This is a genomic window from Jiangella anatolica (assembly GCF_003236295.1).
Taxonomy (GTDB): Bacteria; Actinomycetota; Actinomycetes; order Jiangellales; family Jiangellaceae; genus Jiangella; species Jiangella anatolica.
In genome coordinates this window covers 1-54,586 of record NZ_POTW01000032.1, presented here as the reverse complement: position 1 = coordinate 54,586, position 54,586 = coordinate 1, and the positions used below count along the sequence as shown (strand labels likewise).

General features: G+C 72.7%; 58 protein-coding genes (1 of these 58 cut by a window edge). 23 read left to right on the top strand and 35 right to left on the bottom strand.

The window, feature by feature from the left end; genetic code table 11:
* A protein-coding gene (locus C1I92_RS15180) for a WhiB family transcriptional regulator (protein ID WP_111255487.1) crosses the window boundary here: on the bottom strand, positions 1-280 show its 5' portion. 8 nt of this gene lie to the left of the window's left edge; only the first 280 of its 288 coding nucleotides appear in the window; the start codon lies at positions 278-280; the stop codon falls past the left edge of the window.
* A 222-nt stretch (positions 281-502) separates the two neighbouring features.
* Here C1I92_RS15180 and C1I92_RS15175 point away from each other — a divergent pair, with 222 nt between their 5' ends.
* Both C1I92_RS15175 and C1I92_RS15170 read left to right on the top strand, forming a co-directional pair.
* The gene (locus tag C1I92_RS15175; RefSeq protein ID WP_146605149.1) at positions 503-2,914 is read left to right on the top strand and encodes a transglycosylase domain-containing protein; all 2,412 of its coding nucleotides are present in this window, start codon (positions 503-505) and stop codon (positions 2,912-2,914) included.
* A gap of 74 nt (positions 2,915-2,988) precedes the next feature.
* Positions 2,989-3,408 (top strand): hypothetical protein, encoded by a 420-nt coding sequence (locus C1I92_RS15170; protein WP_111255485.1) that lies wholly within the window; start codon positions 2,989-2,991, stop codon positions 3,406-3,408.
* Here the strand turns inward: C1I92_RS15170 and bagB are convergent.
* The 5 genes from bagB to C1I92_RS15145 are packed head-to-tail and all read right to left on the bottom strand — an operon-like array spanning position 3,373 to position 8,940.
* Positions 3,373-4,530 (bottom strand): ArsA family ATPase, encoded by a 1,158-nt coding sequence (gene bagB, locus C1I92_RS15165; protein ID WP_111255484.1) that lies wholly within the window; start codon positions 4,528-4,530, stop codon positions 3,373-3,375. The two genes, C1I92_RS15170 and bagB, sit on opposite strands and share 36 nt — an antisense overlap.
* On the bottom strand, positions 4,527-5,504 hold the full coding sequence (bagA, locus tag C1I92_RS15160; protein ID WP_199521256.1) for an ATPase BagA: 978 nt from the start codon (positions 5,502-5,504) through the stop codon (positions 4,527-4,529). The genes bagB and bagA overlap by 4 nt, the downstream gene beginning before the upstream one ends.
* A 10-nt stretch (positions 5,505-5,514) precedes the next feature.
* Positions 5,515-6,333, bottom strand: coding sequence for a phosphatase PAP2 family protein (locus tag C1I92_RS15155; protein WP_199521255.1), 819 nt, complete (start codon positions 6,331-6,333; stop codon positions 5,515-5,517).
* 40 nt (positions 6,334-6,373) lie between these two features.
* Positions 6,374-8,029, bottom strand: a complete 1,656-nt coding sequence (locus C1I92_RS15150) for an ABC transporter permease (RefSeq protein ID WP_111255482.1) — start codon at positions 8,027-8,029, stop codon at positions 6,374-6,376.
* Complete coding sequence (locus C1I92_RS15145) at positions 8,026-8,940, bottom strand: ABC transporter ATP-binding protein (RefSeq protein ID WP_111255481.1); 915 nt, start codon at positions 8,938-8,940, stop codon at positions 8,026-8,028. The genes C1I92_RS15150 and C1I92_RS15145 overlap by 4 nt, the downstream gene beginning before the upstream one ends.
* 83 nt (positions 8,941-9,023) lie before the next feature.
* On the opposite strand from C1I92_RS15145, the gene C1I92_RS15140 reads away from it, so the two are divergent.
* Complete coding sequence (locus tag C1I92_RS15140) at positions 9,024-9,536, top strand: GbsR/MarR family transcriptional regulator (RefSeq protein ID WP_199521254.1); 513 nt, start codon at positions 9,024-9,026, stop codon at positions 9,534-9,536.
* On the opposite strand, the gene C1I92_RS15135 is transcribed toward C1I92_RS15140, so the two are convergent.
* The gene (locus C1I92_RS15135; RefSeq protein ID WP_111255480.1) at positions 9,493-10,326 is read right to left on the bottom strand and encodes a DMT family transporter; all 834 of its coding nucleotides are present in this window, start codon (positions 10,324-10,326) and stop codon (positions 9,493-9,495) included. The genes C1I92_RS15140 and C1I92_RS15135 overlap by 44 nt on opposite strands.
* Positions 10,327-10,509: 183 nt before the next feature.
* On the opposite strand from C1I92_RS15135, the gene C1I92_RS15130 reads away from it, so the two are divergent.
* Positions 10,510-11,004 carry a GbsR/MarR family transcriptional regulator gene (locus tag C1I92_RS15130; protein ID WP_111255479.1) on the top strand — a complete coding sequence of 165 codons (495 nt, stop codon included), beginning with the start codon at positions 10,510-10,512 and terminating at the stop codon, positions 11,002-11,004.
* On the opposite strand, the gene C1I92_RS15125 is transcribed toward C1I92_RS15130, so the two are convergent.
* Genes C1I92_RS15125 through pdhA form a run of 3 tightly spaced genes read right to left on the bottom strand, consistent with a single transcriptional unit; the run spans position 10,987 to position 14,503 of the window.
* Complete coding sequence (locus tag C1I92_RS15125) at positions 10,987-12,369, bottom strand: dihydrolipoamide acetyltransferase family protein (protein ID WP_111255478.1); 1,383 nt, start codon at positions 12,367-12,369, stop codon at positions 10,987-10,989. The genes C1I92_RS15130 and C1I92_RS15125 overlap by 18 nt on opposite strands.
* Positions 12,366-13,367 (bottom strand): alpha-ketoacid dehydrogenase subunit beta, encoded by a 1,002-nt coding sequence (locus C1I92_RS15120; RefSeq protein WP_438940531.1) that lies wholly within the window; start codon positions 13,365-13,367, stop codon positions 12,366-12,368. Before C1I92_RS15120 ends, C1I92_RS15125 begins: the two co-directional genes overlap by 4 nt.
* A 2-nt stretch (positions 13,368-13,369) precedes the next feature.
* A complete protein-coding gene (gene pdhA / locus C1I92_RS15115) occupies positions 13,370-14,503 on the bottom strand; it encodes a pyruvate dehydrogenase (acetyl-transferring) E1 component subunit alpha (protein WP_233507007.1) in 1,134 nt (377 codons plus the stop codon).
* Positions 14,504-14,617: 114 nt separating this feature from the next.
* On the opposite strand from pdhA, the gene C1I92_RS15110 reads away from it, so the two are divergent.
* Genes C1I92_RS15110 through C1I92_RS15090 form a run of 5 tightly spaced genes read left to right on the top strand, consistent with a single transcriptional unit; the run spans position 14,618 to position 17,214 of the window.
* Entirely contained in the window at positions 14,618-15,130 is a 513-nt protein-coding gene (locus C1I92_RS15110; protein WP_111255476.1) for an Lrp/AsnC family transcriptional regulator, read from the top strand.
* A gap of 24 nt (positions 15,131-15,154) precedes the next feature.
* Positions 15,155-15,313 (top strand): Sp36 family protein, encoded by a 159-nt coding sequence (sp36, locus tag C1I92_RS15105; protein ID WP_111255475.1) that lies wholly within the window; start codon positions 15,155-15,157, stop codon positions 15,311-15,313.
* Positions 15,310-15,774, top strand: coding sequence for a RidA family protein (locus C1I92_RS15100; RefSeq protein ID WP_111255474.1), 465 nt, complete (start codon positions 15,310-15,312; stop codon positions 15,772-15,774). Before sp36 ends, C1I92_RS15100 begins: the two co-directional genes overlap by 4 nt.
* Before the next feature lie 4 nt (positions 15,775-15,778).
* A complete protein-coding gene (locus tag C1I92_RS15095) occupies positions 15,779-16,450 on the top strand; it encodes an NUDIX hydrolase (RefSeq protein WP_111255473.1) in 672 nt (223 codons plus the stop codon).
* Positions 16,447-17,214, top strand: coding sequence for an MBL fold metallo-hydrolase (locus C1I92_RS15090; protein ID WP_199521253.1), 768 nt, complete (start codon positions 16,447-16,449; stop codon positions 17,212-17,214). Before C1I92_RS15095 ends, C1I92_RS15090 begins: the two co-directional genes overlap by 4 nt.
* Before the next feature lie 2 nt (positions 17,215-17,216).
* Here C1I92_RS15090 and C1I92_RS15085 read toward each other — a convergent pair whose 3' ends face one another.
* Together C1I92_RS15085 and C1I92_RS15080 are read right to left on the bottom strand one after the other, a co-directional pair.
* On the bottom strand, positions 17,217-17,558 hold the full coding sequence (locus C1I92_RS15085) for a nuclear transport factor 2 family protein (RefSeq protein WP_111255472.1): 342 nt from the start codon (positions 17,556-17,558) through the stop codon (positions 17,217-17,219).
* 83 nt (positions 17,559-17,641) lie between these two features.
* A complete protein-coding gene (locus C1I92_RS15080) occupies positions 17,642-18,319 on the bottom strand; it encodes a Crp/Fnr family transcriptional regulator (RefSeq protein ID WP_232827396.1) in 678 nt (225 codons plus the stop codon).
* Between the two features lie 178 nt (positions 18,320-18,497).
* On the opposite strand from C1I92_RS15080, the gene nth reads away from it, so the two are divergent.
* Genes nth through C1I92_RS15065 form a run of 3 tightly spaced genes read left to right on the top strand, consistent with a single transcriptional unit; the run spans position 18,498 to position 21,060 of the window.
* Positions 18,498-19,202 (top strand): endonuclease III, encoded by a 705-nt coding sequence (gene nth, locus C1I92_RS15075; protein WP_111255501.1) that lies wholly within the window; start codon positions 18,498-18,500, stop codon positions 19,200-19,202.
* Complete coding sequence (locus C1I92_RS15070; protein ID WP_111255471.1) at positions 19,199-19,870, top strand: NUDIX hydrolase; 672 nt, start codon at positions 19,199-19,201, stop codon at positions 19,868-19,870. The genes nth and C1I92_RS15070 overlap by 4 nt, the downstream gene beginning before the upstream one ends.
* Complete coding sequence (locus C1I92_RS15065) at positions 19,867-21,060, top strand: MarP family serine protease (protein ID WP_111255470.1); 1,194 nt, start codon at positions 19,867-19,869, stop codon at positions 21,058-21,060. The genes C1I92_RS15070 and C1I92_RS15065 overlap by 4 nt, the downstream gene beginning before the upstream one ends.
* Positions 21,061-21,085: 25 nt before the next feature.
* Here C1I92_RS15065 and C1I92_RS15060 read toward each other — a convergent pair whose 3' ends face one another.
* The 5 genes from C1I92_RS15060 to C1I92_RS15040 form a co-directional block, all read right to left on the bottom strand.
* Positions 21,086-21,595, bottom strand: a complete 510-nt coding sequence (locus tag C1I92_RS15060) for a GNAT family N-acetyltransferase (RefSeq protein WP_111255469.1) — start codon at positions 21,593-21,595, stop codon at positions 21,086-21,088.
* A 127-nt stretch (positions 21,596-21,722) separates the two neighbouring features.
* The gene (locus C1I92_RS15055) at positions 21,723-22,658 is read right to left on the bottom strand and encodes an alpha/beta fold hydrolase (protein WP_199521252.1); all 936 of its coding nucleotides are present in this window, start codon (positions 22,656-22,658) and stop codon (positions 21,723-21,725) included.
* Positions 22,655-23,065: a phage holin family protein gene (locus C1I92_RS15050; protein WP_111255468.1), complete on the bottom strand. Its 411-nt coding sequence runs from the start codon at positions 23,063-23,065 to the stop codon at positions 22,655-22,657. The genes C1I92_RS15055 and C1I92_RS15050 overlap by 4 nt, the downstream gene beginning before the upstream one ends.
* A gap of 122 nt (positions 23,066-23,187) precedes the next feature.
* On the bottom strand, positions 23,188-24,471 hold the full coding sequence (nhaA, locus tag C1I92_RS15045) for a Na+/H+ antiporter NhaA (RefSeq protein WP_199521251.1): 1,284 nt from the start codon (positions 24,469-24,471) through the stop codon (positions 23,188-23,190).
* A gap of 87 nt (positions 24,472-24,558) precedes the next feature.
* Positions 24,559-25,035 (bottom strand): pyridoxamine 5'-phosphate oxidase family protein, encoded by a 477-nt coding sequence (locus C1I92_RS15040; RefSeq protein WP_111255499.1) that lies wholly within the window; start codon positions 25,033-25,035, stop codon positions 24,559-24,561.
* A gap of 63 nt (positions 25,036-25,098) precedes the next feature.
* Here C1I92_RS15040 and C1I92_RS15035 point away from each other — a divergent pair, with 63 nt between their 5' ends.
* A complete protein-coding gene (locus tag C1I92_RS15035; RefSeq protein WP_111255466.1) occupies positions 25,099-26,064 on the top strand; it encodes a helix-turn-helix transcriptional regulator in 966 nt (321 codons plus the stop codon).
* Positions 26,065-26,159: 95 nt separating this feature from the next.
* Positions 26,160-27,344 carry a Fic family protein gene (locus tag C1I92_RS15030; RefSeq protein WP_199521250.1) on the top strand — a complete coding sequence of 395 codons (1,185 nt, stop codon included), beginning with the start codon at positions 26,160-26,162 and terminating at the stop codon, positions 27,342-27,344.
* Positions 27,345-27,394: 50 nt separating this feature from the next.
* Here the strand turns inward: C1I92_RS15030 and acs are convergent, their stop codons facing one another.
* The 3 genes from acs to C1I92_RS15015 all read right to left on the bottom strand — a co-directional run bounded on the left by acs (position 27,395) and on the right by C1I92_RS15015 (position 31,377).
* Complete coding sequence (acs, locus tag C1I92_RS15025; protein WP_111255465.1) at positions 27,395-29,380, bottom strand: acetate--CoA ligase; 1,986 nt, start codon at positions 29,378-29,380, stop codon at positions 27,395-27,397.
* 93 nt (positions 29,381-29,473) lie between these two features.
* Positions 29,474-31,090, bottom strand: coding sequence for a monocarboxylic acid transporter (locus C1I92_RS15020; RefSeq protein WP_111255464.1), 1,617 nt, complete (start codon positions 31,088-31,090; stop codon positions 29,474-29,476).
* Entirely contained in the window at positions 31,090-31,377 is a 288-nt protein-coding gene (locus C1I92_RS15015) for a DUF485 domain-containing protein (RefSeq protein WP_199521259.1), read from the bottom strand. Before C1I92_RS15015 ends, C1I92_RS15020 begins: the two co-directional genes overlap by 1 nt.
* Before the next feature lie 293 nt (positions 31,378-31,670).
* Here C1I92_RS15015 and C1I92_RS15010 point away from each other — a divergent pair, with 293 nt between their 5' ends.
* On the top strand, positions 31,671-32,183 hold the full coding sequence (locus C1I92_RS15010) for an NUDIX domain-containing protein (protein WP_199521249.1): 513 nt from the start codon (positions 31,671-31,673) through the stop codon (positions 32,181-32,183).
* A 54-nt stretch (positions 32,184-32,237) separates the two neighbouring features.
* Here the strand turns inward: C1I92_RS15010 and C1I92_RS15005 are convergent, their stop codons facing one another.
* On the bottom strand, positions 32,238-32,921 hold the full coding sequence (locus C1I92_RS15005; RefSeq protein WP_111255462.1) for a response regulator: 684 nt from the start codon (positions 32,919-32,921) through the stop codon (positions 32,238-32,240).
* Entirely contained in the window at positions 32,918-34,213 is a 1,296-nt protein-coding gene (locus tag C1I92_RS15000) for a sensor histidine kinase (protein WP_111255461.1), read from the bottom strand. The genes C1I92_RS15005 and C1I92_RS15000 overlap by 4 nt, the downstream gene beginning before the upstream one ends.
* 203 nt (positions 34,214-34,416) lie before the next feature.
* Here C1I92_RS15000 and C1I92_RS14995 point away from each other — a divergent pair, with 203 nt between their 5' ends.
* Positions 34,417-35,109, top strand: a complete 693-nt coding sequence (locus C1I92_RS14995; protein WP_111255460.1) for an ABC transporter ATP-binding protein — start codon at positions 34,417-34,419, stop codon at positions 35,107-35,109.
* Complete coding sequence (locus C1I92_RS14990; RefSeq protein ID WP_199521248.1) at positions 35,106-37,487, top strand: ABC transporter permease; 2,382 nt, start codon at positions 35,106-35,108, stop codon at positions 37,485-37,487. Before C1I92_RS14995 ends, C1I92_RS14990 begins: the two co-directional genes overlap by 4 nt.
* Here the strand turns inward: C1I92_RS14990 and C1I92_RS14985 are convergent, their stop codons facing one another.
* Genes C1I92_RS14985 through C1I92_RS14955 form a run of 7 tightly spaced genes read right to left on the bottom strand, consistent with a single transcriptional unit; the run spans position 37,488 to position 43,103 of the window.
* Positions 37,488-39,215, bottom strand: coding sequence for a sodium/solute symporter (locus C1I92_RS14985; RefSeq protein ID WP_111255459.1), 1,728 nt, complete (start codon positions 39,213-39,215; stop codon positions 37,488-37,490).
* Positions 39,212-39,574 (bottom strand): hypothetical protein, encoded by a 363-nt coding sequence (locus C1I92_RS14980; protein ID WP_111255458.1) that lies wholly within the window; start codon positions 39,572-39,574, stop codon positions 39,212-39,214. The genes C1I92_RS14985 and C1I92_RS14980 overlap by 4 nt, the downstream gene beginning before the upstream one ends.
* Positions 39,571-40,311, bottom strand: a complete 741-nt coding sequence (locus C1I92_RS14975) for a LytR/AlgR family response regulator transcription factor (protein ID WP_111255457.1) — start codon at positions 40,309-40,311, stop codon at positions 39,571-39,573. Before C1I92_RS14975 ends, C1I92_RS14980 begins: the two co-directional genes overlap by 4 nt.
* Before the next feature lie 10 nt (positions 40,312-40,321).
* The gene (locus C1I92_RS14970) at positions 40,322-40,654 is read right to left on the bottom strand and encodes a type II toxin-antitoxin system PemK/MazF family toxin (protein ID WP_111255456.1); all 333 of its coding nucleotides are present in this window, start codon (positions 40,652-40,654) and stop codon (positions 40,322-40,324) included.
* Complete coding sequence (locus C1I92_RS14965) at positions 40,651-40,887, bottom strand: ribbon-helix-helix protein, CopG family (RefSeq protein WP_111255455.1); 237 nt, start codon at positions 40,885-40,887, stop codon at positions 40,651-40,653. The genes C1I92_RS14970 and C1I92_RS14965 overlap by 4 nt, the downstream gene beginning before the upstream one ends.
* Positions 40,888-40,930: 43 nt before the next feature.
* On the bottom strand, positions 40,931-42,112 hold the full coding sequence (locus C1I92_RS14960) for a sensor histidine kinase (protein WP_111255454.1): 1,182 nt from the start codon (positions 42,110-42,112) through the stop codon (positions 40,931-40,933).
* Between the two features lie 10 nt (positions 42,113-42,122).
* Positions 42,123-43,103, bottom strand: coding sequence for a threonine ammonia-lyase (locus C1I92_RS14955; RefSeq protein WP_111255453.1), 981 nt, complete (start codon positions 43,101-43,103; stop codon positions 42,123-42,125).
* Positions 43,104-43,178: 75 nt separating this feature from the next.
* Here C1I92_RS14955 and C1I92_RS14950 point away from each other — a divergent pair, with 75 nt between their 5' ends.
* Entirely contained in the window at positions 43,179-44,132 is a 954-nt protein-coding gene (locus C1I92_RS14950) for a LysR family transcriptional regulator (RefSeq protein ID WP_111255452.1), read from the top strand.
* Here C1I92_RS14950 and C1I92_RS14945 read toward each other — a convergent pair.
* The 4 genes from C1I92_RS14945 to C1I92_RS14930 all read right to left on the bottom strand — a co-directional run bounded on the left by C1I92_RS14945 (position 44,119) and on the right by C1I92_RS14930 (position 47,878).
* On the bottom strand, positions 44,119-44,925 hold the full coding sequence (locus C1I92_RS14945; protein WP_111255451.1) for an ABC transporter ATP-binding protein: 807 nt from the start codon (positions 44,923-44,925) through the stop codon (positions 44,119-44,121). The two genes, C1I92_RS14950 and C1I92_RS14945, sit on opposite strands and share 14 nt — an antisense overlap.
* The gene (locus C1I92_RS14940) at positions 44,918-46,015 is read right to left on the bottom strand and encodes a FecCD family ABC transporter permease (RefSeq protein ID WP_233507004.1); all 1,098 of its coding nucleotides are present in this window, start codon (positions 46,013-46,015) and stop codon (positions 44,918-44,920) included. Before C1I92_RS14940 ends, C1I92_RS14945 begins: the two co-directional genes overlap by 8 nt.
* Positions 46,012-47,079, bottom strand: coding sequence for a FecCD family ABC transporter permease (locus C1I92_RS14935; protein ID WP_111255450.1), 1,068 nt, complete (start codon positions 47,077-47,079; stop codon positions 46,012-46,014). The genes C1I92_RS14940 and C1I92_RS14935 overlap by 4 nt, the downstream gene beginning before the upstream one ends.
* A gap of 73 nt (positions 47,080-47,152) precedes the next feature.
* On the bottom strand, positions 47,153-47,878 hold the full coding sequence (locus tag C1I92_RS14930; RefSeq protein WP_111255449.1) for a class I SAM-dependent methyltransferase: 726 nt from the start codon (positions 47,876-47,878) through the stop codon (positions 47,153-47,155).
* A gap of 109 nt (positions 47,879-47,987) precedes the next feature.
* On the opposite strand from C1I92_RS14930, the gene C1I92_RS14925 reads away from it, so the two are divergent.
* From C1I92_RS14925 to C1I92_RS14905, 4 genes are all read left to right on the top strand, one after another.
* On the top strand, positions 47,988-48,593 hold the full coding sequence (locus C1I92_RS14925) for a PadR family transcriptional regulator (RefSeq protein WP_111255494.1): 606 nt from the start codon (positions 47,988-47,990) through the stop codon (positions 48,591-48,593).
* Positions 48,590-49,213, top strand: coding sequence for a DUF1707 SHOCT-like domain-containing protein (locus C1I92_RS34450; protein ID WP_199521247.1), 624 nt, complete (start codon positions 48,590-48,592; stop codon positions 49,211-49,213). The genes C1I92_RS14925 and C1I92_RS34450 overlap by 4 nt, the downstream gene beginning before the upstream one ends.
* Positions 49,214-49,288: 75 nt before the next feature.
* On the top strand, positions 49,289-50,173 hold the full coding sequence (locus C1I92_RS14915; protein ID WP_111255448.1) for an oxidoreductase: 885 nt from the start codon (positions 49,289-49,291) through the stop codon (positions 50,171-50,173).
* Between the two features lie 620 nt (positions 50,174-50,793).
* Positions 50,794-51,765, top strand: coding sequence for a Fic family protein (locus tag C1I92_RS14905; protein ID WP_199521246.1), 972 nt, complete (start codon positions 50,794-50,796; stop codon positions 51,763-51,765).
* A 317-nt stretch (positions 51,766-52,082) separates the two neighbouring features.
* Here C1I92_RS14905 and C1I92_RS14900 read toward each other — a convergent pair whose 3' ends face one another.
* Positions 52,083-53,000, bottom strand: coding sequence for a hypothetical protein (locus tag C1I92_RS14900; RefSeq protein WP_146605148.1), 918 nt, complete (start codon positions 52,998-53,000; stop codon positions 52,083-52,085).
* A gap of 99 nt (positions 53,001-53,099) precedes the next feature.
* Between C1I92_RS14900 and C1I92_RS14895 the strand changes: the two genes are divergently transcribed.
* Positions 53,100-53,549: a hypothetical protein gene (locus C1I92_RS14895; protein ID WP_111255445.1), complete on the top strand. Its 450-nt coding sequence runs from the start codon at positions 53,100-53,102 to the stop codon at positions 53,547-53,549.
* A gap of 85 nt (positions 53,550-53,634) precedes the next feature.
* Here the strand turns inward: C1I92_RS14895 and C1I92_RS14890 are convergent, their stop codons facing one another.
* On the bottom strand, positions 53,635-54,444 hold the full coding sequence (locus tag C1I92_RS14890; RefSeq protein WP_199521245.1) for an HAD family hydrolase: 810 nt from the start codon (positions 54,442-54,444) through the stop codon (positions 53,635-53,637).
* Positions 54,445-54,586 lie beyond the last annotated feature (142 nt).

Here is a 54,586-nt window from a genome sequence, read left to right as displayed (position 1 = left end):
CCTTGACCAGGTACTGGTCGCGAGCGGCCTCGAGCAGGCCACGCCACGAGTCGACCTCGGGACGACGCCGGAGGAGTGCGCGCCGCTCCCGCTCCGTCATTCCGCCCCAGATGCCGAACTCGGTCCGGTTGTCCAGCGCGTCGGCCAGGCACTCCGTCCGCACCGGGCAGCCGAGGCACACGGCCTTGGCCCGGTTCTGCGCCGCCCCCTGGACGAACAGTTCGTCCGGCTCGCTGGTGCGGCACGCCGCCAAGCTGGTCCAGTCATCGATCCATGTCATCCGGCTGTCACCCCCGTCAACTCGGTGAACACACCAAACCCTCTCTAGTTCACCCCGATGTCGTGACGCTATGCAAAGGTGAGGGTCATGACCAGACCCTGATCGACCGAAACTAAAATCAACCGGTCAGATGATGGCGGGTGAGCGAACTATCTGATAAGAAGCCGGCTCGCCGTCGATCAGTTAGGGACAGTGTGCCATGGCGACGTAAGCTTGCCGTCCATGGCGATACGTCCCTCCGCCGTCGTAGCCACGGTACGCCGCGTCCTCCTCGTTGCCGGCGTCGCCGCGCTGTGCGGCGTGTTGCTCGCCGGTCTCGCCCTGCCCGTCGTCGCCGGCCTCGGCCTCACCGCGAGGGAGAGCGCCGAGACGTTCGCCGCGATGCCGGCCGACCTCGAGCCCGGCCCCATGGCTCAGACGTCGTACATGTTCGACGCCGACGGCGCCCAGCTGGCCTCGTTCTTCGATGAGAACCGGGTCGAGGTCGGGCTGGACCAGATCGCGCCGGTGATGCAGGACGCCGTCCTCGCCATCGAGGACGACCGCTTCTACGAGCGCGGCCCGATCGACCTCCAGGGCACGCTGCGCGCGTTCCTGCGCAACGTCGAGTCCGACGAGACGCAGGGCGGTGGCTCCACGCTCACCCAGCAGTACGTCAAACTGGTCCGCGTCTCGCAGGCCACTACCCCGGAGGAGGTCCAGGAGGTCCAGGCCAGCTCCGGCACCGAGGGCTACCGCCGCAAGCTCGACGAGCTGCGCATGGCCGTCCAGGTCGAGCAGGACCTCACCAAGGACGAGATCCTCACCCGCTACCTCAACATCGCCTTCTACGGCGCGCGCGCCTACGGCATCGAGGCGGCGGCGCACACCTACTTCTCCGTCTCGGCCGCCGACCTCACGCTGCCGCAGGCGGCGCTCCTGGCCGGCATCGTCCAGCGGCCGGTCGCCTACGACCCCACCAACGACCCGGAGGCCGCGCTCGGCCGCCGCAACGTCGTGCTCAACCGCATGGCCGCCACCGGCCGCATCACCGAGCAGGAGGCGGCCGAGGCCCGCCAGACCGACCTCGGGCTGAACCTCAGCTCCACCACGAACGGCTGCGTGTCGTCCTACGCCGGCTACTTCTGCGACTACGTGCGCCAGGAGCTGCTGACGATGCCTGAGCTCGGCGAGACGCGCGAGGATCGCGAGACGATGCTGGAGCGCGGCGGCCTGCGGGTCGAGACCACCATCAGCCGGCCGGCCCAGAACGCCGCTCAGGCCGCGGTCTCCGACCGGGTCGCGCCGACCGACTCCGCCATCAGCTCGCTGGCCACGGTGCAGCCCAACAACGGGTACATCCGCGCCATGGCCAACTCCCGCACCTACGGTGTCGAGGGCGAGGGCGTCAGCAACATCAACTACGCCGTCGACGAGGTCATGGGCGGCGGCGCCGGCATGCAGCCCGGCTCGAGCATGAAGACCTTCGTGCTGGCCGCCGCGATCAAGCAGGGCATCCCACTCAACACGACGATCAACTCGCCGGAGCGGATCAACATCCGCGAGCGCGAGTTCACCACCTGTGAGGGCCGCTACCGCAGCACGGGAACCTGGTCCGTGGGGAACTCGACCCGCTCGGGCCAGATGAACCTGCGGACCGGGACCGAGTTCTCGGTCAACACGTTCTTCGCCCAGCTCGAGCAGCGCACCGGTATCTGCGAGCCGGCCACCATCGCCGGCCAGGCCGGCGTGATGCGGGCCGACCTGGACCCGGAGGGCAACCGTCAGCCGCTGTCCCAGGTCCCCTCATTCACGCTAGGCGCCAACGAGGTGTCGCCGCTCTCGATGGCCGGCGCTTACGCCATGTTCGCCAACCGCGGCACGTTCTGCCCGCCCACCTCGATCGTCCGCGTCACGGACGCCGCCGGCAACGTCCTGGTGGACCACACCCAGCCGACCTGCACGCAGGTGCTGGAGCCGTCCGTCGCCGACGCGGTGAACTCGGTCCTGCAGGGCGTGATCGAGAACGGTACCGGCACGCGCATGCGGCTCGACGGTGGCCGACCGGCCGCCGGCAAGACGGGTACGACGAACAGCGCGATCGCGGTCTGGTTCGTCGGCTACACGCCGCAGCTGTCCACCGCCGTGGCGGTCGCCGACGTCGACGGGCGGCAGGAGTCGCTGGACGGCCGCACCTACAACGGCGAGCGGATCAGTGAGGCGTGCGGTGGCTGCATCCCTGGTCCCATCTGGAAGCAGATGATGGACCAGGCGCTCTCGGGCGCCGAGGAGATCCGGTTCACCGAACCCGACCCGGCCACCATCCGCGGCGTCACGGTGCCGGTGCCCGACGTGCGCGGCATGGACTCCGACGAGGCCATCGAGACGCTCACGGCCGAGGGGTTCAGCGCCGAGGTCGCCGGCGAGGTGAACTCGGACTTACAGGAGGGCGTCGTCGTCAGCACTGAGCCTGGCGCCGGCGCCGAAGTCGCCTCCGGCTCGAACATCTCCCTGACGGTCAGCAACGGCCAGCCCGAGCCCGACGACGACTTCACCGTCGGCCCGCCGACCGAACCGCCGGTCTTCAACGAGGGCGGCGGCGGCGACGAAGAAGGCGACGGCTGGCGCGACGGACTGCTATCTCCAGGCGGCTGAGAAGAGCGTCGTGACCGGATGATGAGGAGCGGCGCATGGCCGACGAGCCAGTAGTACGGCCAGCGCCTGCTCCGATGCCTGACACCGACGACCGTTCCGGGCGCTTTCGAGCCCTGCGCGACTGGAGCGTGCTTGCGCTGGTGATCCTCTTGCCGGCGGCGGTGTGGCCGGCGATCCTCGGGTTGATGCACCTCGTACCGGGATTCGACGGGTATGAGGCGTGCGTCGTCAACCGCAACGAGGAGGTGGGCTGGGACGGCTCGGCCGGCCTGGAGGTCAGGTCCGACGTCATTCCGTTGAGCCACGTGTGCCTCTGGGACGACGGCTATTCGGCCGAGCTGGTTCCGAGCTGGGCGAACCCGACGCTGGCTTTCTTCAGTGCGTCGATCGCGCTGGCCACGGCCGGGGTGACCACAGGCGTCGTCATGTCGCGAAGAGACAGAAACCAGCCGGAGCCGTCACCCGGCGTCGAAGAGGGCGCCGATCTGACGTAGACCGTCGAGGTCGTGGACGTCGCCGGCGAGGGCGGGGATGCGGGTGACCGGGACCTCGGGGTGGGAGCCGCTGAACCGTTCGCCGATCCGCTCGTCGCGGGCGGCCAGCTTGAGCCGGTCGGCGTGCAGGCGCAGCAGCGCCGCCGTCAGCGCGTGCGACCCGCCCTCGTCCGACTCCAGCCGCTCCGCCGCCGCGACCGCCTGTTCCGCGCCGATCCCGGCGGCCGAGGACGCGTGCACCCGGTTGAGCACCAGCCCGGCCAGCGGCATCGCGTCGCGGCCGAGACGGTCGACGAAGTAGGAGGCCTCGCGCAGCGCGTCGTGCTCCGGCGCCGCGACGACGATGAAGGCGGTCTCCGGGCGCTTGAGCAGCGCGTACGTCTGCTCCGCCCGTTCCCGGAAGCCGCCGAACATGGTGTCGAGCGCGTTGACGAACGTCGACACGTCGCGCAGCAGCTCGCCGCCGAGGACCTTCGTCAGCGCCGACGTGACCACGTTGAACCCGGCGTGCAGGACCTTCAGGTACGTCCGCCCGCCCGCCCGCGCCGTCCCGCCGAGCAGCCGGATGAGCCGTCCGTCGAGGAACGAGCCGAGCCGCTCCGGCGCGTCGAGGAAGTCCAGTGCCGACCGCGCCGGCGGGGTGTCCACGACGATGAGATCCCAGTCCGACCGCGCCCGCAGCTGGCCCAGCTTCTCCATCGCCATGTACTCCTGCGTCCCCGCGAACGACGACGACAGCGCCTGGTAGAACGGGTTCGCGAGGATCTGCTTGGCCCGGTCCGGGGTGGTATGGTCCTCGACCACCTCGTCGAACGTGCGCTTCATGTCCAGCATCATCGCGTCGAGGCTGCCGCCGGCCGCGGCGTCGACGCCCTTGACGGCGCGGGGAGTGTTGTCCAGCTCGGACAGCCCCATCGACTGCGCCAGCCGCCGGGCCGGGTCGATCGTGAGCACCACGGCGCGCCGGCCCCGCTCGGCCGCCCGCAACGCGATCGCCGCGGCCGTCGTCGTCTTGCCGACGCCGCCGGAGCCGCAGGTCACGACGATGCGGATGCGGCGGTCGTCGATCAGGCGGTCGACGTCGAAGTGGGCGGGCTTCGCGGCCCTTGGTCCGGGATTCACACCGCACCCTGCTCGGCCAGCGCTTCGGCCAGCTCGTAGAGGGCGGTTGGATCGATGCCGTCGGCGATGCGCGGCAGTTCGTAGACGGGCCGGCCGAGGTCGTCGACGAGGGCGCGCTGGGTCTTCTCCAGCGCCGTCCGCTCGGCGTGGTCGGCGGCCTCGCGCGTCAGCACGTCGACGACGGCGTCGGTGGCGGGCAGGCCGGCCGCACGCAGCCCGGACAGCACGTCGTCGTGGTCGAGCCGGCCGCGCCGGGCGGCGGGCAGCGACCGGGTCGCGAGGTGCGGCGGTCGGGCCTGGTTGACGACGACAGCGCCGACCGGGATGTGCGCGGCCTGCAGCTCCGCGACGGCGTCGGCGGTCTCCTGGACCGGCATGTCCTCCAGCAGGGTCACGACGTGCACCGCCGTTCGCGGACTGTGGATGAGGTCAGTGATGGAGTTGGCCTGCCGGTTGATCGGGCCGACCCGGGCCAGCGACGACACCGACGTGGTGACGTCGAGGAACCGGACGATCCGGCCGGTGGGCGGCGCGTCGAGCACGATGGCGTCGTAGGCGTGGTGGTCGCCGGTGCGCCGCCGGGTCGCCTCGTACGCCTTGCCGGTGAGCAGGACGTCGCGCAGGCCGGGCGCGATGGTGGTGGCGAAGTCGACGAAGCCGAGCTTGTCCAGCGCCCGCCCGGCCCGGCCCAGCCGGTAGAACATCGCGAGGTACTCGTGCATCGCCTCGCGCGCGTCGATGGCCAGGGCGTACACCTCACCGCCGCCGGACGCGGAGGCGACCCGCTGCTCCTGGTAGGCCAGCGGCGGGACGTCGAACAGCTGGGCCAGGCCCTGCCGCTCCTCGACCTCGGCGATCAGCACCCGCCGGCCACCGGCCGCCAGCGCCATGGCCAGAGCGCCCGCCACGGTCGTCTTGCCGGTGCCGCCCTTGCCGGTGACGACGTGCAGCCGCACGCCCTCCCAGTCACCCATACGGAGAAGCCTACGGAACCGCCGGCACGTGCTGCGTGAAGGCATGCAGCGATCGCCCGTGCAGCAGCCGCTGCAGCCCGAACCCGGCCGCGAGCGTGAGCCAGCCGCCGACGGCGTCGAGCACGTAGTGGTTGCCGGTCGCGGTGATCACCACCACGGTGGCCAGCGGATACAGCACGCCCAGGAGCCGCACCCAGCGGCTCCGGGCGAACATGATCAGCGCGAGGCCGCACCACATGGACCAGCCCGCGTGCATCGACGGCATCGCCGCGTACTGGTTCGACAGGTTCTGCAGGTCGCCCGACGTCAGCGCGCCCACCGTGTCGTGGAGGGCGACGGTGTCGTAGAACAGGCCGGACGGCAGCAGCCGCGGCGGCGCCAGCGGGTACAGGTAGTACCCGAACAGCGCCAGCCCGGTGGTGAACGCCAGCACCGTCCGGGCCGCGCGATATCGGCCGGGATGGCGGAGGAACAGCCAGATCAGCACCCCGCCGGTCACCACGAAGTGCAACGACACGTAGAAGTAGTTGATCGAGACCGTCAGCCACTCGACCGCGTGCACGGTGTGGTTCAGCCACAGCTCGAAGTCGATGCGCAGGTCCTGCTCGGTGGTCCAGATCCGGACGCTGTTGGCGACGGCGCGGGCCTGGTCGTCGGGGACGCTGTTGCGGATCACCGTGTAGACGCCGTAGACCGCGGCCAGGATCCCCAGCTCGACCACCAGGACCGGGCGGCGTGGCGTGCGGATGCGCCGCACCAGCCACCGGTACAGCTCGGGCAGGGTACGTGACGGCGCCGGCGCAGGTGCGTCCTGCGCCGGCTCGTCCACGACTGATGGATGTGCCACCCTGGTTCCCCCAGCTACCGGTTCAGGTCGTCGTCAGGTCACGCCGGCGGAAGCCGAGCAGACCGATCCAGATGAGGGCGACCGCTAGCACACCCATTATGACAACCGCTACCGTGCCGAGGTCTCCTCCTGGAAGACTAGATGCGGCGTGGAACGGCGAGATCTTCGTCACCCAGTCCGGGAACTGGAAGAATCCGCCGAGCACTCCGACCACGACGCCGTAGGTCAGCACCACCCAGCCGAGGGCGACCAGCTGGGGCGCCCATCCGAACAGCGCGACGACGATCGCGACGACCAGCCAGATGCCCACGAGGTGCGCCACCGCGGCCCCGAGCATCTTGCCGACCATGCCGCCGTCCTCGAGCGTGATCGCCGCCATGACGCCCAGGCCGAGGCCGCCGGCCAGCATCAGCACCAGGCTGCCGCCGAGCGCGACGGTGAGGTGGCTGGCCGCCAGCCGGGTCCGGGAGACCGCCGTGGCCAGCACCGGCTCGGCCCGGCCGGAGGTCTCCTCGCCGCGCAGCCGCAGCATCGACGACAGGCCGTAGGCGGCGGCGAGCAGCGCCATCATCATCATGACCATCGCCATGAACCCGTCGATCAGGCTGCCGGCGTCGCCGAGGAAGTCCTGGAGGGTGGAGTTGTCGGAGACGAACTCCTCGATCGACGGGGCGAGGCTGCCGTAGGCGATGCCGAACACCAGCAGGCCGACGCCCCAGCCGAGGAGGCCGCCGCGCTGCAGCCGGACGGCCAGGCCCAGCGGTGACGCCAGGTCCTTGCCGGCGCGCGGGCTGCCCGGCCGCGGCTGGACCAGGCCGGCGCCGACGTCGCGGCGGCTGGTGGTGGCGTACGCGGCGGCCATCAGCAGCGCGGTGAGCGCGGCCGAGATCAGCAGCGGCCACCACCGGTCGTCGACGTAGACCTTGGTGCGCTGCGCCCAGCCGATCGGCGACAGCCAGGACAGCGCCTCGGCGCCGACGTCGCCGATGGCGCGCAGCGCGAACGCGACGCCCAGTGCGGCCGCGCCGATCCCGGTCGCGGCCCGGGCGTGCTCGGTGACCTGCGCCGCCAGCGCGCCGACGCCGGTGAACACCAGACCGACGGATGCGACGGCGGCGCCGAACAGCAGCGAGCTGGACATGGACAGCTCGTCCAGCGCGCCCGGCATGAGCAGGCCGAGCAGCAGGCCGATCAGCAGGTTCGCCCCGGCCACGACCGTGAACGCGGCCGTCGTTCCGGCGTGGCGGCCGAGGACGCCGGCCCGCAGCAGCTCGGTGCGGCCGGTCTCCTCCTCGGCGCGGGTGTGCCGGACCATGAGCAGGATGCTCATCAGCGCCATGGCGATGGCGACCCACAGCAGCAGCTCGTTCGCCGTCATGGCGCCGAACGTGTAGTCGTCGCCGTCGGTCCCGTAGCCGGGGCCGGTCAGTGCGACGGTAGCGGGGTTGTCGAGCAGGTCGGCGCGGGCCTGCCGGTCCGCCGCCGTCGGGTAGGTCTCGGTGAACGTCGGCAGGCTGCCGACGACGGACAGCACGATCGCGCCGATCCAGATGGGCAGCCGGACGCGGTCGCGGCGCAGGATGAAGCGGATCATCGTCCCGGTGCCGGTGAGCGTGGACCCGGCCGGCCGGCGGGCGGCGTGCTGGCGGGGCCGGGGCTCGGCGGTGGCGACGCTCATGACGAGGCACCCACCTCGGCGGCGGCGAGCTCGTCGCCGTAGTGGCGCAGGAACAGCTCCTCCAGCGTCGGCGGCTGGCTGGTGAGGGTCTGGATGCCGAAGCCGCTCAGGTGCCGCACGGCGCCGTCGAGCTGCGCGGTGTCGACGCTGAACCTGACCCGGTCGCCCTCGGTGACGAGGTCGTGGACGCCGGGCAGCCCGTCCAGCCCGGTGACCGGACGCGTGGTCTCGGCGGCGATGGCCGTGCGGGTGAGGTGTCGCAGCTCGGCCAGCGTGCCGCTCTCGACGATCCGGCCCGTCCGGATGATGCTGACGCGGTCGCAGAGCTTCTCGACCTCGGTGAGGATGTGGCTGGACAGCAGCACCGTCTTGCCGTCGTCCTTCCACTCGTCGATGACCTCGTTGAAGACCGCTTCCATCAGCGGGTCCAGGCCGGACGTCGGCTCGTCGAGGATGAGCAACTCGACGTCGGAGGCGAGCGCGGCGACCAGCGCCACCTTCTGCCGGTTGCCCTTGGAATAGGTGCGGCCCTTCTTCGTCGGGTCGAGGTCGAACCGCTCGAGCAGGTCCTCGCGGCGCTTCTCGTCCAGGCCGCCGCGCAGCCGGCCGAGCAGGTCGATCGCCTCGCCGCCGGACAGGTTGGGCCAGAGGTTGACGTCGCCGGGGACGTAGGCCAGCCGCCGGTGCAGCGCGACGGCGTCGCCCCAGGGATCGCCGCCGAGCAGCCGCACGGTCCCGGAGTCGGCCCGCAGCAGCCCCAGCAGCACGCGGATCGTCGTCGACTTGCCGGCCCCGTTGGGGCCGAGGAACCCGTGCACCTCGCCGGTGGAGACCCGCAGGTCGAGCCCGTCGAGGGCGCGCACCGTCCCGAAGGTCTTGACGACGCCGGCCACGTCGATCGCAGGTGTCATGCCGCTGACACTACACACTATTCACAGTTTTGTGAATTGCTTTAAGTCCGTTATGGTCGTGAACACATCGTGGGGGAGGCGTCGTGGCCGATCAGGGCGGGGAGCTCGCGCGTGCTCGGTTCGTGGAGCAGTTCGCGCTGGTGCTGAACGAGTCCGGCATGCAACGGATGCCGGCCCGGGTGTTCGCGTACGTGCTGGCCTCCGACGCCCAGACGCACACCGCGGCGGAGCTGGCCGAGGGTCTGCAGGTCAGCCCGGCGGCGATCTCCGGCGCGGTCCGGCTGCTGGTCGACATGAGCATGCTGGTGCGCGACCGGGCACCCGGCGACCGCGTCGACCACTACCGCATCTACAGCGACGACATCTGGATGACCGTCGTCGGCCGGCAGGAGTCGATGTATCGCCACATCGACACACTGCTCAGCAACGGGCTGCGGACCCTTGCGCCGGGACCCGGCCACCGGCGGGTGCACGAGACGCGGGAGTTCTACCGGTTCGTGGAGTCGCAGTTCGACACGCTGGCGACGCGGTGGGAGGCGCACCGGGCCGCGCTCAGGACGTCACGGGAACCCGTTCGTTCCGCGTCGGGCGAGTGACCGGCGTGCGGCCGCCACGGGCCAGCAGCACGACGCCGGCGGCGGCCGTCAGCGCGGCCGCGACGGAGAGCGTCACCTCGAGCGGGCCGCCGGTGAACCGCTCGCCGAGCAGCCCGATGCCGATCGCCGACGCCGTCACCGGGTTGACGATGGTCGCGGTGGCCAGCGGGGCGCCGAGGCCGCCGCGGTACGCGCGCCGCGACAGCAGCAGGCCCGCGACCGCCAGCACCAGCACGACCGCGCTGGCCGGCTGGAGCGCCGCCGTCGCGCCGCCGTCGGACACCCGGATCGTCACCGTCTGCGTCAACGCCGACGAGACCCCGAACGTCGTGCCGGCGGCGAGCGCGAACAGCAGGCTGCGCCGGACCGGCCGCAGCTCCATACGGGAGGCGGCCGCGACGGCGGCCGCGATGAGCGCGACGACGGCCACGGTCAGGAGCAGGATCTGGTTGGAGCTCAGCTCGCTGCGCGGCCGGGTCGGCGCGGCCAGCAGCAACAGGGCGGCAAGGCCGGCCATGCTCAGCGCCATGCCGTGCCACTCGCGCGGGGTGACGCGGCGCCGCGTCAGCGCCCAGGAGAGCACGAGGGCGAACGCCAGGCTGAGCACGCCGAGCGGCTGCACGAGCGTCAGCGGGCCGAAGTGGAGCGCGCACACGTGCAGGCTGGACGCGGCGATGGTGAGCGCGGTGGGGTACCACCAGCGGCGCCGGGCGACCATGCCCAGGGCCGCGAGGGCGTGCAGGCCGGCAGCGCCGGTGGCGAACGCGATCGCCAGGCCAGTGCTGCTCACCGGCAACCCCCAATCCGGCCCCGAATGGGGCGCGACCGCGACGTCCCTGGCTCCACTGAGAATCTAGTGGCACGCCCGGGCGCGCGGCCGTGGCACCCCCGCCTGGTGCCAACCTACCTTTCATTCACGAAGTTGTGAAATAGGTAAACATATGATGGTGCTCACAGCGAAGGAGGAGACCGGATGAGCGATCCCGGAGGGGACGACGCGCTGCTGCGGTTCGTCGAGCAGTTCGCGATGGTGCTCACCGAGTCCGGTCTGCCCCGGATGCCGGCCCGGGTGTTCGCCTACGTGCTGGCCGAGGACCGCGAGCGCTACACCGCCGCGGAGCTGGCCGAAGGGCTGCGGGTGAGCCCGGCGGCGATCTCGGGCGCGGTGCGCGCGCTGGTGCAGGCCGGCCTGCTGGCCCGCGAGCGGGAGCCCGGCTCGCGCGCGGACCACTACCGCATCTACGACGACGACGTGTGGGCGCACATCATCATGCAGCGCGAGCCGCTGCTGCGCCGCTACACCGCCGTGCTCTCCGAGGGCCTCGGCACCCTCGGAGAGGGCCGCGGCGCCCAGCGCATCGCCGAGACCATCGAGTACATGGAGTTCATGCGCGGCGAGCTGCCGCAGATGATCGAGCGCTGGCGGCGGCACCGTGCCGAGCACGCCGCGTCAGAGATCGAGGAGTAGCCCGAGCGGCGACTCGACGCAGTCGGCGACGTAGCGGAGGAAACCGCCGGCGACGCCACCGTCGCAGACGCGGTGGTCGAAGGTGAGCGACAGCTGGGTGACCTTGCGGACCGCCAGCGCGCCGTCGACGACCCAGGGCTTGTCGACGATGCGGCCGACGCCGAGCAGGGCGGCCTCGGGGTGGTTGACGATCGGCGTGGAGCCGTCGACGCCGAAGACGCCGTAGTTGTTGAGCGTGAAGGTGCCGCCGGTGAGCTGGGCGGGGGTCAGCGTGCCGGCGCGGGCGGCGTCGGTGAGCCGGGCCAGCTCGGCGGCCAGCTCGGCGGTGCTGAGCAGCTGGGCGTCGTGGACGACGGGGACGACGAGGCCGTGGCCGGTCTGTGCGGCGAAGCCGAGGCCGACGGAGCCGTGGCGGACCAGCACGAGGTCGTCGCCGTCGTGCTCGACGGACGCGTTGAGCTCGGGGAACCGGCCCAGCGCGGCGACGGTGATGCGGCCGAGCAGCGCGAGCAGCCCGACCGGGCGGTCGGGGGCGGCGGCGCGGAGGGTGTCGCGCGCCTCGACCAGCGCCGTCGCGTCGACGTCGACCCACGTGGTGGCGTCGGGGATCTCGCGCCGGCTGCGCGCGAGCTTGTCCGCGATCGCGCGGCGCACGCCTCGCAGGGGTTCTCTCTGGGTTGACGGGGTTGGGTGCGAGGTCCGCTGTGGTTGCGCTGAGAAGACAGCCGGTTCGACGTGGTCCGCGGCCGCGCCGTTCGCCGTGGTGGCGCCGTTCGCCGTGGTGGCGCCGGTCGCCGTCGCCGCCTCGACGTCGCGGCGCAGGATCACGCCGCCGGGGCCGGAGCCGGCCAGCACCCGCACGTCGACGCCACGATCGCGGGCCAGCCGGCGCACGACCGGCGACAGCACCCGCGGCGCCCCCGGCGCACCCGACATCGCCGCCGCGCCGGCCGCCGTCGCCACGTCAGCGGCCGCCGTCGCCGCGTGAGCCGCCCGCCGCCGAGCCCGCCGGGCCAGCGTCGCGTTCCCGGTGCCGTAGCCCACCAGCACCGCGCCCGAGTCCGCCGCGGCTTCCGGCGCGGCCTCCGCCGTCGCCACCGTGATGAGCGGCGCACCCACGTCGACCACCGTTCCCACGGCCCCGTGCAACTCCGTGACGCGTCCCGCATGCGGACACGGCACCTCGACCGTCGCCTTCGCCGTCTCCACGTCCACCACGACCTCGTCGACACCCACCACGTCGCCGACAGCAACCCGCCAGGCGACGATCTCCGCCTCGGTCAACCCCTCACCGAGGTCAGGTAGGTAGAAGGTGCGGTCCGGTTGTCTATCGGACTCGACGGAGAAGCGTGTCTCGTCCGTCATGGCGAGACCGCCAGGAATCGCGGGTCCGGCGCGTCATCGAACTGCAGCCGGTCCACCGCGTCGAGCACCCGGTCGACACCGGGGAGCTGGTACTTCTCCAGGACCGGCGGCGGGAACGGCACGTCCCAGCCGGCCACCCGCAGCACCGGCGCCGCCAGCGAGTGGAAGCAGCGCTCCTGCACCCGGGCGACGATCTCGGCGGACACGCCGGCGAATCCCGAAGCCTCGGCGACCACGACACACCGGCCGGTCTTGCGCACGGACGCCGCGACCGTCGCGTCGTCGAACGGCACCAGCGTCCGCAGGTCGACGACCTCCAGGGAGAGCCCTTCGGCGGCGGCAGCGGAAGCGGCCTCCAGCGCCACCGGCACCGCCGGCCCGTACGCGAGCAGCGTCGCGTCCGAACCAGGGACCCGCACCACGGCACGGCCGAACGGCTCCGTCCGCACCGGCAGCGACACCTCGTCCTTGGCCCAGTACAGCTTCTTCGGCTCCATGAACACGACCGGATCCGGGTCCGCGATCGCCTCACGCAGCAGCGAGTAGGCGTCCGCGACCGTCGACGGCGTGACGACCTTGAGGCCCGGGGTGTGGGCGTAGTACGCCTCGGAGGAGTCCGAGTGGTGCTCCACGCCGCCGATGCCGCCCGCGTACGGCACCCGGATCACCATCGGCAGGCCGACGGCGCCGCGGGTGCGGTTGCGCATCTTCGCGACGTGCGAGGCGATCTGCTCGAAGGCCGGATAGGCGAACGCGTCGAACTGCATCTCGACGACGGGACGGAAGCCGTTCATCGCCATGCCGACGGCCAGGCCGACGATGCCGCTCTCGGCCAGTGGGGTGTCGAAGCAGCGGTCCTCGCCGAACTCGGCGGCCAGCCCGTCGGTGACGCGGAAGACGCCGCCGAGCGGGCCGACGTCCTCGCCGAACATCAGGACGGTGTCGTCCTCGCGCATCGCGTCGCGCAGCGCGGCGGTGAGCGCCTTGCCCATGGTCACGGTCATCGAGCGAGCTCCTCGGCCAGCCAGGCGGCCTGCTCCCGCAGCTGCGGCGTCGGTGTGGCGAAGACGTGCGCGAACAGCTCCGCCGGGTCGCCGACAGGCTCCTCGGACAGCCGCTTGCGCACGTCAGCGGCGAACGCCTCCGCGGCGGCGCCGGCAGCCGCCACGTCGTCGTCCGTGAGCTCGCCGGCCGAGCGCAGGTGCGCCTCAAGCCTCGCGATCGGGTCGCGCCGCTTCCAGGCCGCGACCTCGTCATGGTCGCGGTAGCGCCCGTCGTCGTCGGCGTTGGTGTGCGGCTCGACGCGGTAGGTGTGCGCCTCGACGAGCACCGGCCCGCCGCCGGCGCGCGCGGACTCGACGGCGTCGGTGAGCACGGCCAGCATCGCCAGCGGGTCGTTGCCGTCGACCCGCTCGCCGCGGACGCCGTAGCCGACGCCCTTGTGCGCCAGCGACGGCGCCGCCGTCTGCCGCGAGACCGGGACCGAGATCGCGAACCCGTTGTTCTGCACCAGGAACACGACCGGCACGTGGAAGACGGCGGCGAAGTTCAGCGCCTCGTGGAAGTCGCCCTCGCTGGTGCCGCCGTCGCCGATCAGCACCAGCGCGACAGTGTCCTCACCGCGCCGGCGGGCCGCGTACGCCACCCCGACGGCGTGCGGGGCGTGCGTCGCCAGCGGCGTGCACTGCGGCGCCGTCCGGGTCGCCATCGGGTCGTACCCGCAGTGCCAGCTGCCGCGCAGCAGCGTCAGCGCCTCGACCGGGTCGATGCCGCGGGCGATCAGCGCCATCGTGTCCCGGTAGGTCGGGAACAGCCAGTCGGTCTCACGCAGCGCCAGCACGGCGCCGATCTCGCCCGCCTCCTGGCCGCGGCTGGACGGATAGACGGCCAGGCGCCCCTGCTTCGTCAGCGCCGTCGCCTGCGCGTCGAACCGCCGGCCCAGCACCATCGCGTCGTAGGCGCGGCGCAGCAGCTCGGTGGACGGTCGCTCGTACCGGCCGTGCGCGTCGCCGGGCGCGGGGCCGCCGTCGTCGTCGAGGAAGCGCACCGGTTCGGCCGACGGCAGCAGGGCGTCGGCGGGTGGGACCCCGCCGGGCAGAACGGCGGGCATCCGGTGCTCGGCCTGCGTGGTCATGGCTCAGTCACCTCTGTCGGCAGGCGGACGCTCTATCCCCGAATACTGCGCCTGCCGAGATGGTCATCTCTACAATCGGCCAGAATCGGTGACAACTGGCGGAACGGAGCGGTCATGAGCGACCAGACGTCTCAGAGTGATGGCGGTCACACCTGGAAGACCGGCCGTTCGTCTGCGCGCGACCTCGACGACGTCGATCGGCGCATCCTGGCCGAGCTGGTCGAGCAGGGCCGGCTGTCGATCCGCCAGCTCGCCGAACGTGTGCACGTCTCCCGCGCCAACGCCTACGCCCGCGTCGACCGGCTGCTCGCCGACGGCGTCATCACCGGCTTCGCCGCGCAGGTGAACCCGGAGCGTGCGGGTCTGTCGACGAGCGCCTACGTGATGCTGTCGATCCAGCAGAACGCCTGGCGCGAGGTGGCCGCCGCGCTGGAGTCGCTGCCCTACGTCGAGCACTTCGCGCTGGTCGGCGGCGACTTCGACGTGCTCGCGCTGGTGCGCGCGCCGAACAACAGCGAGCTGCGCCACGTCGTCCTCGAGCACATCCAGGACGTCGCCGGAGTGCTGAGCACCCGCACCTGGCTGGTCTTCGACGAGCACGTGGGCCAGGGCTCGCGCTGGGCGTGAGGGCCGACCAGTAGGCTCGCGCCCATGGCCAAGTGGGAGTACGCGACGGCACCCGTGCTGGTGCACGCGACGAAGCAGATCCTGGACAACTGGGGCGAGGACGGCTGGGAGCTGGTCCAGATCGTCCCCGGCATGAACCCCGAGAACGTGGTGGCTTACTTCAAGCGGGAGAAGCAGGCATGACTGGCACGCCGGAGGAACGGCTGGCCGCACTCGGACTGAGCCTGCCCGACGTCGTCAAGCCGGTCGCGGCCTACGTGCCGGCCGTGCGCAGCGGCTCGTTCGTCTACACGTCCGGCCAGGTGCCGATGCGCGACGGCGAACTCATCCACAAGGGCAAGGTCGGCGCCGAGGTCACGCCGGAGCAGGCCTACGAGTGCGCCCAGCAATGCGCGCTGAACGCGCTGGCCGCGGTCCGCGCCGAGGTCGGCGACCTGTCCGCCGTCACTCGCGTGGTGAAGGTGCTCGGCTTCGTCGCGTCGACGCCGGACTTCACCGGCCAGCCGCAGGTGGTCAACGGCGCCAGCGACCTGCTCGGCAAGGTCTTCGGCGACCTCGGCCAGCACGCGCGCAGCGCCGTCGGGCTGACGGTGCTGCCGCTGGACGCGCCGGTCGAGGTCGAGATGATCGTCGAGGTCGGCTGACGCGGTGAACGCACGGCGCGCGCTGCCCGCTCCGATCGCTGAGCGGGCCCGGGCGTTCGCCGCCGGCGGCCTGCCGATCGCGCCGCCACGGCCCGCGTCGACGGTCGGGCTGCTGCGCGACGGCGACGAAGGCGTCGAGGTGTACGTGCACGTCCGGCACACCGCCATGGCGTTCGGCGGCATGCTGGCGTTCCCCGGTGGGAAGGTCGACCCGGCCGACGGCGACGATCCGGAGGCGGCGTTCGTGCGCGCCGCCGTCCGGGAGACGCGCGAGGAGACCGGCGTCGTGCTGGCCCCCGGCGACCTGGTGCGGTGGGCGCACTGGATCACGCCGCGGTTCGAGGAGCGCCGGTTCGACACGTGGTTCTACCTGGCGGCGTTGCCCGGCGGCCAGGAGACGGCCGACATCTCCGGCGAGGCGTCGCGGGTGGGGTGGGTGCGGCCGGCGGACGCGCTGGCCCGGGCCGACGCGGGCGAGTGGGTCATGCTGCCGCCGACGGCGGTGCTGCTGACGTCGCTGACGGCGTTCGCGACGGTGGCGGACGCGCTGGCCGCGGGCGACGGCCGCCGGATCGAGACCGTCCTGCCCGGCTGGCTCGACGACGGCGCGCAGGTGTGGAGCCTGCTGCCCGACGACCCGGACTACCCCGGCGACGACCTGGGAGAACAGCCGTGAGCGAGGCGACACCCGTCCTGCCGGAGTGGTGCCGGCTGGTCCGCGCCGACAACCCCGGCCCGATGACGCTGGACGGCACCAACACCTACGTGCTGACGACCGGCGACGGGACGGTCGTCATCGACCCCGGCCCGTGGCTGGAGGAGCACCTCGGCGCCGTCCTGTCGCTCGGCTCGGTGTCGGCGGCGCTGATCACGCACCACCACGAGGACCACTGCGGCGGCATCGACCTGTTCCGGGAGCTGACCGGCGGCGCGCCGGTGCTGGCCCGCGACCCGGCCGCCAGCGGTGCCGACGCGGAGCTGCCGGCGCACGGCGAGCGGCTGGACGACCTCGGCCTGCTGGTCCTGGACACCCCCGGCCACACCGCCGACTCGGTCTCCTTCGTCGCCGACGACGGCGCGTCGGTGCTGCTGTTCAGCGGCGACACCGTGCTCGGCCGCGGCACGACGATCGTCGCCTACCCCGACGGCGACCTCGGCGCGTACCTGGCGTCGTTGGACCTGCTGCGCACCGCCGTTCCGCCGGGCGCGGTGCTGGCGCCCGGCCACGGCCCGCTGCGAGCGCACGCGACCGCCGTCATCGACGAGTACGTCGCGCACCGGCGGCAGCGGATCGAGCAGGTGGAGGCGGCCCTCGACGGCGGGGCGCGGACCGCCCGCGACATCGTCGAGATCGTCTACGCCGACGTCGACCGCGCACTCTGGCCGGCCGCCGAGCGCACCGTCGCCGCGACCCTGGCCTACGTCCGTGCGGTGGGCTGAAATCAGGTGTGCAGCCGTGAGGTGTCGAAGACGAGCTGGTTCGCCGTGATGCGGCCGCCGGCGACGACATACCGGTCGGCCGCGCGAATCGTCCCGAACGGCTCGGTGGCCATGTCGTACATGACCAGAGCCTGCGTGGCGTCGCCCACGGCGGCGATCACCTGGACACCGTCGACGAGCTGGGCGAACTCGCCCACGGCCGCCAGATAGGCCGGCGCGCCCGACAGCGAAACGCGCGGGCTCTCGAACGTGACGTCGTCGGCCACGAAGGTCGCGGCGAGGTCCAGATCGCGGCGGGCGAACGCCTCGATGAAGGCGAGCGCGACGTCGACGGGTGGCGTCATGGGTCCTCCTGGTCCGGTGGTGCTCTCAGAAGGACAGATACGCGGCGCCGCCGGAACTCATCGGCACCGCGCCCGCGACGGCGTCAGCGAGCGCGGCGGCGGAGGCGGTCGACGTCGAGGACGACGACGGAGCGCTGCTCCAGCCGCAGCCAGCCGCGGGACACGAAGTCGGCCAGCGCCTTGTTCACCGTCTCGCGGGACGCGCCGACCAGCTGGGCCAGCTCCTCCTGGGTGAGGTCGTGGACGACGCGCATGCCCTCCTCGGACGGCACGCCGAACCGCGTCGACAGGTCCAGCAGCTGCTTGGCCACCCGGCCGGGCACGTCGGAGAAGACGAGGTCGGTCTGGATGTCGTTGGATCGGCGCAGCCGCGACGCCAGCTGCAGCAGCAGCCCGCGGGCGACCTCGGGCCGCCCGGTCAGCCAGGGCGTGAGGTCGGCGTGGCTGAGGCTCCACAGCGTCGTGTCGGTGACGGCGGTGGCCGTGGCCGAGCGCGGGCCCGGGTCGAACAGCGACAGCTCGCCGAACATCTGCCCGGGGCCGAGCAGCGCCAGCAGGTTCTCGCGGCCGTCGGGTGCGGTGCGGCCGAGCTTGATCTTGCCCTCGGTGACGACGTAGACACGGTCGCCCTCGTCGCCCTCGCGGAAGAGGGTCTCGCCGCGGCTCAGGTGCACCTCGGTCATCGACGCGCGCAGCGCGCCGGCCGCCTCGTCGTCGAGTTCGCGGAACAGAAGTGCGCTCCGTAGAGCGTCGTCAACCACAGCCAGATCCTCCTTGCCGTCGAGCCACGTGCGGTCAACGGTCTCGTGTTTCGTGTCACGTCGGCCGCAACCTATTGTGCCTGGGGGCCATCATGGCGGACCATTCGCCCCCACACCTCTGATTCGCAGCGCAAAACGCGGGACTGTCAGCCAGGGAACGTAGAGTGAAGTGGTGTCGATGGCCGCAACCGAGTCCAAGCTCGCCCTCACCCGCAGAGCCCGCAAGATCAACCGTGAGCTGGACGCGCTGTATCCCGACGCGCACTGCGAGCTCGACTTCACCTCGCCGTTCGAGTTGCTGATCGCGACCGTGCTGTCCGCGCAGACCACCGACGTGCGGGTCAACGGCGTGACGCCGACGCTGTTCGCCCGCTACCCCGACGCCGTCGCGCTCGCGGCCGCGGAGCGCGAGGACGTCGAGAAGATCATCCAGCCGACCGGGTTCTTCCGGGCCAAGACGCAGTCGATCCTCGGGCTGTCGCAGGCGCTGGTCGAGCGGTTCGGCGGCCAGGTGCCGGGCCGGCTGAAGGACCTGGTGACGCTGCCCGGCGTCGGCCGCAAGACGGCGAACGTCGTGCTCGGCAACGCGTTCGGCGTGCCCGGCATCACCGTCGACACCCACTTCGGGCGGCTGGTGCGCCGGTTCGGCTGGACCACCGAGACCGACGCGGACAAGGTCGAGGCCGAGATCGGCGCGCTGTTCCCGAAGAGCGAGTGGACGATGCTGTCGCACCGGGTCATCTGGCACGGCCGCCGCCGCTGCCATGCCCGCAGGCCGGCCTGCGGCGCCTGCCCGCTCGCGCGGCTGTGCCCGTCCTACGGCGAGGGCCCGACCGATCCGAAGGTGGCCGCGAAGCTGGTCCGCACGGGGCCGCGGGCATGACGATCGCCGACGCCCCACCCGCGTGGCTGCGGCGCATCGCCGACGCCGCGACCGGGGCGTGGGCCGGCCGGGCCGACGAGTGGGCGCCGCCCGACGACACCGCGCGCGAGTCGGCGGTGCTGATGCTGTTCGGCGAGACCGCCGGCGAGCCCGACGTGCTGCTGATCGAGCGGGCCGCCGGCCTGCGCAGCCACGCCGGCCAGCCGGCCTTCCCGGGTGGCGGCGCGGAACCCGGCGACGGCGGCCCGGTCGGGACGGCGCTGCGCGAGTGCGCCGAGGAGACCGGCGTCGACCCGGCCGGCGTCGAGGTCGTCGCGGCGCTGCCACCGCTGTGGATCCCGGTCTCCAACTACTCCGTCACGCCGGTGCTGGCCTGGTGGCGCGAGCCGTGTGAGGTGCGCGTCGGCGATCCCGTCGAGGTCGCCTCGGTGCAGCGGGTGCCGCTGAGCGAGCTGCTCGACCCGGCCCACCGGCTGCAGCTGCGCTACCCGTCGGGGCACGTCGGGCCGGCCTTCCGGGCCGGCGGGATGCTCGTCTGGGGCTTCACCGCGGGCATCCTGTCCACCCTGTTCGATGCGGCCGGGATCACCGAGCCGTGGGATCGTACTCTGGTCGAGCCGATGCCAACGGGGGCGGGCCTGAGTCGTGAAGGTCGAGGTGGGTCGTGACGCTGGGCTTGAACGCCGTCGACCTCATCATCATCATCCTGGCCGTCGTCGTCGGCTACACCGGCTGGACCCACGGTTTCGTCGTCGGGCTGCTGTCCTTCGTCGGGTTCGTCGGCGGCGCGGTCGCCGGGCTGCTGCTGGTGCCGCTGGTGCTGGGCAGCTTCGACCCCGGCCTCGGCGTGTCCGTGCTGGCCGTCCTGCTGGTGCTGGGCGTCGCGTCGATCGGGCAGGGTGTCCTGGCCTGGGCCGGCGGCTGGGTGCGCTCGAAGGTGTCGTCGCAGCCGGCGAAGAAGTTCGACGCTGCCGGCGGCGCCATCCTGGGCGTGGCGGGGTTGCTGCTGGGGGCGTGGGCGGTCGGGCTGGCGATCTCGACGGCGGCCGTGCCGTACGCGTCGCCCGGCGTGCGCGAGTCGCGGCTGCTGCACCTCGTCGACGACGTCGTGCCGATCTCGCCGGACAGCCTGCGCGACGCGTTCGAGGACGTCGTCGCGGCCGGCGGCTTCCCGCAGGTCGTCGTGCCCTGGGCGTCGGAGCCGATCGTCGACGTCGGCCCGCCCGGCAGCCTGCTGCGCCGCGACCCCGAGGTGCGGACGGCCGCGCAGAGCGTCGTGCAGATCACCGGCCGCGCCGACGCCTGCGAGCGGGTCATCACCGGCAGCGGCTTCGTCGTCGCCGGAGAGCGGGTGCTCACCAACGCGCACGTCGTGGCCGGCGTGCGCGAGCCGGTCGTCACCTTCCCCGACGGCGACCCGCTGGCCGCCGAGGTGGTCGCGTTCGACCCCGAGACCGACCTCGCCGTGCTCGCCGTCCCCGGGCTGCCGCTGGAGGAACTCTCCATCGTCGCCGAGGATCCCGCCAACGGCGACGAGGCCGCCGTCATCGGCTACCCGAACAACGGCCCGCTGCGCAGCGAGGAGGTGCGCGTCCGCGACGTGCACCAGCTCATCGGCCACGACATCTACGACGAGAACACCATCACCCGCGACGTCGTCTCGCTGCGCGGCAGCATCCAGCCGGGCAACTCCGGCGGTCCGCTGATCTCGCCCGACGGCGTCGTGCTCGGTGTCGTCTTCGCCGCGTCGCTGACCGACCCCGACACCGGCTACGCGCTGGCGCCGAGCGAGTTCACCGACCTGGCGGCGGGCGCCGCCGAGGCGACCGAGCCGGTGTCGACCGGCTCGTGCACCTGACCGCACCCGCCGCCGCGGGTCGTCGCTACACGCCGAACGGCGCGGCGTAGCGGATCGTGCCGGACGGCAGCGGGTGCCGCTCGTCCAGCGTGAGCGCCATCAGCGCCTCGTCCGGAACCTCGAAGCCGGCCTTGATGCCGAACTCCGAGGCACGGCCGAAGCCGAACCGCGGGTAGTACTCCGGGTGCCCGAGGACGGTGACGAACTGCTCACCCAGGTCGGCGGCGGCCCGCAGCGCGGCCCGGATGGAGGCCGAGCCGGCGCCTGACCTCTGCCTGCTGGGCAGGACCGAGCACGGCCCGAGGCACAGCGCCGGGGTGTCGCCGATGTGGCAGCGGGTCAGCAGCGCGTGCCCGGCGACGGCGCCGTCGGGCTCCGCCGCGACGATCGACAGTCCGTCGATCCAGGCCGGGTCTGCGCGCAGCGCGTCGACGATGTCGGACTCGTCCGGCCGGTCGAAGGCCGCGATGGTGAGCGCGCGGATGGCGGGGATGTCGGCGCCGGTCTCGGCGCGCGTGATCCAGTGCGAGTGCATAGAGAGACGTCCCGTTCGTGTCGGGTGAATGAGGGCAGGCTGAGGTCAGGCCGCGACGGCCTGGCGCGCCGACATCAACCCCAACTCCCTCGTGGATCTCCTCGACGGAACACGAACGCCGCCGATCCTACCGCTCGTCGTGCCGGGCCCGCTGCTTCACCAGCCAGTCCAGCAGCGCGTCGGTGACGGTGTCCGGCGCCTCCTCGTGCGGGAAGTGCCCGGCCGACTCGACCGACCGCCAGTGGTACTCGCCGGCTACCAGCTCGCGCGACGCCGCGGCCAGCTCGATGTCCATGTTGGAGTCCTGCGCGCCGTGGATCTGGAGCACCGGCATCGTGAGCGGGTCCTGGACGCGCTTGGCGAAGCGGCGGCCGTCGCCGCGGAACAGCGAGCGGACCAGCCAGCGCTGGTACTCCAGCGCGCAGTGCGGCGCCGGCCACAGCTGCATCGCCGCGCGGTAATACCGCGACGCCTCCTCGTCGGGGAACGCCGACCCCGGCGCCGACCAGCGCCGCAGCAATGTCTCGACGTGGGCGCCGTCGTTGGCGATGAGCCGTCGCTCCGGCGCCATCGGCGTCTGCACCCAGGCCAGCGAGCCGCTGTGCCGGAACCGGCCTTTCAGCAGGTGCCGGCGCAGCACCAGCGGGTGCGGCATCGAGAGGACGGCGAGCGCGTCGACGTGCGCGGGCCGCATGGCCGCCGCCGTCCACGCGCCGTAGCCGCCCCAGCCATGCCCGACGAGGACCGCGTGGCGCTCGCCGAGGGACAGGATCGCGCTGGTGATGTCCGCGGCGAAGGTGAACGCGTCGTAGCCGCGCGGGGTCTTGTCGCTGCCGCCGGCGCCGCGCAGGTCGAGCGCGACGGCCCGCCAGCCGGCCGCGGCGATCGCGGGCAGCTGGTGCCGCCAGGCCCACCAGAACTCGGGGAACCCGTGCAGGAGCAGGACGAGCGGGCCCTGCCCCATCTCCGCCGCGTGGAACTGCGCCCCGTTGGCGGCGACGGTCCGGTGCGTCCAGGGGCCGGGGAGCTCGACCGTCTGGCGATGTGCGTCGTTGGTGATCACGTGCTGCTGCTGGACCTCTTCAGAGCGCGGGCGGCCTCGCGAGCGGTGACCTTGGTCCGCTCGGCCTTGGAGACCCTGCCGAAGCGGCTGCGCGCCACCAGCAGCAGGAGGAGTGCGACGAGCAGGTAGAAGCCGGCGACCACGAGGAACGACCAGCCCAGGCCCAGGCCGAGCGCGTGCACGCCGTACACGAGCGCGAACGAGCCGAGGATGATCACGAGCACGCCGAGGAACGCGGCGACGGCGATCAGCCCGAAGCCGAGCCCGGTCTCCTTGGCGTCCGCCTTCAGCTCCGCCTTGGCCAGCGCGATCTCGTCCCGGACCAGCCCGGTCAGGTCGTCCTTGATCGAGGCCACCAGCTGGCCGATGGAGGCCGAGCCGTCGGCCTCGGTTGCCCGCGCGGCCATCCGGAACCCCCTCGTCGCAGTAGTCACGAGTTGCGTCGGCCCCGGCGGCGACAACCCCGTCGAGGCCTCGGTTCGACTCTAGAGCAGGGCGGACGTCCTGGTCGCGCAGACGGGCCGACGCATCACGACCGAGTACCCGGCTCGTCGGTCTGGTAGACGTCCGGGATGCCGTCGTGGTCCTCGTCGCGGGCCTCCTCCTCGGCCATCCGCTTGTAGATGACGTTGCGCCGGCCCAGCACGATCGTGGCCAGCAGCGCGGCCAGCACGGAGCCGACCAGGACCGCCGTCTTCACCAGCTCCGTGAGGTGCGCGTCGTCACGGAAGGCCAGCTCGCCGATGAGCAGCGAGACGGTGAAGCCGATGCCGGCGATGGTGCCCAGCCCGAACACGTCGCCCCAGGTGAGGTCGTCGCTCAACTCGGCCCGGGTGAATCGGGCGGTCAGCCAGGTGCCGCCGAAGATGCCGATGGCCTTGCCGGCGACGAGCCCGAGCACGACGCCGAGCGCGACCGGCTCGGTGACCACCTCGCGCAGCGCGTCGGAGGAGATCGTGACACCGGCGGCGAGCAGCGCGAAGACCGGCACGCAGATGACCGCGGAGAACGGCCGGACCCGGTGCTCGATCCGCTCGGCCGGCGCCTGCTCCTCGCCGTCCTTGCGGTGCGCCCTGGTCAGCAGCCCGAACGCGACGCCGACGACGGTCGCGTGCACGCCGCTCTCGTGCATCAGCGCCCACGCCACGACGCCCATCGGCACGTACACCCACCAGGCCGAGATGCCGCGCCGCTGCATGAGGTCGTACGCCACGAGGATCGCGGCGGCGCCCAGCAGCGGCCAGATCCGCACGTCGGTGGTGAAGAAGATCGCGATCAGCAGGATCGCCAGCAGGTCGTCGACGACGGCCAGCGTCAGCAGGAACGCGCGCAGCGCCGACGGCAGCCGCGACCCGATGACGGCCAGCACGGCCAGCGCGAACGCGATGTCGGTCGCCGTCGGCACCGCCCAGCCGTCCATGCTGCCGCCGCCGACGCCGTTGACGGTCACGTAGACGACGATCGGGCCGGCCATGCCGCAGACCGCCGCGATGATCGGCAGCGCCGCCTCGGCCGGCCGGCGCAGGCTGCCGACGACCAGCTCGCGCTTCAGCTCCAGCCCGGCGACCAGGAAGAAGACCGCCAGCAGGCCGTCGGCCGCCCACGTCGCGAGGTCGAGGTCGAGGTGCAGCGCCGACGGCCCGATGGTCGCCGTGCGGAGCGACTCGTAGGAGTCGGTGCCGACGTTCGCCCAGACGATGGCCGTGGCCGCCGCCACCAGCATGAGGAACCCGCCGGTGGTCTCGCTGCGCAGGATCGAGGCGACGTACTGGGCCTCGGGCCAGCTCGAGCGGGAGAACAAGCGGCGGGGCACGGTGCACCACCTTCTTCTGGTCGCGGACGTGACGATGTCACGCCGACCAGACTTCCCGGCACACCGCTGCCGACTCTACCCCGTCGACTACGACCGTTGGAACGTCTCGATCGGACGGCCGGGACGCCAGAGCGTGATCTCCATCCCGTTGCGGGTGTCGTTCAGGCCGGCCAGCACGACCTCGTCGACGCCGAGCCGGAACAGGTGGAACGGCCCCGGCGGCAGCTCTGCCTGGTGCGCGCTCTGGTAGGCGTCGAACTCCGGCCCGAAGACCTCGGTCGCGCGGCCGGAGATCTTCACGTCCGGCACCGTCAGCGACCCGTCGCCGGGGTTGGTGTGCAGCGCGTACCGCGGGTCGCGGCGCAGGTCGAGCGCCTTGCGTGCCTGCGGCATCGAGCCGATCGTGAGGTGCTCGCCCTCGATGGCGGCCTCGGTGCCGCAGACCCGCGGCGAGCCGTCCGCCCGCAGCGTCGCCAGCACGTGGTGCTTGGTGACCGTGAGCTGCGCGCGCACGACCTTCGCCAGCTCCGGCGCCTCGTCCTCGAACTGCTTCCACGTTGTCATGTTCTCCATGCTGCCGCCGATCGCTGACATCTTCTGTCAGCGATCTGGCGTAGGTTCGGGAGCGTGAGAGCCAGCCGTTTGATGGCGATGATGCTGCTGCTCCAGCAGCGGCGGTCGATGACGGCGGCCGACGTCGCGCGCGAGCTGGAGGTGTCGGTGCGCACCGTCTACCGCGACATCGCGGCGCTGCAGGCCTCCGGCGTGCCGCTGTGGACGGAGTCCGGGCCGGGCGGCGGCGTCCGGCTGATCGAGGGCTGGCGGACGACGCTGGACGGGCTGACCGGCGACGAAGCGGCGGCGCTGTTCTTCGGCGGCGTGCCGAGCGCGGTCGCCGACCTCGGGCTGGGCACCGTCCTCGTCGCGGCGCAGACGAAGGTCATCGCGATGCTCCCGCCGGAGCTGCGCGGCCGGGCCGCTCGCCTCCGCGAGCGCTTCCACGTCGACGCGCCCGGCTGGTTCGACGACGGCACGCCGCCGGAGGCGCTGGCGACGGTCTCCGACGCGGTGTGGTCCGGCCGGCGGCTGGAGGTCACCTACCGGCGTTCGGACGCGACGGTGTCGCGGCTGCTCGACCCGCTCGGCCTCGTCCTCAAGGCCGGCGTCTGGTACCTCGTCGCGGCGCACCGGCAGCAGGTGCGCACGTACAAGGTGAGCCGCATCGCCGCCGCCGAGGTGCTGCCCGAGCCGAGCTGGCGCCCCGACGACTTCGACCTCGCCGCGTCGTGGGCGGCGTCGTCGGCGGAGTTCGACCGGTCGCTGCTGCGCTACCGCTGCCGGCTCCGCCTGTCGGCGGGCGCGCTGCGCCGCCTGCATCTGGCGGTCGGCCCGCTGATCGCGTCGCTGGCCCGCGAGACCGCGTCCGCGCCCGACGAGGATGGCTGGTCCGAGGTCGAGCTCTGGACCGAGTCCGAGGGGGTCGCCGCCCACCAGCTGTTCTCGTTGATGAACGGCGTCGAGGTCCTGGAGCCGGCCTCGCTGCGGGCCGCCCTCCGCTCCGTCGCCCTCGAGCTGGCCGCCCGCAACGCCTGAGCGATATTCAGAAGAACTGGAACTCCTGGCCGAGGTATTCTAGTTTTCGGCTAGAAACTTGAATTATCTAGCTGCAGCTTCCAGTTTGCGAGGGCATGGTGGATCGGGACAGGTTCGGCAAGAGCCCGATCGGGTCGCTCGTCCCGATCCGCGGCACGGACGGGCGTACGGGCCGGACGTACGACCACGTCGCCTTCGTGCCCGATCCGCTGGGCGACGAGCCGGTGCTGGACAACGCCGCTTGGCGCGCGGTGAGCGCGGCGAACCGTGCGCTGGGCGCGTTGGACCAGGCCGGGCGCCAGATCCCGCAGCCGGCACTGCTGCGGCGGCCGACGCTGCGCCGGGAGGCGCAGAGCACATCGGCGCTGGAGGGGACCTATGCCCCGCTGGCGGACGTCCTCGAGGCCGACGTCGGCGACCAGCGCAGCGCGGAGCTGACCGCGGTTCTCAACTACGTCCAGGTCGCCGAACTCGCCTACGCCACGCTGGCGGGCGGGCGCCGGCTCAGCATGGGCCTGCTGCTGGAGTTGCAGCGCGGCCTCGTCCGCGGCACCGCGGCCGAGACCAGGGACGCCGGGCAGATCAGGACGGTGCAGGTCGCCATCGGCGGGAGCCCGGCCACCCCGCTCAACGCAGCGCGCTTCATCCCGCCGCCACCCGGCGTCGCGCTGGAGTCCTCCGTCAGGGATCTGATCGACTGGATCAACGGCACCCCGCACGCCGGCAGGGACCCGGTGGTCGCGGCCGCCATGGCGCACTACCAGTTCGAGACGCTCCATCCGTTCAACGACGGCAACGGCCGGGTCGGCCGGTTGCTGATCGTGCTGGGGCTGATCCAGGACGGCGCCATCGGCGAGGCGTTGCTGAGCGTGTCGCCGTGGTTCGAGGCACGGCGGCGCGACTATCAGGATCACCTCGCCGAGCTGAGCGCCACCGGCGACTGGAGCGGGTGGGTGCGGTTCTTCGCACAGGGCCTCAGGGACTCGGCGGACGAGACCTCGTCGATCGTCAAGGACCTGCTCGACCTGCAGGAGCTGCACCGGGAACGGCTGCGGGCCGCGAACGTCCGCGGGGTCGCCGAGGACATCGCAAGGTCCCTGATCGCCAAGCCGATCACCACGATCACGGAGGCGGCGACGCTGATCGGGAAGGGCTACCAGACGGCCAGCAACGCCGTCGAGCGACTGATGGACCTGGAGATCCTCGCGCCGTACAGCGACGGGCACCCGCGCCGTTACGTGGCGATGGACGTGCTCGCCGCGATCCAGCGCCGGCCATGAGAACGGGCGGGGAGACGACGCGTCTCCCCGCCCGTTCCGTTCGACGCGCGTCAGTCCTCGGAGGAGCCCTTCGACAGGCCGTCGCTGATGAGGTTCATCACCGTCGGGTCGGCCAGCGTCTGGACGTCGCCCAGTTCGCGGTTCTCGGCGACGTCGCGGAGGAGGCGGCGCATGATCTTGCCGGAGCGGGTCTTCGGCAGCTCCGGCACGATCATGATCTGCCGCGGCTTGGCGATCGGGCCGATCTCCTTGGCGACGTGGTTGCGCAGCTCCTGGACGACGTCGGCCCCGCCGTCGCCCGCGCTGGCGCGCAGGATGACGAACGCGACGATGCCCTGGCCGGTGGTCTCGTCGGAGGCGCCGACGACGGCGGACTCGGCCACCTTCGGGTGCGACACGAGCGCCGACTCGACCTCCGTCGTGGAGATGCGGTGGCCGGACACGTTCATGACGTCGTCGACGCGGCCGAGCAGCCAGATGTCGCCGTCGTCGTCCTTCTTGGCGCCGTCGCCGGCGAAGTAGCGGCCCTCGAAGCGCGACCAGTACGTGTCGATGAAGCGCTCGTCGTCGCCCCAGATGGTGCGCAGCATCGACGGCCACGGCTCGGTGAGCACGAGGTAGCCGCCGTGGCCATTAGGGACGGCGTCGCCTGCTTCATCACACACCTCGGCCACGATGCCCGGCAGCGGGGTCTGCGCCGAGCCGGGCTTGGCGGCGGTGACGCCGGGCAGCGGGCTGATCATGATGGCGCCGGTCTCGGTCTGCCACCACGTGTCGACGACGGGGGTGCGGTCGCCGCCGATGACGCGGCGGTACCAGACCCACGCCTCCGGGTTGATCGGCTCGCCGACGCTGCCCAGCACACGCAGCGACGAGAGGTCGCGGCGGCCGGGGATCTCCTCGCCCTGCTTCATGAACGTGCGGATCGCCGTCGGCGCCGTGTACAGGATGCTGACCTTGTACTTCTCGACGATGTCCCACCAGCGGCCGGGCTCTGGGAAGTCGGGCGTGCCCTCGTACATCACCTGGGTCGCGCCGTTGGCCAGCGGCCCGTAGACGATGTAGCTGTGGCCGGTGACCCAGCCGACGTCGGCGGTGCACCAGTACACGTCGGTCTCGGGCTTGAGGTCGAAGACGTTGCGGTGCGTGTACGTGGCCTGCAGCAGGTAGCCGCCGGACGTGTGCTTGATGCCCTTCGGCTTCCCGGTGGTGCCGGACGTGTAGAGGATGTAGAGCGTGTCCTCGGAGTCGTGTGCCTCGGGGGTGTGCTGGTCGGACTGCCGGTCGACGAGGTCGTGCCACCACACGTCGTGCGACTCGTCCCAGTCGACCTCCTGCTCGGTGCGCCGCACGACCAGCACCTTCTCGATCGACGGCGACTTCGCGACGGCCTCGTCGACGGCCGGCTTGAGCGCCGACGGCTTGCCCCGCCGGTACCCGCCGTCGGCGGTGATGACGAGCTTGGCCTGCGCGTCCTCGATGCGGCTGCGCAGCGCCTCGGCCGAGAACCCGCCGAACACGACGGAGTGGATGGCGCCGATGCGGGCGCAGGCCAGCATCGAGATGGCCGCCTCGGGGATCATCGGCAGGTAGATCGCGACCCGGTCGCCGTGGCCCACACCCAGCTCGGTCAGCGCGTTGGCCGCCCTGGACACCTCGCGCTGCAGGTCGGCGTAGGTGAGCGTGCGGCTGTCGCCGGGCTCGCCCTCCCAATGGATGGCGACGCGGTCGCCGTTGCCGGCCTCGACGTGCCGGTCGACGCAGTTGTACGCGACGTTCAGCTTGCCGTCGACGAACCACTTCGCGAACGGCGGGTTGCTCCAGTCGAGCACCTGGGACCACTCGGTGTCCCACGAGAGCAGCTCTCGGGCCTGGCGCTCCCAGAACGCCAGGCGGTCCGCCGCGGCCTCCTCGTACAGGCCGGCCGTGGCGTTGGCCTGCGCTGCGAACTCCGGAGACGGCGGGAAGCTCCGATCCTCGTGCAGCAGATTGGAGAGAGCGTCATTGGTCACGTTCGTCTGCTCCTCAATGTCCATGGGCCGGCAGATGGATGCGCGCTGCCGTCTACCCCACCATCGCACGTGCCCACTGGGCAAGGGACGACGAGGTCGGCGGCAGCACGCTCCGGGTCAGTGCGCGACGGTGGCCTTCTCGGCTCCGGCGCCGCTCAGCGACCGGACCTCCATTTCCGCATACTTGGCCTTGTTGTACTCCTTGGACAGCCGGGTGCCGATGAAACCGAACAAGAATCCGGCCGGTATCGAGATGATGCCCGGGTTGTCGAGCGGGAACCAGTGGAAGTCGACGTCCTGGATCATCGACAGGCTGCGTCCGGTCTCCGGGTTCTCCGGCTTGCCGGACACGACCGGCGAGAACACGATCAGCGTCACCGCGGTGAGCAGGCCGCCGTAGATGCTCCACACCGCGCCGCTGGTGTTGAACCGCCTCCAGAACAGCGAGTAGAGGATCACCGGGAGGTTGGCGCTGGCGGCGACGGCGAACGCGAGCGCCACGAGGAACGCGACGTTCTGCCCGTTGGCCAGGATGCCGCCGACGATCGCCACCGCGCCGATGACCACGGCCGTCAGACGGGCGACGCGCACCTCGTCGTTCGCCGCGACCTCGCCCTTCTTGATGACGTTGGCGTAGACGTCGTGCGCGAACGAGGCCGACGCGGTGATCGTCAGCCCGGCGACGACGGCGAGGATCGTCGCGAACGCGACCGCCGCGATGATGCCGAGCAGGATCGTGCCGCCCAGCTCGAAGGCCAGCAGCGGCGCCGCCGAGTTGACGCCGCCGGGTGCGCCGAGGATCTCCTCCGGCCCGACCAGCGCGCCGGCGCCGTAGCCGAGCACCAGCGTCAGCAGGTAGAACAGGCCGATCAGGGCGATCGCCCAGGTGACGCTGTGCCGGGCGTCGCGTGCCGTCGGCACCGTGTAGAAGCGCATCAGCACGTGCGGCAGGCCCGCGGTGCCGAGCACCAGGGCCAGGGCCAGCGAGATGAAGTCCAGCTTCGAGGTGTCCGTCGCGCCGTACTGGTTCATCGGATCCAGCAGGCCGGCCGCGCCGCCGGCGCTGTCGACGGCCGCGCCGAGCAGCTGCGACAGGTTGAAGTCGTGCTGCGCCAGCACCCAGATCGTCATGACGAAGGCACCGGTGATGAGCAGGATCGCCTTGATGATCTGCACCCACGTGGTGCCCTTCATGCCGCCGACCAGCACGTAGAAGACCATCAGCGCGCCGACGACGCCGATGACGACGCCCTGCCCGCCGCGGTCCGTGACGCCCAGCAGCAACGCGACCAGGCCACCGGCGCCGGCCATCTGCGCCAGCAGGTAGAAGAACGACACCGCCAGCGTCGACGTCGCCGCCGCCGTCCGCACCGGGCGCTGCCGCATCCGGAACGACAGCACGTCGGCCATCGTGAACCGGCCGGTGTTCCGCAGCAGCTCGGCCACCAGCAGCAGCGCGACCAGCCATGCCACCAGGAAGCCGATGGAGTACAGGAAGCCGTCGTAGCCGTAGATCGCGATCGCGCCGGCGATGCCGAGGAAGGACGCCGCCGAGAGGTAGTCGCCGGCGATCGCGATGCCGTTCTGCTGGCCGGTGAAGGCGCGGCCACCGGCGTAGTAGTCCGCCGCGGTCCGGTTGTTCTTCGACGCGCGCAGCACGATGACCAGCGTGATCGCCACGAAGATCGCGAAGATCGTGATGTTGACCGCGGGGCTGCCGATCTCGGTGTCCATCAGCGCGTCCCCTCCAGCTCGTCGCGGATCTGCTTGGCGATCGGGTCGAGCTTGCGGTCCGCGTGCCGGATGTAGAGCCACGTGATCAGGAACGTCGACGCGAACTGGCCGAGGCCGAACAGCAGGCCGACGTTGATGTTGCCGGCCACGCGCTGGGACATGAAGTCGACCGCGTAGGTCGACAGCAGCACGTACAGCAGGTACCAGGCCAGGAACGCGGCCGTCATCGGGAACACGAAGGCGCGGAACCGCCGGCGCAGCTCGGCGAACTCCGGGCTGGCCTGCATGCGCTCGTATTCCTCGGCGGTGGGTAGGGCCCGCCCGGGCGGGGGTGTCTCGAGACTGGCCACGCTCCGACCTCCTCGTCGTCATGTGGTCCGGGTCACAGTGATCCGGTGTGGCCCGCCACGCTAGGGCGGTGCGCGGCGGCCTCGGGAGGTGCCGTGCCCAGATGTGCGGTGAGTGGCACGAGAGATCGGCGTGCGGGGATCGGTGCTGCGACGAGCGGTCGCTCCGGCGCGACGAACGGTCCCCGCTCGCCGCACAGCCGGCGACAGCGACCTCCGCTATGGTCCGTCTGGTGGAAGCCGGTACGCAGACGTCGTTGAGCGACTTCACCGCAGCCTTGCCGAAGAAGAGGATGGCCGCAGCCGCCCTACTGTTCAATTCGGATGACAAGGTTCTGCTGGTCGAGCCCACGTACAAGGACTACTGGGAGCTTCCAGGTGGGGCCGTGGAGCACGATGAGTCTCCTTTCGAGGCAGCGAGCCGGGAGATCGGTGAAGAGCTGGCCCTGGAGAAACGCTTGGGGCGTCTGCTGGTGGTCGACTGGGTGCCACCCCGGCAGGATCGCAGCGAGGGCTTGATGTTGGTGTTCGACGGCGGGGTGCTCTCGGATGCCGAAATCGCGAGGATCTCGTTGCCCGAGGGTGAACTGAGGAGTTGCGCCTTCTGCTCGCCTGATGACGCATCGAGCCGGCTGTCGGCACTGCTAGCCCGCCGCCTCGAGGCTGCTTGGCGCGCGCGTTCAACCGGACTCGTTGCTTATCTCGAGAACGGCTACTCGATCCAGCACAGCGGAGCGCCTACCTGAGGCCGCCGACCTGTGCAGGGTTGGCTCAGTACCCGATCCCCGCGGACAGGCCGCTTACTCGGCGCTCGGCTGACCGTCTCCGACGGTGACCAGGCCGGTCTCGTAGGCGACTACGACGGCCTGGACGCGGTCGCGGACGCCCAGCTTGGCGAGGACGCGCGCCACGTGCGTCTTGACCGTCGCCTCGGAGATGTGCAGCCGCTGCGCGAGCTCGGCGTTGCTGAGCCCGCGGGCGACCAGCGTCAGCACCTCGACCTCGCGCGGCGTCAGCTCGGACAGGTCGCGGTGCAGGGCGGCCGTCTCGTCGTCGCGGTGGGCGAACCGGGCCACGAGCCGCCGGGTGATGGCCGGGGCGAGCAGGGCGTCGCCGGACCGGACGGTGCGGACGGCGGCCACGAGCTGCTCGGGTGTGACGTCCTTGAGCAGGAAGCCGCTGGCGCCGGCGGACAGCGCGGCATAGACGTACTGGTCGAGGTCGAACGTGGTCAGGATGATGACCCGTGGCTCCTCGGCGGCGCCGGTCAGGATCCGCCGGGTCGCCTCGAGGCCGTCGAGCTCGGGCATCCGGATGTCCATCAGGACGACGTCGGGACGGGTCCGGCGGACGGCGTCGACGGCCTCCGCGCCGTTCGTCGCCTCGGCGACGACGTCGATGCCGCCGGCGGTGAGGATCATCCGGAACCCGGTGCGGACGAGCGTCTGGTCGTCGGCGACGACGACGCGCAGCGTTTCGGTCACGACGCCTCCACCGGCAGCTCGGCCCGGACCCGGTAGCCGCCGGTGAGCCGCCGCCCGGTCACCAGCGTCCCGCCGTGGACGGCCAGCCGCTCGCCCAGCCCGATCAGGCCGCGGCCGCCGCCCGGCTTGGCCGGTGTGACAGGTGCGCCGCCGGTGTCGGCGACGTCGACCCGCAGGCGGTCCTCGCCGTAGTCGAGGGTGACCGTGGCGGCGGAGCCCTGCGCGTGGGTCATCGTGTTGGTCAGCGCCTCCTGCACGACGCGGTACGCGGCCAGTTCGATCCCGGGCGGCAGCGGCCGGGCCCGTCCGGTGACGGTCAGCTCGACCGGCAGGCCGGCGGCGCGGACCCGGTCGAGCAGCGCGTCCAGCCGATCCAGGCCCGGCTGCGGGGCCAGGTCGTCCGGGCCGCCCGGCTCGGCGCCGGCGTCGTCCCGGCTCAGCAGCCCCATGACCTGGCGCAGGTCGGCCATCGCCGCCCGGCCGCCGGCCTCGACGGCGAGCAGCGCCTCGTTCGCCTGCTCCGGCGCCGTCGCCATCACCGTCCGGGCGGCGCCGGCCTGGATGACCATGACGCTCACGTTGTGGGTGACCACGTCGTGCAGCTCGCGGGCCAGCCGGGCGCGCTCGTCCTCGGCGGCGCGACGCACCGCCGCGGCCTGCTCGCGTTCCAGCTCCGCCATCCGGACCCGGCCCTGCTCGACCCGCAGCTTCCAGCGGCGCAGCCCGTCGGCCGCCACGACGATCGGCACCAGGACCATCAGCGGAACGTACTCGCTCGGCACGACCGGCAGCGCCGCGTCGTGCACGATGGTGACCACCACCGCCGCCACGACGGCGACCGCGATCGTCGGCGCCCGGTACGGGCTGTAGGCCGCGGCGCTGTACGCGGCGACGACCAGCGCGTAGAACGTGAGCCGCGGCTCGTCGGAGACGACGGCGGTCGTGATCGCGAAGACGATGCACAGGACGGTCAGCGGGAACCGCCGGCGCAGCACGAGCGCCGCGGAGCAGGCGAGCGCGGTGAGCGCACCCTGAATCCGCGTGTCCGTGTCGGGCCCCTGATCGGGCGGGGGCGGCGGCGGTTGCGGCCCCTGCTGCGGGACGTCCTGTACGACCAGGACGGGGCCGTCGGAGCCGTCGACCGCGTACCAGACCGCGGCGACCGCCAGCACCAGCGCGAGGCCGGCGTCGAAGAGCAGGTTGCGCCGGGTCGGCCGCGGCGGCGGGCCGGACGGCCGCACGACCAGCGCCGCCCGGTCGCGCAGCCGCTGCGCGATCGACAGCCACGTCACCGGTCCATTCTGGCCGACTGCCGGGTCGCGGGCGACGTCATCAGGGAGGAGCTGGGCTACGCCGGCGGACTACATCCAGAGGATGACACGGGCGCGGTGTCGTCCGATCGCGGTACCCGAGATGGCTCCCGCGGCAGACGCGGCCGGCGCCGCCGCGCTCCTAGCGTCGAGCAGGCCATCCCGCGGACCCGAAGGAGCCGGCCATGACCGAACCGATGATCACCGTACGCGCCGCCACCCGCCAGTACGACGAGGGCCCACCGGCCCTGGACGACGTGTCGCTCACAGTCGTCCCGGGCGAGGCGGTCGCGATCCTGGGACCGTCCGGCAGCGGCAAGTCGACGCTGCTCAACCTGATCGCCGGGCTGGACCGGCCGGACGCCGGCACCGTGACGGTGAACGGCGTCCGCGTCGATACCCTGAGTGAGACCGCGTCCGCGCGCTACCGGCGCGGCACGCTCGGGATGATCTTCCAGTTCTTCAACCTGCTCGACGACCTCCCCGTGACGGAGAACGTCGTGCTGCCGGCGCAGCTCGCGGGCATGCCCCGGCGGGAGGCCCGGCGCCGGGCCGCTGAGCTGCTCGAGACGCTCGGTATCGACCGGCACGCGGCCGCGTATCCGGGCCGGCTGTCCGGCGGCGAGCGGCAGCGCGTCGCGGTCGCCCGGGCGCTGATGAACCGGCCGCCGCTGCTGCTGGCCGACGAGCCGACCGGCGCCCTGGACACCGCGTCGGGCGAGGACGTCATCGGGCTGCTCGCCGATCTGAACGCCGACGGACAGACGATCGTCGTCGTCACGCACGACGTCCGGCTGGCCCGGGCCTGCACGACCCGCACGGTCGAGCTGGTGGACGGGCGGGTCGTCTCCGACGTCAGGGCGGAGCCGGTCCGGTGAGCGGGCTGGGCACGGTGGTGCGCTCCGGCGTCGGACGGCGCCGCGTGCAGACCGTCGTGATCACGCTGGCGACGACGATGGCGGTGACGGCGACGATCCTCGGCGGGTCGCTGCTGGTCGCGTCCGACGACCCGTTCGACGACGCCTTCGGCCGCTACGACGGCGCGCACCTGTCGGCGCAGTTCGACGGCGGCCTGGTGAGCGCTACGGACCTGTCGGAGGCAGGCGCTTCGGTCGACGGTGTGACCGCGACGGCCGGGCCGTTCCCGGCGGTGTCGATCGCCCCGACGATCGAGCTGCCGGAGAGCGAGGAGCCGGGCGAGCTGGGCGGGCCGGGCGGCGGCGGGACGACCGGGCCGATCACGGTCGTCGGCCGCGACGACCCCGGTGGCGACGTCGACGAGCTCGCGCTGACCGAGGGGGAGTGGGCGGACGCGGCGGACGAGATCGTCGTCGCCGCCGACCGGCTCGAGCCGCTCGGCTCGACGCTCACGTTCGCCGACGCACCCGGCAGCCCGACGCTGACGGTCGTCGGCAAGGCCCGGTCGGCGACGCGGACGGCGGACGCCTGGGTGACGCCGGCGGCGGTCGAGGAGCTGACGACGTCCGACGCGTCGGTGGCGTACCAGATGCTCTACCGGTTCGCCGATGCCGAGACGGCGGCGGACGTGGCCGCGGGTCGCGACGCCGTCGCCGCCGCCGTCGGCGCCGAGGCGATGACCGGGTCACAGTCCTGGCTCGCCGTCCGCGAGGACCTGACGCGCGAGACGGCGCTGTTCGTGCCGTTCCTGGCCGCCTTCGGCCTGATCGGCCTGCTGATGTCGGTGCTGATCGTCGGCAACGTGATCGCCAGCGCCGTCGGCTCCGGCGCGCGCCGCATCGGCATCCTGAAGGCGCTGGGGTTCACCCCGTCGCAGGTCGTCCGCGCCTACGTGGCGCAGGCGCTCGTGCCCGCCGTCGTCGGCACGGTGCTGGGTGTCGTCGCCGGCAACCTGCTCGCGGTGCCGATCCTGGACCAGACGGAGACCGCCTACGGCGCCTCCGGGCTGGCCGTCGCCTGGTGGGTGAACGTCGCCGCGTCCGCCGGGATCCTGCTGGTCGTGGCAGTCACCGCGCTGGCCGCCGCGTGGCGGGCCGGCCGGCTGCGCACCGTGGACGCGCTCGCTGTCGGGCGCACGCCGGCCGCCGGCCGCGGGCTCGGCGCCGCCCGGCTGGGTGCCCGGCTGCCGGTGCCGCGGCCGCTCAGCCTCGGCCTGGTCCGTCCGTTCGCCCGACCGGCGCGCGCCGTCGCCATGATGGCCAGCGTCGCGTTCGGCGCCACGGCCATCACCTTCACCGTCGGGCTGAGCTCGTCGCTGAGCGAGGTGCTGGCCGCGACGGCCAACGACAGCGCCGACGTGCGGGTCCAGCCGGTGATGATGGGGCCGGGCTCCGGCCCGGAGGGCGGCGCGACGGCCGACCACGACGCCGTCGCCGCCGCGATCGAGGCCCAGCCGGAGACGGCCGACTTCTACAGCACGGCCCGGATGGAGGTGACGATCTCCGGGATGACCGGGGCGGTGGCGGTCGAGGCGTTCACCGGGGACGCGTCGTGGGGCGGCTACGAGATGATCTCCGGCCGCTGGATCGAGGGGGCCGGCGAGGTGGTCCTTCCGACGCCGTTGCTGACGGCGAGCGGGTCGGCCGTCGGCGACACCATCACGCTGAACCACGAGGGCGTCGCGATCCCGGTGCGCATCGTCGGCGAGGTGTTCGACACGACCGACGGCGGGAAGACCGTGTTCACCGACGCCGCGACGTTCGCCGACGCGGGCCGGCCGGTCACGCCGTTCGACTACCAGGTGGCGCTGGCCGCCGGCGCCGACGTCGGCGCGTACATCGACGCCGTCACCGCGGAGGTCGAGCCGCTCGGCTTCGCGGCCGTACCTGGTAGCGAGGAGCAGGAGAGCGACGTCACCGCGACGCTCAACGCGCTGGCCGCGATGCTGTCGTTGCTGCTGGTCACGGTCGCGGTGCTGGGTGTGCTGAACGGCGTCCTGCTCGACATCCGGGACCGGGTCCGCGAGCTCGGCATCCAGAAGGCGCTCGGCATGGCGCCGCGCCAGACCATCGCCCTGGTGCTCGCGTCGGTCGCGCTGCCCGGCGTCGTGGGCGCCGCGATCGGCGTCGTGCTCGGCTACGCCCTGCACGCCGTCGTCATGCCGGCCATGGGCGACAGCGCCGGACTGCGGCTGCCGCAGGTGGTGACGGACGTGTTCGGGCCGGGCCTGCTGATCCTGCTCGGTGTCGCCGGCGTGCTGGTCGCGATCGCCGGGTCGCTGCTGCCCGCGGGCTGGGCCGCCAGGACCCGGACGGCGACGGCGCTGCGGACCGAGTGATCACGTTCGCCAGCGGTCCTCGGGATCCCAGTCGCCGCGGTTGAGGTCGAGGTTCTCCGGCGTGTGCAGCCGCACCATCGTGCGGTTCACGCCGGGGGCCATGTGCTGCCGCGTCGCCAGCGACACGACGATCATGACGAGGAACGCCAGCGGCATCGTCCACGCGGCCGGCTGGGCCAGCAGCGCGCCGACCCAGCCGGACTGCGGGCCGCCGAGGATCGTCACGACGACGGCGAGCGTGGACGCGCCGCCGCCGGCCAGCAGGCCGGCGACGGCGCCGGGCCAGGTCAGCCGGCGCCACCAGATGCCGAGCAGCAGCAGCGGGCAGAACGACGACGCGGCGACGGCGAACGCGAGCCCGACCACGTCGGCGATGCCGAGGAACGGGCTGGTCAGCGCCAGCCCGATCGGCACGAGCAACGCCAGGAAGGCGCCCAGACGGAACCCCGTCACCGGGTTGCGGACCCGCCCGTGCAGCAGGTCCTGCGACAGCACGCCGGCCACCGACACCGTCAGACCCGACGACGTCGACAGGAACGCCGCGAACGCGCCGGCCGTCACCAGCATCGAGAGCAGCTCGCCGGCCACGCCGTCGATCAGCCGCGCCGGCAGCACCAGCACGACGGCGTCGGTGCGGCCGGTGAGCAGCAGCTCCGGCGTGTACAGCCGGCCCAGCGCGCCGTACAGCCCCGGCAGCACGTAGAACACGCCGAGCAGGCCCAGCACGGCCAGCGTCGTGCGCCGCGCGGCCCGCCCGTCGGGGTTGGTGTAGAAGCGCACCAGCACGTGCGGCAGCCCCATCGTGCCGAAGAACAGCGCGATGATCAGCGAGTACGTCGCGTACAGCGGGTGGTCGCCGCCCGACGTGAGCGGCAGCGCCCACGACTCGCCGGTCATCGGGGTCAGCGACGACGCGTGCGGGATCGGCGCGTCGGCCGGAAAGCCCAGCACCGTCCCGGCCTCGACGTCGTGCGGCCCCGGCTCCAGCACCAGCGGCTCGCCGTCCGCCGTCACCTCGACGCGCGACGGCACCTCGATCGTCACGTCGGTCGTGACCTCGACCGAGGTCGCCTCGTCGAACGCCGGCGCGCCCGGCTCGGCCAGCTCCGGCCGTCCGTCGCCGGCCCACACCAGCAGCAGGAAGATCACCGGCACCAGCAGCGCCGTCAGCTTGAGCCAGTACTGGAACGCCTGGACGAAGGTGATGCTGCGCATGCCTCCGCCGAGCACGCTCACCAGCACGACCAGCGCGACGACGACCGGCCCGGCCCACTGCGGCGCCCCGGTGACCGTGCGCAGCGTCAGCCCGGCGGCCTGGAACTGCGGCAGCAGGTAGAGGCAGCCGATCGTGACGACGAGGATGCTGGCGACCCGCCGGGCCACGGCCGACTCCAGCCGTGCCTCGGCGAAGTCCGGCAGTGTGTAGGCCCCCGACCGGCGCAGCGGCGCCGCCACCAGCACCAGCAGCATGAGGTAGCCGGCGGTGTAGCCGACCGGGAACCACAGCATGTCGGTCCCGTACGCGAGCACGAGCCCGGCCACGCCCAGGAACGACGCGGCGGACAGGTACTCCCCGCCGATCGCCGACGCGTTCCACCACGGCGTCACGGTCCGGGAGGCGACGTAGAAGTCGCTGGTCGTGCGGGCCGCGCGGACGCCGTACATGCCGATCAACACCGTCGCGAGCGCCGTCACGACGACGGCGACGATGCCGGCGGACGTGCTCACCGCCGGTTCACCATGTCGCCGAAGTCGCGCTCCACCCGCTCGGCGGCGCGGACGTAGAACCAGGCGGCCGCGACCAGCGCCGGGTAGATCAGCCCGCCGAGGATGAGCCACGGCAACGGGATCCCGGCCGGCTCGATCTCGCTGATCCGGGGCGCGACCGCGAACAGCAGCGGCAGCGTCGCCAGCAGCCCCAGCACGACCCCGGCGACGGCCAGGCTGAGCCGCAGCTGCGCCCGGAGCAGCGCCCGCATGTACACCTCGCCGAGCTGGGTCTGCGCGTCGATCTCCGCGGTCACCGCGCGCCGGCGCGCCGGCGGCCGGCGCCGCCGCGGACCGGTGACGGTGACGCGCTCCGTCATCTGGTTCCGCCGGCTCGCCGGACCAGCCGGTCGCGCAGCTCACGGGTGTGGCGGCGGCTCACCGGCAGGGTCGTGTCGCCGATGACGACGCTGTACCGGCCGGCGTCGGCGCGCAGCTCCTCGATGGACGTCAGCGCCACCAGGTAGCTGCGGTGGATGCGGACGAACCCGGCCGGCGCCCACCGGTCCTCCAGCGTGGCGAGCGGCATCCGCAGCAGGTGGCTGGCGCCGTCGGCGGTGTGCAGCCGCGCGTAGTCGCCCTGCGCGCTGACGTAGGCGACCTCGCTGCGGCGGATGAACCGGGTGACGCCGCCCAGCTCCACCGAGATGGTCTCGTCGTCACCGTCATCGCCGCCGGCCGGTGTGCGCGCGTCGCTGACCGCGTCGGACGCGCGGCGGATCGCCTCGAACAGCCGCTCGCGCCGGTACGGCTTCATCACGTAGTCGACGGCGTGCAGGTCGAACGCGGTGACCGCGTGGTCGTCGTAGGCCGTCACGAACACGACGGCGGGCGGGCGGCGGAACCGGGCCAGCACCCGGGCGAGGTCGAGACCTGACAGCCCCGGCATTCGGATGTCGAGGAAGACCGTGTCGACGTGCTGCTGCTCCAGCAGCCGCAGCGCCGCCGTACCGTCGCCGGCGGTCAGCACCTGGCCGACGTGCTCGTTCTGCTCCAGCAGGTAGGCGAGCTCGGCCAGCGCCGGTGGCTCGTCGTCGACCGCCAGAACGCTGAGCATGGCGGCGAGGTTACAGCTCCAGGTACACCCGGACCAGGCTCTCGACGTGCGCGAGCTCGTCTTTCGAGCACAGCCCGCGCCGGCCGAGAAACCTCTCCTTGTTCACGGCGTGAAGGTCGGTCGCGTTGGCGTACGACACGTCGTAGCGCGTCAGACCAGCGTCGGCGCCCAATGGCACATGGGTGACGGGCGGCCCCGGCGTACCGGTGACCACCGCGACGGTGATGTGGCCGAGATGCGTGTTGATGGGGTTCGCCGATAGCACCACGGCGGGATGCTCGCCCGCGGCGGGTATGTCGACGTCCCAGACCTCGCCTCGCAGCGGTGGCCAGCCTGCTGTCACCGGGCGACGCCGTCGGGCAGCGGAGCCTGCTCGCCGCCGTAGTAGTCGGCGATCTCGACCGCCATGCGTTCTTGGAGGGCTTGCCGGTGCAGCCGGGTCAGCGCCTCGCGGACGATCTCACTGCGCCCCTCGAGTCCCAGCACCTCGGCATCCTTCTCGAGATCGCGGGCGAGCTGAGCCGGAATCCGTGCTTGCCAGATCTCGCTCTTGGCCGGACGCTCCTCAACGGTCATACGTATACGTTATGTCGTACGATCTGCCGCCGTCTACCGGAGGCTAGGTCGCGTGCACGCCGGGGCGGTACTTCGGCACCCGCAGGCTGACCTTCGTCCCGGCTCCGTGCGCGGTCTCGATGACCAGGCCGTACTCGTCGCCGAAGACCGCGCGCAGCCGCTCGTCGACGTTGCCGAGGCCGACCCGGTCGCCGGCGTCGCCGCTGAGCAGGCCGCGGGCCAGCTCCGGGTCCATGCCGACACCGTCGTCGTCGATGCTGATCAGCGCCTCGTTGCCGGCGTCCTCGGCGATGATCGTGATGTGGCCGGGGTCGGCCCGGCCCTCCAGCCCGTGCTTGACGGCGTTCTCGACCAGCGGCTGCAGGCACAGGAACGGTACGGCGACGGGCAGCACCTCGGGCGCGACCCGCAGCGTCACCGACAACCGCTCGCCGAAGCGGGCCTTCTCCAGTGTCAGGTACCGCTCGATCGAGCGCAGCTCCTCGGCCAGCGTGGTGAAGTCGCCGTGCCGCCGGAACGAGTAGCGGGTGAAGTCGGCGAACTCCAGCAGCAGCTCGCGGGCGTGCTCGGGCTCGGTGCGGACGTAGGACGCGATGGCGCCGAGCGCGTTATAGATGAAGTGCGGCGAGATCTGCGCCCGCAGCGCCCGGATCTCCGCCTCGGCCAGCTTGGCCCGCTCGCGGTCGAACTCGGCCAGCTCCAGCTGACCGGACACGAACCGCGCCACCTCCTCGACGGCGCGGACGAGGCCCGCGGACGGCCGCGCCGACGTGTAGGCGATCAGAGCGCCGGCGACCCGGTCGTCCGTCGTCAGCGCGGCGGCGACGGCGTGCCGGACCGGGCAGTCCACCCGGTCGCACTCGACGACGTTCGGGCCGAGCACGTCGGTACCGCCGTCCAGCGCCCGGGCCGCGTGCCGGCGCACGTCGTGCACGTGCTGGTTCGCGCCCGCGCCGTCCCAGGTGACGACGTCGTCGCCGTCGGTGAGCGCCAGCGCGGGCGTGGCCAGCAGCTCGCGCAGGTGCCTGACCGCCTTGTCCGCGCCCGCCGCGAGCCCGGCCCGCAGCTCCGGCGACGCGAGGCTGGTCGTGTGCAGGATCCGGTACGTCGTCTGGTCCTCGGTCGTGCCCAGCACCAGCCGGGACCGCACCAGCCGCGTGAGCAGCACGGCGGCCAGCGTCACCGCGACGGCGGCGACGACCGCGGCGACGACCGGCGAGCTCATGCACCGGACCCTACTGCGCGACGGCGACCGTATACGGCCGCTCGGCGCAGCGCCGCAGCTCCGCCTCGCTCGCGTTGCCGCCGGTGCACACGACGGCGACGCGGCGGCCGGCGAAGCGGTCCGGGTCGGCGAGGACGGCGGCGAGCGCGGCCGCGCCGGCGCCCTCGGCCAGGGTGTGGACGTCGCGCAGGAGCCGCCACTGCGCGGCGGCGATCTCGTCGTCATCGACCAGGACGAAGTCCGCGAGCCGTTCGCGCAGGATCCGCTGCGGCAGCGCGAACCCGGACCCCGTCGCCAGGCCCTCGACGGCGGTCCGGTTCGGCCGGCGCACCACCTCGCCCGCCCGCCACGAGTCGTGCGCGGCCGGCGAGTCCGCCGCCTGCACCGCGATCACTTCGCACTGCGGCGCCAGCGCGGCGGCGACCAGGCAGGCCGCCGCCGCGCCGCTGCCGCTCCCGACCGGGACGACGACGGCGTCCAGGTACGGCTGCTGCGCGAACAGCTCGGCGTACGCCGTCGCGACGCCGGCGATGATGTCCGGCTCGTCGGCCGCGCTGACCAGCCGCATGCCGCGCTCGTCGGCCAGGGAGCGGGCGTAGGGCGCCGCGTCGTCGAACGTCGCGCCGTACTCGACCAGCTCCGCGCCGAGCCGCCGGACGGCGTCGGCCTTGGCCGGGTTGGGGTGCTCGGGCATGACGATCGTGCACGGGACGCCGAACAGCCGCGCCGCGTAGGCCAGCGACTGCGCGTGGTTGCCGGTCGAGTAGCCGACGACGCCGCGACGGCGTGCCGCCGGGTCCAGCCGGGACAGCAGCGTGATCCCGCCACGCACCTTGAACGCGCCAGTCGGCTGCGTGTTCTCGTGCTTGACGAACACGGTCGCGCCGGCCGCGGCGTCCAGCGCCGGGTAGTTCCAGATGGGCGTCGGGGGCAGGTGCGCGGCGAGCAGCCGCTGGGCGTCGAGGACGTCGGCGATCGTGGGTGGCTCCATGCACTCCACCGTCGCCCGGGGACGACTCATAGGTCCAATGCCGGTTTTCTCGTTCTCCATCGATACCGTTGATGGATGCTGGATCTGACCCGCCTGCGCGTGCTGGTCGCGGTAGCGCGCGAGGGCTCCGTCACCGCGGCCGCCGACGCGCTGCACTACGCCCAGCCGTCCGTCAGCCACCACCTCGCCCGGCTCGAGGCCGAGGTGGGGATGCCGCTGACCCAGCGGGCCGGCCGCGGGCTGCGGCTCACCGAGGCCGGCGAGCTGCTGGCCCGCCGGGCCGCGGAGATCCTGGGCCAGGTGGAGGCGACGGAGGCCGAGCTGTCCGCGCACGCCGGGCTGCGGACGGGACGGGTCCGGCTGGCGGCGTTCCCGTCGGCGCTGGCCACGCTGGTCCCGGCGGCCGCGGCCCGGTTCGCGGCCGCGCATCCGGACGTCGAGCTGGCGCTCACCGAGGCCGAGCCGCCGGCCGCGCTGACGGCGCTGCGCACCGGCGCCGTCGACGTCGCGGTCGTGTTCGCGCACGGGCCGCTGGAGGAGCGCGACGTCACCGTCGAGACGCTGCTCACCGAGCCGCTCTACCTCGTGACGGCGGGCGGCGAACCGGAGTACGGTCCCCGCCCGGCCGGGAGGGCGCCCACCCTACGGGCGGGAACCGACAGCCTCGCGCGGGCCGCGCCTGCCGGTGGCCTCGCGGGGTACGCGGACGCGCGCTGGATCGCCGGCTGCGAGCGGTGCCGGGCACACCTCGTCGAGTCCTGCGGGCGGGCCGGGTTCGCGCCGGCGATCGCGTTCGAGACCGACGACTACGTGGCCGTGCAGGCGCTGGTCGCGGCCGGGCTCGGCGTGAGCACGCTGCCGGGACTGGCGTTGACGGCCAACCGGCATCCGGGCGTCCGCGCCGACCCGATCCCCGGCGACGGCCGCACCGTCGCCGTCGCCACGTACGGCCGCTCCGCCGCGCCGCTGCCGGTCCAGGCGTTCGCGACCGCGCTGCGCGAGGCGGCTGCGGAGTTCACGCGGTGGTGACGACGGGCTGCTTCGCCGCGGGGATGACCAGCGGCGTGCCGGTCTCGGGGTCGTCGATGATCCGGCAGGCCAGCCCGAACACGTCGCGCACCATCGCCTCGTCGACGACGTCGGCCGGCGCGCCCTCGGCGACGATCTCGCCGTCGCGCATCGCGATGAGGTGCGTGGCGTAGCGGCACGCGTGGTTGAGGTCGTGCAGGACGGCGACCAGCGTGCGGCCGTGCGAGACGTGCAGGTCGTGGCAGAGGTCGAGCACCTCGATCTGGTGCGCGATGTCGAGGAACGTCGTCGGCTCGTCCAGCAGGAGGATCGGCGTCTGCTGCGCCAGCACCATCGCCAGCCACACCCGCTGCCGCTGCCCGCCGGACAGCTCGTCGACCCGGCGGTGCCGCAGGTCGGTGATGCCGGTGCTGGTCATCGCCTCGGCGACCGCCTCTGTGTCGGCGGTGGACCACTGCCGGAACAGCTTCTGGTGCGGGTAGCGGCCGCGGGAGACCAGGTCGGCGACGGTGATGCCCTCGGGCGCGATCGACGACTGCGGCAGCAGCCCGAGCCGGCGCGCCGCCTCCTTCGTCGAGTACTGCGTGATCAGCTGCCCGTCCAGGTGGACGGCGCCGGCCAGCGGCTTGAGCATCCGGGCCAGCGCGCGCAGGAGCGTGGACTTGCCGCACGCGTTCGGACCGACGATCACCGTGAACGACCCGTCCGGGATCGACACGGACAGCTCGCGGGAGATGACCCGCTCGTCGTATGCGAGCGTGAGGTCGTTCCCGTGCAGCCGGGGTTCAGACATGGTTGCGCCGCCCTTCCCGCGCGAGGAGCCAGACGAGGTACACACCGCCGACGCACACCGTCACCACGCCGACAGGCATCGGTGTCGGCAGCACCCACTGGGCGACGAGGTCGCTGCCGCCCAGCAGCACGGCGCCCATCAGGGCGGCCGCGCCGACGGCGGCGCCGGACGCACCGGTGAGCCGGCGGGCCAGGTGCGGCGCCGACAGCGCGATGAACGAGACCGGGCCGGCCGCCGCGACGGCGATCGCCGCGAGGACCGTCGCCGCGATCAGCATGCCGAGCCGGGTCCGCTCAGCGCTGACGCCGAGCCCCGTCGCGGCCTCGTCGCCCATCTCGATCAGCCGCATCGGCCGCGACAGCACGAACAGCATCGGCACGACCAGCGCGACGCCGATGCCGACGGCGATGACGTGGTCCCAGGCGCGGGTGTTCAGCGACCCGGTCAGCCAGACCTGCGCGCTGGCCGCCTGGATCAGCTCGGCCCGCATCAGCATGTAGTGCACCGCCGACGTCAGCATGGCGCCGGCCGCGATGCCGACGAGGATCAGCCGGAAGCCCTGGCCGCCGCGCTTGTACGCCAGCAGGTAGACGGCGATCGCGGTGGCCACGCCGCCCGCGACGGCGCCGCCCGCGACCTGCGCCATGCTGCCGCCGGTCACGAGGATGACGAACACCGCGCCGGCCGACGCGCCGGAGGTGAAGCCGATGACGTCGGGGCTGCCCAGCGGGTTGCGCGAGAGGCTCTGGAACACGGCGCCGGACGCTCCCAGCGCGCCGCCGACCAGGAACGCGACCAGCACGCGCGGCAGCCGGCGGCCGTTGACGATGAAGTCGGCCAGCGGGTCCGGCGGGTTGCCGAACAGCGTGCGGACGACGTCGCCGGGTGCGATGGTGAAGTCGCCGACCGCCAGCGAGGTCAGGAACACCGCGATCAGCACGGCGACGAGCAGCGAGCACGTCAGCACGATGCGACGGTCGAAGCGGACGGACAGCTCGCCCGGCCCGCGCAGCACGTACGCCGTCGGCGACAGGCCGGTCGGCTCGACGGCGATCCGGCGGGTCCGGCCGGCCGCCGCGGGCGCCGTCACGAGGCCACCATCCGGCGCCGGCGCACCAGCGCGATCAGCACAGGGCCGCCGATCACCGTCGTCACGATGCCGACCTGCAGCTCGCCGGTCTCCAGCACCACCCGGCCGACGATGTCGGAGACCAGCAGCAGGATCGGGGCGACGACCAGGCAGAACGGCAGGATCCAGCGCTGGTCCGGCCCGGTGAACGCGCGCACGATGTGCGGCACCATCAGCCCGACGAACGCTATCGGCCCGATCGCCGCCGTCGCCGCACCGCACAGCAACGTCACCGCGATCACGCCGACCACCCGGGCCAGCAGCACGTTCACGCCCAGCGCCGCCGCGGTGTCGTCGCCGAGCGCCATCGCGTCCAGCGTCCGGGCCAGGCCCAGCGCCAGCAGCACGCCGACCACGACGAACGGGAGCACCGAGCCGACGGTCTCGACGTCGCGGCCGGCCAGCGACCCGACCTGCCAGAAGCGGAACACGTCCAGCACGCCCGGGTCCATGATCACCATCGCCTGGGTGAACCCGAGCAGCACCGCGGCGAGCGCGATGCCGGACAGCGCGAGCCGCACCGGCGAGGCCTGGCCTCGTCCCACCGACGCCAGCGCGTAGACGAGGACGCTGGCCAGCGCGGCGCCGGCGAACGCGAACCAGATGTAGCCGAGCAGGCTCATCGACCCGAACAGCGTCACACCCAGCACGACCGCGAACGAGGCGCCCGCGTTGACGCCGAGGATGCCGGGGTCGGCGAGCGGGTTGCGGGTCAGAGCCTGCATGAGCGCACCGGCCAGCCCGAGCGCGATGCCGCAGACGACACCGAGGATCGTCCGGTTCACCCGCATGTCCCCGACGATGACCTGGTTGTTCGCGTCGCCGGAGTCGCCGAACAGCGCGCGCAGGACCTCGTCCAGCGGGATGTACTTCGCCCCGATCGCGATGCTGGCCAGGCAGGTCAGCGCCAGGACCGCGGCGCAGACGACCAGCCAGAGCAGCCGGCCGCGAGTCGTGCGGACCAGCCCCGCGGCGGCGGTCGCCGTGTCGGCATCGGCCGGCCGGTCGACGGTCGGAGCAGGCATGAGCAGAGGCTAACCTTACCTACCCCGTGGAGGCGAATCCGCCCCTTTCCGCCGATTGCGCTGGGGTCCGGCGTCAGCCGCGGACGGAGCGGAAGCAGTGCGTCAGATAAGGGAGCACGACGCCGTCCGGCCCGGCGATGCGGTCGTAGAGCTCGCCGGCGCGCCCGAGCAGCGCGTGGCGCTCCGGCGCGGCGAGGATGGCGACGTACGAGCGGGACGCGACCAGGCCGAGCAACCCGTCGCGGTCGAGCCGCTGTTCGTGCCGGAACGTCCGCCGCTCCATCGGCCCGAACGGCGGGAGTGCCTGCGGGTCGTCGGGGCGGCCGCCCTCGTTCTCGCCGAACATCGACCAGAGCTCGTCGACCCAGCCGACGGAGTCGTCGCGGAGGTTCCAGATCAGCCCGAGCCGTCCGCCGGGTCGCAGCACGCGCGCGATCTCCGGCAGCGCCATCGAGGGATCGAACCAGTGATACGCCTGGCCCACCGTCACGACGTCGACGGTGGCGTCGGCCAGGGGCAGCTGCTCGGCCGTTCCCTCGCGGGCGTCGACCGCGGGCAGCGCGATCCGTAGCTGGGCCAGCATCGGCTCCGACGGGTCCACCGCGACGACGTCGTGACCCGCGGCGACGAGTGATCTGGTCAGCTTGCCGGTCCCGGCGCCGAGGTCGAGGACGCGGGCCGGCCGGTCGCCCGTCAGCCAGCGGACCGCGTCGGCCGGATAGCCGGGCCGGGTGCGTTCGTAGACGTCGGCGACCCCGCCGAACGAGGCGGCGCGCTGGTGGAACTCGTCGGTGGTCACGTCGTGACTCTAACTCTCACGCGGATGTCGTCGTCGGGGGTTGTTCTCGAACCGATCGCGATATATCGTCTGAGTATCGCGAACGTTCGATGGGAAGTGGGTGAGCGAGATGCACGGACGACGCGGAGGACACGGCTCGGGGCCGTGGGACATGTTCTTCGGTAGTGGCGGTCGTGGTCCCTGGGGCGGGCCGCCGTGGGCCGGTGGTGGCCCGTGGGGCGGTCCGCCCTGGGCGCGGCGCGGTCCGAAGGCGCGGCGCGGCGACATCCGCGCGGCGATCCTCGGAGTGCTGGCCGACCGGCCGATGAACGGCTACCAGATGATCCAGGAGATCGCCGAGCGCAGCGGCGGCGTGTGGCGGCCGAGCCCCGGCTCGATCTATCCGACACTGCAGCAGCTCGAGGACGAGGGCCTGGTCCGCGCCGAGGAGGACAACGGCCGGCGCGTGTACCGGCTCACCGCCGAGGGCGAGGAGTACGTCCAGGCGCATGCGGCCGAGGTCAACGCGCCGTGGGAGTCGATGTCGGCGAACGCCGAGGACGACGACACGGCCGGGCTGCGGCCGCTGGTCGGCCAGACCGCGCAGGCGCTGTGGCAGATCATGGCGACCGGCAGCCAGGACCAGCAGGCGCGCGCCCGCGAGGTCCTCGCCGACACGCGACGCAAGCTGTACGGCATCCTCGCCGACGGCGACGACGAGGGTGATCGGCGATGAGCGGGCCGTTGCGCGTCGGCGACACCGAGCGCGACGCCGCCGTGGCCGCGCTCGGCGAGCACTTCGCCGCCGGCCGGCTCACCAAGGACGAGTTCGACGAGCGGTCCGCTCGCGCCTGGGCCGCTCGCTTCGGCGGCGACCTCGACGAGCTGTTCACCGACCTGCCGCAGCCGGTCGCCGTCCGAGGGGCCGGGATCGAGGCAGGGTTCGCCGGGGATCGTTCCGGGCGCTTCCCCGGGCCCTTCGGCGCTTCGGCGGGCGTGTCCCGGCCGCGGTCGCTGCCTCGGCTGCTGCTCCTGGCGCCGCTGGCGATGATGGCCCTGGGTGGCCTGCTGTTCCTGATCGTCGTGTCGGCGCCGTGGCTGCTGTTCGTCTTCGGGCTGTTGTTCCTGTTCGGCGGGCCGCCGTGGAGCCGCCGTCATCGGCACTGGCACGACGGCGGCCACGGCCGGTCGGGCCGGGGCCCGGGCGGATGGGGCTCGTCCGGCTGGGGTCCAGGCGGCTCGTCCGGCTGGGCGCCGTCCGGCCGGGACGACCGGTTCGAGACCCGCCGGGACTGGCCGCCGGCCCGCCCCGGCTGGGGACCACAGCCCCGCGGCGGCTGGGCGACCGGCCGCTAGCTTCGCCTCGGATCGGCCCGGCCGGCGCGGCCGGGCCGATCCGCCGGACTGCATCGTCGGCCGAGGAGGCGCGACATGACCGGATGGAACGCAGCGGACATTCCCGACCAGCACGGGCGCACGGTGATCGTCACGGGCGCCACCAGCGGGCTCGGCGCGGAGGCGGCCCGGGCGCTGGCAGCGGCCGGCGCGACGGTGATCCTGGCCTGCCGCGACCAGGACAAGGCACGCGCCACGGCCGACGACATCGGCGGGGGCGTCGAGATCCGCCGGCTCGACCTCGCCGACCTGTCATCGGTGCGCGCGTTCGCCGCCGGCCTCGACTGCGACATCGACGTGCTGATCAACAACGCCGGCGTCATGGCAGTGCCGCGGGGCACGACGGCGGACGGTTTCGAGCGCCACCTCGGCGTCAACCATCTCGGGCCGTTCGCGTTGACCGGACTGCTGGTCAACCGCGTGCGCGGCCGGGTCGTCACGGTCACGAGCGGGCTGCACGTGCTCGGCCGCGTGCGCGCCGACCTCCAGTTCGAGCGGCGCCGCTACCAGCGCTGGCTGGCCTACGCGCAGTCCAAGCTGGCCAACCTGCTGTTCGCCTACGAGCTGCAGCGCCGGCTGGCCGCCACGGGGCGCCGGACGGTCTCCGTCGCGGCGCATCCGGGCGTGACGGCGACCGAGGGACAGCGCGCCGATACCTCGCTGCAGGGCAAGGTGCTGGCCGGCGGGCCCGCGCAGAGCCCGGCCATGGGTGTGCTGCCGCTGCTGTACGCGGCGACCGCGCCGGATGTTCGCGGCGGCGTCTGCATCGGGCCGGACGGGTTCCTGCAGCGCCACGGGTATCCCACGGTGGTCGGCACCAGCCGCCGATCCCGCGACGCCGAGCGTGCGGCGTGGCTGTGGAGGCGCTCTGAGGAGCTGACCGGTGTCCGCTACGCGATCGAGCGGATCGGCGTCGCATGAGGGCCCTCTGGTGGGCCGGGACGCTGCGCCGGCCGAGGCGGGAGCCGAGCGGCGCTGGTGGCGCTCGGCGGGAGGCGCCGGCCTCCTCGACGCCCTCCGTGCGTACCCACGCCGGCGACCGCGCGATAGCGTCGGCCAGCTCGAATGCCGGCAGCCAATCGGCGCCGGCCGACCTGATCGAGCGGATCGGCGTCGCCTGAGGGTCTCCTCTGGTGGGCAGGTACGCTGCGCCGGCCGGGACGGGAGCCGAGCGCCGCGGGTGGCGCTCGTCAGGAGGCGCCGGCCTCCTCGACGCCCTCCGTGCGTACCCACGCCGGCGACCGCGCGATCCCGTGGGCCGGCTCTGCCGTCTCGAATGCCGGTAGACAATCGGCGCCGGCCGACGCGATCGACCGGATCGGCGTCGCCTGAGGCCCTCCGGTGGGCCGGGACGCTGCGCCGGCCGAGACGGGAGCCGAGCACCGCGGGTGGCGCCCGCCGGGAGGCGTCGACCTCCTGACGCTGTCCGTGCGTACCCACGCCGGCGACCGCGCGATCCCGTCGGCCTGCTCCGCCAGCTCGAATGCCGGCAGCCAGTCGGCGCCCGCCCTGGGTCGGGAGACGCACCCTAGGCTGGCGGCATGGACGATCCGCTCGCTGGTGTGTTGATGCTGACCGGCGTCGGCGCGGCGGCCGCGCAGGCCCGCAGCTCCGTCGACGCGTTGCTGCGGCATCCGGCGATGCGCCGCGACGCCGGCCGGATCGCGGCGCTGTCCGCGCTGCGAGGTGCACAGGCATCGGCGGCCCTCGACGGAGGCGACCCGGACACGCTCGGCAGCCTGGACGCCGTCGGGAGTGCGGCCGCGGATCTGGCCGGGCACGGCGCCCTGGCCGCGGCTGACGGAGTCGGCGCCGACCGTGCGCCGGCTTCGGTCGGCGGGTCGGCTCCGGCCGGCGGGCCGCCCCTGGCTGGCGGGCCGCCTCCGGCTGGCGTGCCGGCGCTGGCCGGTGGGCCGGCCCCGGCCGGCGGGCCGGGCGCGGGCGGTCATCCCGGCGAGGCCGGCGAACCGGGCGTCGCCGGCGATCCGGTCCTGCAGGGCGCGCTGCGGGTCACCGCCGCGGTCCCCGAGCTGGCGCAGATCTGGAGCCGGTCGCCCCGGCAGGCGCTGGCTCGGCTGCACGTGCTGGCCGCTCGCGACCTGGTCGCCGATCCCGACCAGCTGGGCCGGCCGCGCGCCTCAGCCGATGCCGAGCGACTCGACCAGCTGCTCCGTCTGGCGACCGCGCCGACGGCGGCCCCCGGCGTGGTCGTCGCCGCGATCGTGCACGGCGAGCTGCTGGCGCTTCGGCCGTTCGGCACGGCGGACGGCGTGGTCGCCCGGGCGGCCGAGCGCGTGGTCCTGGTGGCGCTCGGCGTCGACACGAAGGCGGCCGGCGTGCCGGAGGCCGGGCACCTGGCGCTGCAACGGGCCTACGAGCCGCTGGCCCGGGCCTACGCCGAGGGCAGACCGGAGGGCGTCGGCGCATGGGTCCGGCAGTGCGCGGACGCCTACGCGCGCGGCGCCGAGGTCGGGCTCACGCTGGCCGAACGCGTCCGCGCGGCGGCGTCGTAGCGTCGCCATTCGCGGTGCTGTTCTCATCGCGCCCGGGGTGCGGCACGGCGGGTCGCCGAGGCGGGGCGGGGGCTGACAGCGTCAGCCGTCACGCACATGCGAGCGGCGCCCCGCGTGAGGTAGGGCGCCGCCGCTGACACGGCTGAGTGGGTTACCAGTGCGTGCATCTCGTCCGTCGCCCCGGCATTCCCGGGGACGACTGCCCGTACATGGGTTGATCGCCGCGTGGGTTCCCTCCGCCGTGCTATGGACCTTGCGGTCCGTACTTCGTTTCTAGGTCATCGCGGGGTCCCAGCGAAAGGGCAACGGGCAGATCTTTACGTTTCACAGACGCGCACCGTCAGCCGGACCAGCTCGATCAGCGTCGGGTTGCCGAGCGGCTGCGACACCCGGGTGTCCATGGACTCGTTGTGGATGGTGACGGCGATGGTCGCCTCGGTGAACCGGGCGGCGTCCGCGCAGTCGGCCACCGTCCACACCGTCGTCACCTGCTGCGTCTGGCCGGGCGCCACATCGATCGGCAGCGGGTCCGTCGTCATCGTGAAGCCGGGGGTCGTCGCGTCCATGGCGCTGACGGTGAGCGGCTCCTCGCCGCCGTTGGTGACCGGCAGGACGATCCGGGCGCCGCTGGCGTCGGCGGAGATCGTGCGGGTGTCGCCGATGAACACGCCGGTCCCGTCGGCCGACTGGCAGCCGCCCTGCCACGCCCAGATCAGCTGGTCGTCGCCGGGCTGCCCCGTCACGACGACCGACTGCTCGCCCGAGCCCGTGCGGACGTGCACCTGCAGCGTCCCCGGCGGGCGGGTGTCGCAGTCGGCCTCGACGTTGGTCTCCACCTGGACCCACTCGCCGGGTGCCGCGGTGACGGGGTCAGGCCCGCCGTCCGCGCCGGTCATCGTCGTGAAGCCGTCGACGTCGATGGAGAGGATCTCCAGCTCACGCGGCCCGGTGTTGATCAGGTTGACGTAGAGCCGCTGCGCGTCCGACGACAGCGGCGAGCCGAACTCGACGTCGACGGTGCCGCGGATGAGGTCAACCTCGGCGTACTCGGCGGCGTCGTTGCGGGCGTTGTTGGCGACGATGCCGACGACGGCGCCCACGAGCAGGGCGGCGCCCAGCCCCGTCCACATGCGCCAGGCCGGCCACGGACGTCCGGAGTCCGGATCCTGGCCGGAGTCCGGCGGACCGACGGCGCCCAGCTCCAGGGGCACCACGCGATCGTCATCGGTCGCCATGGACCGATTGTGGCCCCCACCTGCGGATCCGGACAGCACGTCGCGGTCACGGTTCGTTCCGTTTGCGAGGTGTGCCCAACGGGGCCATGATCGGAAACCATGGTGAACCGGGGGAACCGGCTCAGATACGTCATGTGGCTCGTTCTGGCCGGCGTGGTGGCGCTGCTCGCTGCGCTGATCGTCGCCATCGCCAGGGACGTTCAGATCTCTACCGCCGCGTCGGCCACGATCCTTGCGGCCTGCGGCGTCATCTCGGGCGCCCTCGTCGTCGGCTCACGAGCGCTCGCTCAGCAGCAGGCCGCCGCGGAGCAGCCGGTCCAGTCCGACCAGGTCTCCGATCCATCCGCCGGCACCATCTCCAACTGGATGTTCCTCGCCGACGCCTATGTCGAACGTGAGGAGTTCGAGTCGGCGGAACGGTTCTACCGCCGCGCCGCCGACGCCGGCCACGGTCCCGCCATGGCGCGGCTCGGTGACGTTCTCTACGAGCTGGGCCGCGACGACGAGGCGGCGTACTACCGCGAGAGGGCGCGCGAACACGGCGGCTGACGCTGCGGCAACGCAGAACGGCCGCCCGGCTGTCTTCGGGCTCGAGGGGCAGCAGGTTCCAGCCGATACCGTCAATCCAAGATCATCAGGAGCGGCGCCGCCGGACGGCGTACCAGGCCAGCCCGGCAGCCGCCGCGCCCGCACTGATCGCCGCCGCCGCGATCGCCGGCTTCGGCGCGTCGCGGATCGACGCCCGCTGGCGCAGCGCCACCGGCTTGGAGAACACCAGCGCCGGCCAGCCGCGGTCCGCCGCCGCCCGGCGCAGCGCGCGGTCCGGGTTGACGGCGTACGGGTGGCCGACCGCCTCCAGCATCGGCAGGTCCGTCGCCGAGTCGGTGTAGGCGTAGCTGCGGCTCAGGTCGTAGCCCTGGTCCTTGGCCAGCTCGCGGATCGCCTCGGCCTTGGTGTCGCCGTACGCGTAGTAGTCGATCTCGCCGGTGTACTTCCCGTCGTCGCCGACGACCATGCGGGTCGCGATGACGCGGTCCGCTCCCAGCATGTCGCCGATCGGCTCCACGACCTCCGCGCCGCTCGACGACACCACGACGACCTCGCGGCCGGCCAGGTGGTGCTCCTCGATCAGCGTGACCGCCTCGTCGTAGACGATCGGGTCGACGATCGTGTGCAGCGTCTCCGCCACGATGTCCTTGACCACCTGCACGTCCCAGCCGGTCACCAGGCCGGACAGGTACTCGCGCATCCGCTCCATCTGGTCGTGGTCGGCACCGCCCACGAGATATACGAACTGGGCGTACGCACTGCGCAGCACAGCTCGACGGTTGATCAGACCGCCCTGGTAGAAGCTCTTGGAGAAGGCCAGCGTGCTCGACTTCGCGATGATCGTCTTATCGAGGTCGAAGAACGCCGCGGTCGCAGGGCGGTCGTCGTTGTCCACGAGAAACGAGGATATCGATCTGTCGCCTGGGGTGCGTCGCAGGCGGCTCCATGGCGGCGACGCGACAAAAAGTCGTGGCGCGTGTTTGGCCCCAGCCACCGCTGGGGACGATGCGTCTGGCGGCACCCCCCCCGCCGCCTTT

What these genes read in the sequence shown, in the direction of transcription:
- C1I92_RS15175 (WP_146605149.1), top strand. Translation starts at nt 503, where the DNA reads ATGGCGATACGTCCCTCCGCCGTCGTAGCCACGGTACGCCGCGTCCTC.
- C1I92_RS15170 (WP_111255485.1), top strand. Translation starts at nt 2,989, where the DNA reads ATGCCTGACACCGACGACCGTTCCGGGCGCTTTCGAGCCCTGCGCGAC.
- bagA (WP_199521256.1), bottom strand. Translation starts at nt 5,504, where the DNA reads ATGGGTGACTGGGAGGGCGTGCGGCTGCACGTCGTCACCGGCAAGGGC.
- C1I92_RS15150 (WP_111255482.1), bottom strand. Translation starts at nt 8,029, where the DNA reads ATGAGCGTCGCCACCGCCGAGCCCCGGCCCCGCCAGCACGCCGCCCGC.
- C1I92_RS15145 (WP_111255481.1), bottom strand. Translation starts at nt 8,940, where the DNA reads ATGACACCTGCGATCGACGTGGCCGGCGTCGTCAAGACCTTCGGGACG.
- C1I92_RS15130 (WP_111255479.1), top strand. Translation starts at nt 10,510, where the DNA reads ATGAGCGATCCCGGAGGGGACGACGCGCTGCTGCGGTTCGTCGAGCAG.
- C1I92_RS15125 (WP_111255478.1), bottom strand. Translation starts at nt 12,369, where the DNA reads ATGACGGACGAGACACGCTTCTCCGTCGAGTCCGATAGACAACCGGAC.
- pdhA (WP_233507007.1), bottom strand. Translation starts at nt 14,503, where the DNA reads ATGACCACGCAGGCCGAGCACCGGATGCCCGCCGTTCTGCCCGGCGGG.
- C1I92_RS15110 (WP_111255476.1), top strand. Translation starts at nt 14,618, where the DNA reads ATGAGCGACCAGACGTCTCAGAGTGATGGCGGTCACACCTGGAAGACC.
- sp36 (WP_111255475.1), top strand. Translation starts at nt 15,155, where the DNA reads ATGGCCAAGTGGGAGTACGCGACGGCACCCGTGCTGGTGCACGCGACG.
- C1I92_RS15100 (WP_111255474.1), top strand. Translation starts at nt 15,310, where the DNA reads ATGACTGGCACGCCGGAGGAACGGCTGGCCGCACTCGGACTGAGCCTG.
- C1I92_RS15085 (WP_111255472.1), bottom strand. Translation starts at nt 17,558, where the DNA reads ATGACGCCACCCGTCGACGTCGCGCTCGCCTTCATCGAGGCGTTCGCC.
- nth (WP_111255501.1), top strand. Translation starts at nt 18,498, where the DNA reads ATGGCCGCAACCGAGTCCAAGCTCGCCCTCACCCGCAGAGCCCGCAAG.
- C1I92_RS15070 (WP_111255471.1), top strand. Translation starts at nt 19,199, where the DNA reads ATGACGATCGCCGACGCCCCACCCGCGTGGCTGCGGCGCATCGCCGAC.
- C1I92_RS15060 (WP_111255469.1), bottom strand. Translation starts at nt 21,595, where the DNA reads ATGCACTCGCACTGGATCACGCGCGCCGAGACCGGCGCCGACATCCCC.
- C1I92_RS15050 (WP_111255468.1), bottom strand. Translation starts at nt 23,065, where the DNA reads ATGGCCGCGCGGGCAACCGAGGCCGACGGCTCGGCCTCCATCGGCCAG.
- C1I92_RS15040 (WP_111255499.1), bottom strand. Translation starts at nt 25,035, where the DNA reads ATGACAACGTGGAAGCAGTTCGAGGACGAGGCGCCGGAGCTGGCGAAG.
- C1I92_RS15030 (WP_199521250.1), top strand. Translation starts at nt 26,160, where the DNA reads ATGGTGGATCGGGACAGGTTCGGCAAGAGCCCGATCGGGTCGCTCGTC.
- acs (WP_111255465.1), bottom strand. Translation starts at nt 29,380, where the DNA reads ATGGACATTGAGGAGCAGACGAACGTGACCAATGACGCTCTCTCCAAT.
- C1I92_RS15020 (WP_111255464.1), bottom strand. Translation starts at nt 31,090, where the DNA reads ATGGACACCGAGATCGGCAGCCCCGCGGTCAACATCACGATCTTCGCG.
- C1I92_RS15015 (WP_199521259.1), bottom strand. Translation starts at nt 31,377, where the DNA reads ATGCAGGCCAGCCCGGAGTTCGCCGAGCTGCGCCGGCGGTTCCGCGCC.
- C1I92_RS14995 (WP_111255460.1), top strand. Translation starts at nt 34,417, where the DNA reads ATGACCGAACCGATGATCACCGTACGCGCCGCCACCCGCCAGTACGAC.
- C1I92_RS14980 (WP_111255458.1), bottom strand. Translation starts at nt 39,574, where the DNA reads ATGACGGAGCGCGTCACCGTCACCGGTCCGCGGCGGCGCCGGCCGCCG.
- C1I92_RS14975 (WP_111255457.1), bottom strand. Translation starts at nt 40,311, where the DNA reads ATGCTCAGCGTTCTGGCGGTCGACGACGAGCCACCGGCGCTGGCCGAG.
- C1I92_RS14965 (WP_111255455.1), bottom strand. Translation starts at nt 40,887, where the DNA reads ATGACCGTTGAGGAGCGTCCGGCCAAGAGCGAGATCTGGCAAGCACGG.
- C1I92_RS14960 (WP_111255454.1), bottom strand. Translation starts at nt 42,112, where the DNA reads ATGAGCTCGCCGGTCGTCGCCGCGGTCGTCGCCGCCGTCGCGGTGACG.
- C1I92_RS14955 (WP_111255453.1), bottom strand. Translation starts at nt 43,103, where the DNA reads ATGGAGCCACCCACGATCGCCGACGTCCTCGACGCCCAGCGGCTGCTC.
- C1I92_RS14950 (WP_111255452.1), top strand. Translation starts at nt 43,179, where the DNA reads ATGCTGGATCTGACCCGCCTGCGCGTGCTGGTCGCGGTAGCGCGCGAG.
- C1I92_RS14945 (WP_111255451.1), bottom strand. Translation starts at nt 44,925, where the DNA reads ATGTCTGAACCCCGGCTGCACGGGAACGACCTCACGCTCGCATACGAC.
- C1I92_RS14935 (WP_111255450.1), bottom strand. Translation starts at nt 47,079, where the DNA reads ATGCCTGCTCCGACCGTCGACCGGCCGGCCGATGCCGACACGGCGACC.
- C1I92_RS14925 (WP_111255494.1), top strand. Translation starts at nt 47,988, where the DNA reads ATGCACGGACGACGCGGAGGACACGGCTCGGGGCCGTGGGACATGTTC.
- C1I92_RS34450 (WP_199521247.1), top strand. Translation starts at nt 48,590, where the DNA reads ATGAGCGGGCCGTTGCGCGTCGGCGACACCGAGCGCGACGCCGCCGTG.
- C1I92_RS14915 (WP_111255448.1), top strand. Translation starts at nt 49,289, where the DNA reads ATGACCGGATGGAACGCAGCGGACATTCCCGACCAGCACGGGCGCACG.
- C1I92_RS14905 (WP_199521246.1), top strand. Translation starts at nt 50,794, where the DNA reads ATGGACGATCCGCTCGCTGGTGTGTTGATGCTGACCGGCGTCGGCGCG.
- C1I92_RS14900 (WP_146605148.1), bottom strand. Translation starts at nt 53,000, where the DNA reads ATGGCGACCGATGACGATCGCGTGGTGCCCCTGGAGCTGGGCGCCGTC.
- C1I92_RS14895 (WP_111255445.1), top strand. Translation starts at nt 53,100, where the DNA reads ATGGTGAACCGGGGGAACCGGCTCAGATACGTCATGTGGCTCGTTCTG.